The following is a 40,420-nucleotide window of genomic DNA, read 5'->3' as shown; positions in this document are numbered from 1 at the left end:
CCGTCAGGAGGGTTTCTTCCAGAACGGGCGGCGGGGTGGCTTCGGGGTGGCGGTGTGCTCGTCGAGGAAGGCGGTCAGTTCCCCGACGGCGAGGGTCCACAGCTCGTCCAGGCGGGACTGCTGGGCGGGGTCGTCGGCGGCCTGCAGGGCGTCGGCCAGGGCGGTCAGGCGGTCGGCGGGCAGGCCGTCGGAGCGGGCGTGCTGGGCGAGGCCGAGCAGCCTGGTGCGCAGGTCGGACAGGTGGCGGCGGCGCTCGGGGCGGGCGGCGGCGGCCAGCTCTTGCAGGCGGTTCAGCTCCTGCCGGACCAGGGCGGGGACGGGCGACGGGCGGGGCGCGGACGGGGCCGCAGCGGACGGGCTGGGGGCGGGTCCGCGGGGGCGCCGCAGCCGGGGCGGCAGGCCCCTCGGCGGTGTGGCGAGGGGAGCGGGACCGGCGGGAGGCGGGGGGAGCGGGCCGGCAGGGGCGGCCATGGGCATGGCGGGCATCGCGGGCGAGGAGGCCGCGGCCACGGGCGGGGCCGGGAGCGGCCAGCCGGCGGGTGACTCGACGGGCTGCACGACCCGGTGGGCGGGGCCGCCGGCGACGGCCCGGTCGTCGATGGCGACGAAGGCGGTGAAGCGGCACAGCACGCCGAAGCGCAGCGAGGTCTCCACGATCTGCTGCTCCAGGTCGCGCCCGCCGGTGACGGCGTAGCGGTCCTCCAGATCCCGCAGGTGGGCGCGGGCCCAGACGGAGGTGGCGGCGCCGGCCTCGGTGCGGGAGACGACGGCCCGGCACTGCCAGGGGGCGCCTTCGCCGGTCACGGCGCGGACGGTCAGGGAGCAGTCGTCGGCGGCGCGCAGGTAGCGGCCCGCCACCACCAGGGGGACGCCGGGGAAGACGGCGCCCGGCCGGGGCGGGGTGAGCGTGCCGGGCTCGACGCGCACCCCGGACCATTCCAGGGACAGGCCGGTCAGCAGCGGGGCGTTGATGCGGTGGTGGATGTGCTCCATCGCCTCATCCAGCCGGTCTTCGGACTCCACCAGTTCCAGCCGCCCCTGCCCGGCGGTGGCGAGCCGTCCCAGGAAACCGGCGTTGACCGCCTGGTCGATGCCGACCGCGTGGATCCGCAGGCCGTTCAGGAAGGGGTCGATGAGGGCCAGGAGCTGGTCCTCGTTCCCCACCTGCCCGTCGGTGATCAGCACCAGCACCCGGTCGCGGCCCGCGTCGTCCAGCAGGGCGGCGCCCTCCCGGAGCGGGGCCGCCAGTTCGGTGCCGCCGCGCGCCTGCAGCCCGGCCAGGTGCTCCACGGCGCGGAACCGGTTGCGGTCGGTGGCCGGGCTGAGCCCGCCGTCCAGCCCGGCGGGCCGCTCGACCATGTCGTCGAACGACAGCACCGCGAAGCGGTCCCGCCCGGTCAGGGTGTCCACGATGCGGGCCGCGGCGCGGCGGGCCGCCACCATCTTCCAGCCGTGCATGCTGCCCGAGCGGTCCAGCAGGATGACCACATCGCGCGGCCGGGGCGCGCACTGCTCGGACGGCGGCAGCACGGTGAGGGTGAACGTCCCGGATTCGCCTTCGGCGTCGGGGGTCAGCGTCACGGAGGCGGCGGCCTGCTCCGGGCGGCCGTAGGCCAGACGCAGCACGAAGTCGCGGTCGAGCCGTTCCCCGGGCTGTAGCCGCACCGTGGTGCGCCCGGAGCCGCGGGTGTCGGCGGCCACCACGTGCAGGCTGGAGCGGATCTCCCCGAGCGGGAACCCGGCGGGGTCGATGTCCGCTTCCAGGGACAGCCGCACCGGATCGGGAAAGCCGGGCAGCAGGACGGGCGGGCTGATGCGGGAGGCGTCCGGCACCGCGTCGGTGTCGGCGGCGATCCCGTCCCCGGCCCGCTCGTCCGGCAGTGCGGTGCCGGGGATGTAGCGGGGCGCCACGACGAGCGGGAAACGGAAGGTGGCGGCGCCGTCCTCATACGGCAGCGGCTGGTCGAGGGTCAGGCGGACGGTGACGCGCTCGCCGGGCGGGATGTTGCCGACCTGCATGGTGAACACATCCGGCCGGTCCTCTTCGGCGAGCGCGGCGCGGTGCCCGGCGGCGACGGCCTCCTGGTAGTCGGCCCTGGCCCGGCCGCGTTCCTTGAGCGCGGCCTCCACGGTGCCGTCGGCGGTCTCCATCCGCATGCGGGTGACGGCGGCGCGGTCCGGCAGCGGGAAGATGTAGACGGCCTCCAGCGGAACGTCGAAGGGGTTGCGGAAGCCCTGGCTCAGCTCGACGCGTCCGTTCAGCCCGGTGATGGCGGCGCGGACGTCGACGGTCTCCAAGGGGAGGTTGCCCCGCTCGGTGGCCAGCGCGCCCAGGCCCGCGCCGGACAGCGGTGCCGCCTGCTCGGGCAGCGGTGTGATGCGGACGGTCATGGGTGCCTCCCATCGGGGTCGGAGGGTGAGGCGGGGTCGTCGGGGCGGCACAGTCCCCGGCGGCGGAGCTCGCGCAGCAGCGGCTCGGCCGCCCGGCCGATGGCCGCCAGGTCCGCCGGGCCGAGCTCGGCGGTCTCCAGCAGCAGCGTCACTCCCGGGGCGAGCCGGACGGCGGGCATGGCGACCGGCTGTGCCGCCGGGGCGTTCGGCGCCTGCTGCGGCGCGGCGGCGGCCTGTGTCCAGAACCGTCGTCCGGGGGCGGGCTTGCGGGGTGTGGGGGCGTCCGGTGGGGAGGGCAGGCGGGCGATCTCGCGGAGGGCGGCGTTAGGGGCGCCGGCCAGCTCGGCCTGGATCTCGGCGATGCTGCGGCCCGCGGCCTGCAGGCGTTTGACGGCGACCAGCTGCAGCAGGTGCCGCTCGCCGTACAGGGCGGTGCGTCCGCGCCTGCCGGAGGGCGGGTCCACCAGGCCGATCGTGGTGTACCAGCGGATCAGGCGCTCGTTGGGCAGGTCGCGGACCCGGCGGTTGACCCGTGCCGGTTCCTCGCCGAGCGCGGCGGCGGCCGCGGCGGCCAGCTCGGTGATCGTCCAGCAGGGGTCCATGCCACAATGGTGACACTGTAATAATGACAGTGTCAATGTCGATTCACGGCGGCGCGTCCTCGCCACCCGCCGGAAGTCCTTGAACGATCACCGTCCCGGCATCACGCTGACCTGTAGGGACGGCAGGACAGAGGGAGGCGCGGCAGTGCCCGATGGCAGGACGGGAGACCACCTCTCCCGGGCCGGAGCCTCGGCCTGGGCACGCTACCGCCGCCTTGCGGACGAGTACCGGCAGCAGCGGATCCTCCTCCGGCTGGTGCTGGCGGGCTCGGCGGCGGTGGTCGCGCTGGGCCTGGCGGGCCGGCAGGCCGCGCTGGGCGCGGCCGTGCTGACCGCGCTGGCGCATGCGCTGCACTGCCGCTACCGGCCGGGGCCCGGGTCCGCCACCGACTGGCGGCGCGGCGCCCTGGCCGAACGCCGGACCGGGCGGCGGCTGGCCCGGCTGGGACGGGGGCACCGGGTGCTGCACGACCGGGCGCTGCCCGAGCTGCCCGGCACCAACCTGGACCACCTGGTCATCGGGCGCACCGGGGTGCACGCGGTCATCGACCGGCACTGGCGGCCGGGCACCCGGCTGTGGGCCGATCGGTACCGGATCTGGGCGGGCCGGCGCCCGATAACGGCGCTGTCGGCCACCGTGGCGCAGATCGCCGACACGGTCGCCGAACTGCTGAGCGCCGAACTCGGCGAGGAGATCCCGGTGTCGCCGATCGTGGCGGTGCACGGGGCGCGCCTGCCGCGCGGCGGGCTGGAGCACCGGGGCGTGGTCTTCCAGCGCTCCTCCCGGCTGCCGCGTTTCATCCGGGAATGCCCGCATATCTTCACCGGCGCCGAGGTCGCGGCCATCACGGCGGCGGCGGAAAGGATGTTCCCGTCGATGCTGGACGTGCTCTCGCACCGGGCGCGAAGTCTGTCCTGAAGACGTGGGATATTTTCCGTATATTGCTTTTGTTGGTCTTTTGTGGCGTTTTGTTTCTTTGGGTGGGGACTGTGCGGCCGGGCGGCCTCCTCGCCCGGGACGGCATGAAAGCCGGCGCCGTCAGGGCTTTCCGGCCCCATGGCCTCGGGGTGCATGCCGGAGAGCGCCGGCGGTCCGGGCGCCTGAGTGAGTGGGGATCGAGGAGAACTTTCGCCACGTGATCCCGGGGGTGGCGGCGCAGGGCTCCGGAGCCTGTCTCCCCAGGTCGTCGCGTCGTCCGTGGCCGGGGCCTGCTCGGCACGTGGTCTTGAGCGCCGGGGCTCGAAGGCGCCCGGTGCCGCGACGCCTCGGGGCACGCGTCGTCCCTGGCTGCACTTCATCTCGACCCGTGGAGCCGGTGCGCTGAAAAGGTGCGCTGCGAGGGCGTCGTCCCGATATGAGAGGCGGCGCACGGGGTGCGCACCGTCTGAGTCCGGACGAGGACCTTGGCCGCCGAGGAACACACGACGACGGTCATATTCGGCGAATCCGGTGAAAATGAAAGAGTCCGGCGAAATAGACTTTTGTGATGTCCTGAGGAAAGGGCAGGTCAAACCATTCGAACCTGCTGTGTCAATCTATTCGACTGACGCATGAAAAGAGGTCAGAACCCCTATCTTCGGGGTGCATGAATGACCGTTCCCTGGTCGAGGCCCTGCGCTCGGGCGCCCCGGAGGCGCCCGGTGCGCTTTACGACTCCTACGGCCGGCGCCTGTACGAATACTGCTGGTTCCGGCTCGGTGACCACGAGGCCGCCCAGGCGGCGCTGTGCGACGCCTTCATCGTGGCCGAGGCGCACATTCGCCGGCTCCAGTCGCCCGACCGGCTCGGAGCGTGGCTGTATGCGCTGGTCAGGCGGGAATGCACGCGCCTGGCGGCCGAGGGCGCGGCCGGGGACGGGCCCGCTCCCCCCTTCCCCGGCAAGGATCGCGGCGGGCGGGGCGAGACGGACCAGCGGATCATCGCCTGGCGGGCCGTGTGGGGCATGCCCCTGCTCAGCCGGGAGGTCCTCGAACTGCAGACGCTGCACCGGCTGCCGATGCCCGAGCTGGCCTCCGTGCTCGGCCTGCCCGACCAGGACGTCCGGGCATTGCTCGCCCGCGCCGCCGCCGACCTGGAAGAGTCGCTCGCCGCCGAGCTGCTGGCCGCCCACGGGCCGCAGGAATGCCCCGAGCCGGCCGCGATCGTGCGAGAACGGCGGGACGGGCGGGGCGCCTTGCCGCTGCCCGCGGCGGTCCGCCGGCGGCTGCTGCGGCACGCCGCGCAGTGCGCGGCCTGCGGGGAGCTGCGGCGGCACCGCCTGACACCGGTCAACGTCTACCGCCTGCTGCCGGAGATCACGCCTCCGGGCGCGCTGCGCGACCTGGTGCAAAACCGCATGCGGGCCCCCGGGAGGGCCGCCTACCGGGAGGCGGTCGCCGCGCGGGCCGCCGAGTTCACCGACGGGGCCTTCCCGGTCCAGCGCGAGGCCGAGACGCTGCCGCTGCCGCTGCCGGACCTGCCGGAGCCGGACTCGCCGGCGCCGGACCCCGCCGCCACGGCCGGCGGCCGGGTGAGCCGGGCGGTCGCCGCGGCCGTGGCGGTGGGCGTGTGCCTGGCGCTGGCGGCGGTCGCGGTGGGCTGGCTGCGTTCCGGTGATCGGCCCGCCCGCCCGCAGGCCGCCGGGCCCTCCCCGTGGTCCTCGCCGCGGGAGGAACCGCCCGCGGCGGACGTGGGCGGCGCCGGCGGCTCGGCGGGCGGGGTCGCCAAGGTGGTGCGGCTGTCCCCGACCTGGCCGCTGGGCGCCACCGACTCGGCCGCACCGCCCACCGCCCTGCCGTCCCCGCCCGCCGGGCCGGCGCGTCCGGACCGAAAGCCCGGCGGCCCGGCGGGCCGGGGCACGCTGACGATCGCGCCCCGCCACCTGGACCTGGGCGGCGGGTCGTCCGGCACGCTCGAGCTGACCGCGCACGGCGGCCCGGTGGACTGGTCCGCCCGCGCCGGCGGGCCGATCCGGCTGAGCAGCACGTCGGGACGGCTGGCGGCCGGCCGGTCGGTCACGCTCCGGCTGCGGGTGGCCCGCCGCCCCGACTCGACGGGCCGGCGGGTGGTCACCTTCCGGCCCGGCAGGCTGCGGGTCGTGGTGACCTGGCGGAAGAGCCCCGCCGGGCCCCGCCCCGGACCCAGGCCGACCAAGCCGTCCGAACCGCCCCGCACGCCCCCGACGGACGACCCCGGCACCCCGCCGCAGCGGCCCGGGCCGACCCGGCCCCCGACCCCGGCGCCCACGCCGCGGCCCTCCGATCCGCCGCCGTCCGACCCGCCCTCCTCCGAGCCGCCGCCCGCCGACCCGCCGGAGGAGTCCGAGCCGCCGGAGGAGTCCGAGCCGCCCCCCGTGCCGGAACCGCCGCAGTCCTCCGGTCCCAGTCCGGTGCCCGAGTAGGTCTTCCGGACCCGCGGGACCCGGCCGTCCACAGGCGGCGGGCCGGGCCTTTTCCACCTGTTCCACCTGCAACGCGTGGCCTTGAGGACCGGGACGGTGCCTGAGCCCATGACGTCGCAGGGTGCGGCATCGTCCGCGAAGGCGATGCCTTCGCATGCGACCTGACGGGACGGCGTGCCGCACCGCTTGTTGACCAGGGCTCGACCGCGCACTGCCCGCAGCAGACCGGCGGGCCGTGCTCCTCGGCATGTTTTGGCCGATCAGGGAGTTGGCCGTGGCCTGCGTGGGGGCAGTAACCGCTGTTGCTGGAGGGACTGAAGTTCCTGATGTGACAGCTGGTAACTACTGCCGCCGCGATCAGGGCGCGGGATGCTGAGGGGTGGAGCGTGGCACGGTCCAAGTGCGCTTCCCGCCGCACGACGGCTCCGGGAGCAGGGACGACAACGGGCAGACGCAGGTGCCGCGGGGCGCGGTCGGCCGGGGCGGTGCTGGTCGCGGCCGCGGTCGGCCTGCTCGGGGTGTCGTCGGGCGGTCTGGCCGCCGGCGCCCTCGCCGATCCGGTGCCCGACTCCCGCGAGGTGGAGCGCGGCAGGCAGCAGGTCCGCGACCGGGCCGCCGAGGTGGGACGGCTGAAGGCGCGCCTGGCCGAGGCCGACGGCAAGCTGGAGGAGCTGTCGATCCGCGCCGAGATGGCCGTGGAGCACTACCACGGCGAGCTGGTCCGGCTGGAGCGGGCGCGCCGTGACTGGGAGGCGGCCCAGCGCCAGGTCGCCGAGGCCGAGCGGCGCCTGGAGGCGGTGCGCGCCGAGGTGGCCGGGGTCGCCGCGGCCGCCTACCGCGCCGAAAGCGGCCCCAACCCCTGGGTGGGCGTGGTCGCGGGCCGGGGCGGGCCGCAGGGCGCCATGGACCGGGCCGGACTCATGGAGATGATGAGCCGGCACCGGGCCGGCACCATCCGGGAGTTCGAGGCCGCCCGCCAGGTCGCCGAGGTGTTCCGGGCCCGGGCCACCGCCGCGCTGCGCGAGCAGGAGGAGGCCACCGCCCGGGCGGAGGCCGCCAAACGCGCCGCCGAGGAGGCCGTGGAACGCCAGCGCGCGTCCATAGCGCGCCTGGATGAGCGGAAGCGGCACGCTGAACGGCTCTTGAAGGCCGCCGAAGGACGCGTCCGGGCATTGGAGGCCAAACGGCGCGCGGCGGCGGCTTCACGGCCCTCTCAGGGGCGGCCGCCGTCCCTCAAGGGCTCTTCCCGGGGCCAGGTGGCGGCGCGGGCGGCGCTGAAATGGCTCGGCACCCCCTACTCGTGGGGCGGGGGCAACGCCTCGGGCCCCACCTATGGGATCGGCCGGGGCGCGCGCATCAAGGGCTTCGACTGCTCCGGCCTGGCGCTGTACGCCTGGGCCCAGGCCGGCGTCAAGCTCGACCACTGGACGGGCACGCAGTGGACCTCCGGTCCCCGCATCCCCCTGTCCAAGCTGCGCCCGGGCGACCTGGTCTTCTTCGCACGCGACGTCAAGAACCCGCGCACCATCCACCACGTGGGCATCTACATCGGCGGAGGCCGGATGGTGGAAGCCCCCTACACCGGCGCCACCGTCCGCATCTCGTCGATATGGCGCCGCGGCCTCATCGGGGCCACCCGTCCCGCCGGCTGAGCCGGGGGAACGGCGGTCCCGAACGGACCATGGGCAAGCGACGTCGGGGCGCGACCCATCATGGGCGCGCCCCGACGTCGCATACGCCCGGGGAAGGACGGCTACTCGGCGGCCTTCTCGGCCTCGGCGTGCTCGGCGGCGCGCTTGAGGGAACGCTCGATCTCGGCCTCGGCCTCGGCACGGCCGACCCAGCTGGCGCCCTCCACCGACTTGCCGGGCTCCAGGTCCTTGTAGACCTCGAAGAAGTGCTGGATCTCCAGCCGGTCGAACTCCGGCACGTGGTGGATGTCGCGGATGTGCTCCATCCGCGGGTCGGTCAGCGGCACGCACAGCACCTTGTCGTCGCCGCCGGCCTCGTCGGTCATCCGGAACATGCCCACTGCGCGACAGCGGATGAGGCATCCGGGGAATGTCGGCTCCTGGAGGAGCACCAGAGCGTCCAGAGGATCCCCGTCCTCGCCGAGAGTGCCTTCGATGAACCCGTAGTCGGCCGGGTACTGCGTCGAGGTGAACAGCATCCGGTCCAGCCGAATCCGGCCGGTCTTGTGGTCCATCTCGTACTTGTTGCGGTGCCCCTTAGGGATCTCAATGGTGACGTCGAATTCCAAGATGTCCTCAGCTCCCCGCGCGATCGCAGTGATTAGGGTTCAGGGGGTGAGCGAGGCCCGCCGCGGTCCCGCTCGTTAGGTGTTCCCTTATACAAGGGTCCCGCACGTCTCCGCAGACCGGGGTGGGGAAAGGCGGGGTGGAGATGCCCAAGTACGAGCGGGTCCTTGCTTTGGTCACGCTTTTTCTTCTCCAGGCGTTCGCCGTGGGGTCGGGCGTTGCAGTGGCGAACCTCACACCTGTGGACCGTTCCCTCCCGCGGCCCCCGGCGGTGGCCGCCCGGACGCCCCTGCCGCCGGCGGCTCCGCCGCCGGCCGCCGCGGCGGACGCCCCCATGCCCGCCGCCGACGCCCTCACCGGCGAATTGGCGGCGCTGGCGAGCGGCTCCGGAGCGGAGATCAGCGCGGTGGTGATCGACGCCCGGACCCGCCGGACGCTGTTTGCGCATCGGGCCGACCGGCCCGCCGTCCCCGCCTCCACCACCAAGCTCGTCACCTCGGTGGCGGCGCTGTCGGCGCTCGGCCCCCACCACCGGATCACCACCAGGGTCGTGCGGGGCGGCCCGCGGGCCGTCGTGCTGGTCGGCGGCGGCGATCCCACGCTGACCGCCCGTACCCCCTCGGCCGGCGCCTACCCCCGCTACGCCTCACTGGCCGACCTGGCCGACCAGACCGCCGCCGCGCTCAAGCAGACGGGCACGGGCGAGATCCGCGTCGACTACGACGCCTCCCTGTATGAGGGCGCCGGCACCGCCGAGGGCTGGAAGCCCAACTACCTGCCCGACGGGGAAGTGGCGCCGATGAGCGCGCTCACCGTGGACGCCGGCCGCACCGGCGACGGCGGCAGGGTGAAGGACCCGGCCGCATCGGCCGCCAAGAAGTTCGTCCGCCTCCTCAAAGACCGCGGCGTGCGGGCCGAGCTCGGCGAACGCACCGTCGCCGACAAGGCCGCCGCCACCGTGGGCCAGGTCCACTCGCCGCCGCTGTCGGTGCTGGTGGAGCGCACCATGACGGTCAGCGACAACGACGTGGCCGAGGCGCTGCTGCGCCAGGTGGCGCTCAAACGCGGCGCCCCGGTCTCGTTCGAGGGCGGGGCGCGGGCGGTGATGGCGGAGCTGGCCCGCCTGGGCGTCGCCGAGGGCGTGCGCGTCCACGACGGCAGCGGGCTGTCCACCCGCAACCGCATCACCCCGCTGGCGCTGGCCCGCATCGTCTCCCTGGCCGCCTCCGCAGAGCACCCCGAGCTGCGCGCGGCGATCACCGGCATGCCGGTGGCCGGTTTCACCGGCACCCTGGCCGCCCCCCGCTACACCACCGCGCAGACGGCGGCCGGCGCCGGGGCGGTGCGCGCCAAGACCGGCACCCTGTCGGGGGTGAGCACGCTGGCGGGACTGGTCCACGACGCCGACGGGCGGCTGCTGGCGTTCGCGTTCATGATGGGGGACGGCCGCGGGCCGGTGGACCCCGCGCGGCTGGACCGGATGGCCGCGGCCGTCGCCGCCTGCGGCTGCCGGGGCGGAACGTAACGATCGGCTTCGCCCGCGACCATGGGTGTGGACGCGGACATACGGGAGATAACCAAAGCGTTCGTTCGTTGAACCTCATGTAAGGGCGCTGTGGCGCCGGGGCGGAAATTACGGTGGAGCACATGAGCGCCCAGATGATCGACTGGAACCTCGCCGTCCAGACCGGCACCCGGCTGGTGCGGCCGGGGCCCCAGGTCAGCCAGGCGGAGGCCCAGCAGGTCGTGGCGGAGCTGCGGGAGCTGGCCAAGCTCGCCGAAGGGCACGTCCGCGACTTCACCGGCATCCAGGCGGCCGATCCCGACCGCGGCCACGCCACGATCGTCGACCGGCCCGGGTGGATCCGGGCCAACGTCGACGGGTTCCGGGCCGTGCTGGAGCCGCTGATGGACCGGCTGGCCGAACGCCGCGGCGGGCTGGCCGGCGGGCCGGGCGGCGCGGTGATCCAGGCCGTCGGCTCCCGCGTCACCGGCGTGCAGATGGGCGCGATCCTGGCGTACATGGCCAGCCGCGTGCTCGGCCAGTACGAGCTGTTCCTGCCGCCGGACCCCGACGGGAAGGCGCCCACCGGGCGGCTCACCCTGGTGGCCCCCAACATCGTCCACGTCGAGCAGGAACTCGGCGTCAACACCCGCGACTTCCGGCTGTGGGTCTGCCTGCACGAGGAGACCCACCGCGCCCAGTTCACCGGGGTGCCCTGGCTGCGCTCCTACGTGCAGGAGCAGATGACGGAGTTCCTGCTGGCCTCCGATGTGGACCCGGTGGCGATGATGGAGCGGCTGCGGCAGACCGCCGAGGCCGTCATCGACGCCTTCCGGGGCGGCGACGACCCCGACAACCCTCCGGCCGGGCTGATCGACGCCATCCAAAGCCCGCAGCAGCGCCAGATCCTCGACCGGCTCACCGCCGTGATGACGCTGGTGGAGGGGCACGGCGACTATGTGATGGACGCCGTCGGCCCCGAGGTCGTGCCCTCGGTCAAGCAGATCCGCGCCCGCTTCCAGCGCCGCCGCGACGGCGGCTCCCGGCTGGACAAGGCGATCCGCCGGCTGCTGGGCATCGACCTGAAGATGCGCCAGTACGCCGAGGGCTCCCGCTTCGTGCGCCACACCGTCGCCGCGGTCGGCATGGAGGGCTTCAACAAGGTGTGGACCTCGCCGGAGTGCCTGCCCACGCACGAGGAGATCAAGAACCCCGGCGCCTGGATCGCCCGGGTCGTCGGCGACCGGTCGCTGGAGTCCGGCCCGCCGTCGGAGGCCGGCGAGGGCTGAGCCCGTCCGGCCGCACGGCCCGCCTCCCCTACGCTGGCGCCCGGAGGTGGGCGCATGGGTCCTGATCCTGCCGTCGCCGCCGTGCGCGTGGCCGTCCGGCGGGCGCTGGGCGAGCTGCCCGCCGGCATGCCGGTCCTGGTGGCCTGCAGCGGCGGCGCCGACTCCCTGGCGCTGGCCGCCGCGACGGCCTTCGAGGCGCCCCGCGCCGGGCGCCGGGCCGGCGGCGTCACCGTCGACCACCGGCTGCAGGAGGGGTCCGGCCATGTCGCTCAGACGGTGGTGCGCGCCATGCGCGAGCTGGGCCTGGACCCCGCCGAATCGGTCGCGGTGACCGTGACCGGGCCCGGCGGCCCCGAGAACGCCGCCCGGCGGGCCCGCTACGCCGCCCTGGACGAGGCGGCACGGCGGGCCGGCGCGGCGGTGCTGCTCGGCCACACCCTCGACGACCAGGCCGAAACCGTGCTGCTGGGCCTGGCCAGGGGCTCTGGGGCCCGCTCCCTGGCCGGGATGCCCCCGCGTTTTCAGCGGGGTGAGATCTGTTACATGCGGCCGCTCCTGGGGCTGGAGCGGGCGATCACCCGCAGGGCGTGCCGGGCCATGGGGCTGACCCCCTGGGACGACCCGCACAACGAGGACCCCGCCTACACGCGCGTCCGGCTGCGGCGCGAGGTGATGCCCGCCCTGGAAAAGGCGCTCGGCCCCGGCGTGGCCGCCGCGCTGGCGCGCACCGCCCGGCTGCTGCGCGACGACGCCGAGGCCCTGGACGCCCTGGCCGAACGCGCCCGAAGCGAGGTGACCGGCGACGACGGCGCGCTGGATGCGGCGGCGCTGGGCGAGCTGCCGCGGGCGGTGCGGACCCGGGTGCTGCGCGGGGCGGCGGTCGAGGCGGGCAGCCCGGCGGGTACGCTCGCCGCCGTCCACGTCGAGGAGCTGGATCGGCTGATCACGGACTGGCGCGGGCAACGGCATGTTGACCTGCCCGGGGGCGTACGCGCTTTGCGGCGGTATGGGAAGCTGCTGTTCCGCCGAGGAGAGATCGCCGCCGACGGGCGGGGACGATGACGACTCATTGAGATGCGGTGGGGGCAGTGGACGACAAGGACCTGGGTGCCGACCTGGCGAGCGTGCTGATCACGCAGGAGGAGCTGCAGGCCAAGATCCGGGAGCTGGCCGCCGAGATCGACGCCGACTACGCCGGCCGCGACCTGCTGCTGGTCGGGGTGCTCAAGGGCGCGGTCATGGTGATGGCCGACCTGGCGCGGGCGCTGCACTCGCCGGTCAGCATGGACTGGATGGCGGTCTCCTCCTACGGGTCGGGCACCCGCTCATCGGGCGTGGTGCGCATCCTCAAGGACCTGGACACCGACATCACCGGCCGCCACGTGCTGATCGTCGAGGACATCATCGACTCGGGGCTGACGCTGTCGTGGCTGGTCAGCAACCTGGCCTCGCGCAACCCGGCGTCGCTGGAGATCTGCGCCCTGCTGCGCAAGCCCGAGGCGGCCCAGGCCGAGATCGACGTCCGTTACGTGGGCTTCGACATCCCCAACGAATTCGTCGTCGGCTACGGGCTGGACTACGCCGAGAAGTACCGCAACCTGCCGTTCGTGGGCACCCTGGCGCCCCACGTCTACGGCGGGCAGGCCTAGCGGCGCGCCCCTCGGCGCGGCCGGCGGCGGCGGGACGAGGGAACAGATGGACCGGACGGTACGTTGCAAGACTGGACGGTAACCGTGCCGGTGGCGTTTCGGCGGCGGGCCGAGCGCGGTCCGCCGCGAACGCGTGGGCTGCGGCTCCCCGGGCCGCGGTGTACCGTCGATGCCACCGGGCATGTGCTCGGGGGTGCCGCATTGAGGGAGACCGCCTCGTCGGGCCGGCGGGCCCGGTGAGGTCTTGCAGACGCTGGTCAGGAGGGACGGGGCCCTCGCGAAGGGGTTGCCGGATAAATGGACGTGAAGCGCTACTTTCGCGGACCGCTGCTGTGGATCCTGCTGTTCGGTCTCTTGGCCGCGTTGGTCATGTGGGGCTTCGACCCGGGTGATCAGTACAAGCGGGCCGACACCTCCAAGGTGATCTCCGCCATCAACAGCGGCGAGGTCAAGTCCGCCAAGGTCATCGACAAGGACCAGCGGATCGAGGTGACCCTCAAGAACGGCGACCGGATGGAGGCCTCCTGGGTCAGCGGCCAGGGGCTGGAGCTGCAGAAGGCGCTGCAGGCCCAGGCCGACAAGGGGCAGCTGCCCGGCGGCTACAACGTCGAGGTCCCCCAGCAGAGCCTGTTCGTCAGCCTGCTGTTCAGCCTGCTGCCGATCCTGTTCGTGGTGCTGATCTTCCTGTTCATCATGAACCAGATGCAGGGCGGCGGCTCGCGGGTGATGAACTTCGGCAAGTCCAAGGCCAAGCTCATCACCAAGGACACCCCCAAGACCACCTTCGCCGACGTGGCCGGGGCCGATGAGGCGCTGGAGGAGCTGGAGGAGATCAAGGACTTCCTGCAGAACCCGGCCAAGTTCCAGGCCATCGGCGCCAAGATCCCCAAGGGCGTGCTGCTGTACGGCCCGCCCGGCACCGGCAAGACCCTGCTGGCCCGCGCGGTGGCCGGCGAGGCCGGGGTGCCGTTCTACTCCATCTCCGGCTCGGACTTCGTGGAGATGTTCGTCGGCGTCGGCGCCTCCCGGGTCCGCGACCTGTTCGAGCAGGCCAAGGCCAACGCCCCGTCCATCATCTTCATCGACGAGATCGACGCGGTCGGCCGGCACCGCGGCGCCGGGCTGGGCGGCGGCCACGACGAGCGCGAGCAGACCCTCAACCAGCTCCTGGTGGAGATGGACGGGTTCGACGTCAAGGGCGGCGTCATCCTGATCGCGGCCACCAACCGGCCCGACATCCTGGACCCGGCGCTGCTGCGTCCCGGCCGCTTCGACCGGCAGATCACCGTGGACCGCCCCGACCTGGAGGGCCGCAAGGGCATCCTCAAGGTGCACGGCCGCGGCAAGCCGTTCGCCCCGGATGTGGACCTGGACGTCATCGCCCGCCGCACCCCCGGTTTCACCGGCGCCGACCTGGCCAACGTGATCAACGAGGCGGCGCTGCTGACCGCCCGGCTCAACCGCAAGCAGATCCAGATGGACACCCTGGAGGAGGCCATCGACCGGGTGATGGCCGGCCCCGAGCGCAAGACCAGGGTGATGTCGGAGACCGAAAAGAAGATCATCGCCTACCACGAGGGCGGTCATGCGCTGGTGGCGCACGCGCTGCCCAACGCCGACCCGGTGCACAAGGTGACGATCCTGCCGCGCGGCCGGGCGCTGGGCTACACCATGACGCTGCCGGTGGAGGACAAGTTCCTCACCACCCGCTCGGAGATGCTCGACCAGCTGGCCATGCTGCTGGGCGGCCGCGCCGCCGAGGAGCTGGTCTTCCACGAGCCGACCACCGGGGCGGCCAACGACATCGAGAAGGCCACCGCCATCGCCCGCAACATGGTCACCGAGTACGGCATGAGCGAGCGGCTGGGGGCCCGCAAGTTCGGCTCCGGCCGGGGCGAGGTGTTCCTGGGCCGCGACGTCGCCCACGAGCGCGACTACTCCGAGGAGATCGCCTCCGCCATCGACGATGAGGTCCGCCGCCTCATCGAGTCCGCCCACGATGTCGCCTGGGAAATCCTGGTGGAGTATCGTGACGTGCTGGACGAGCTGGTGCTGCAGCTGATGGAGAAGGAGACCCTCTCCAAGGAGCAGGTGCTGGAGATCTTCGCTCCCATCCGCAAGCGTCCCAAGCAGAAGTCCTACACCGGCTACGGCAAGCGGCTGCCGTCGGAGCGGCCGCCCGTCCTGACCCCCAAGGAGCTCGCCCTGATGGCCGCCAAGGACGTTCAGGACCTGCCCGGCGGCTCCTCCCTGGCCAAGGGCAACGGCCAGAGCGGCGCCGAACAGCCGGCCGACCCGACCCCTGGTGAGAGCTGATTTTGACCCTCCCGCACGATGAGGCTCCCCGCGCCGGGGAGCCCGCCCACAGCGGCCTGCCCGCCTTCGACCATGAGCGGCTGGAGCGGGCGGTGCGCGAGATCCTGATCGCGATCGGGGAGGACCCCGACCGCGAGGGGCTCCGTGAGACGCCCGCCCGGGTCGCCCGCGCCTACGCCGAGCAGTTCGCCGGGTTGCGCCAGCGGCCCGAGGACGTCCTCAACAAGGTGTTCGAGGCCGACCACGACGAGATGGTCCTGGTCAAGGACATCGAGGTCTACTCCACCTGCGAACACCACCTGGTCCCCTTCCACGGGCTGGCGCACGTGGGGTACACCCCCAACGCCAAGGGGCAGATCACCGGGCTGTCCAAGCTGGCCCGGCTGGTGGACGTCTACGCCCGCCGCCCGCAGGTGCAGGAGCGGCTGACCAGCCAGATCGCCGACGCGCTGATGGAGATCCTGGAGCCGCGCGGCGTCATCGTGGTCATCGAGGCCGAGCACCTGTGCATGACGATGCGCGGGGTGCGCAAACCCGGGGCCAAGACGGTCACCTCGGCGGTGCGCGGCGACTTCCGCGACCACGCCGAGACCCGGGCCGAGGCCATGGCGCTGATCCTGGGACGGCCGTCCTGAGACGCGCGCGCCGGTCTCTTGCCCGCCTCGGGGCATGACGGGCCGGATGTTCGGGTATGGGGCCTTCCCCGGCGAAAGTCGCTTCCGGCGGGACGCGCCGGGTCCCGGCGCAGGACATAGGCTGACTTCCATGACCATTGGCGTTCCCGGGTTCCCCGCACCAGGGCGGTGCCTCGTCATGGGCGTGGTGAACGTGACCCCGGACTCCTTCTCCGACGGCGGGGCGTGGTTCGACGCCGACAAGGCGATCAGGCACGGCCACGACCTGATCGCCGAGGGCGCCGACCTGGTGGACGTGGGCGGAGAGTCCACCCGCCCGGGGGCGCAGCGGGTGCCGCTGGCAGAGGAGCTGCGCCGGGTGATCCCGGTGATCGAGGCGCTGGCCGCCGACGGCGTCCCGGTGAGCGTGGACACCATGCGCGCCGAGGTCGCCGAGGCCGCGGTCGCCGCCGGGGCCCGGCTGGTCAACGACGTCAGCGGCGGCCTGGCCGACCCGGACATGGCGCGGGTGGTCGCCGCCGCGCAGGTGCCCTATGTGGTGATGCACTGGCGCGGGCACAGCCACGACATGTACCGCAGGGCCGAGTACGCCGACGTGGTCGCCGAGGTCCGCGCCGAACTGCACCAGCGGGTGGAGGCGGTGGTCGCCCAGGGCGTGGACCCGTCCATGATCGTGCTGGATCCGGGGCTGGGCTTCGCCAAGCGGCCCCACCACAACTGGACCCTGCTGGCCCACCTGGGCGAGCTGTCGGACGAACTGCCGATCCTGGTGGGCGCCTCCCGCAAGCGCTTTTTGGGCAAGCTGCTGGCCGGGCCGGACGGGCACCCCCGTCCGTTCATCGACTGCGACGACGCCACGGTGGCCGTCAGCGCGCTGGCGGCGGCGGCCGGCGCCTGGTGCGTGCGGGTCCACCGGGTGCGTCCCAACGCCGACGCCGTGCGCGTCGCCGCCGCGGTGCACGCCGCACAGCGAGGTGAGACCGGGTGAACCGCGCCGATCTGGCCGAGGTCGAAGAGGCCAACGCCGAGTTCTACGCCGCTTTCGAAAACGGGGACCTGGACCGGATGTCGGCGGTGTGGGCCGACGGCCCCTACGCCGCCGCCGTGGGCTGCGTGCATCCGGGCTGGCCGCTGCTGCGGGGCCGCGAGGAGGTGCTGCGGTCCTGGGCGCTGATCATGGCCAACACCCCCTACATCCAGTTCGTGCTGACCGGCGTGCGCACCGAGATCTTCGGCGACCAGGCCCTGGTGACGTGCGAGGAGAACATCATCACCGCCGACGACGGCGCCGGCGGCAGCGTGCTGGCCGGCGGGAGCGTCGTGGCCACCAACCTGTTCCTGCGGGTGGACGGCCAGTGGCGGCTGCTGCATCACCACGGGTCCCCCGTGCTGAGCCAAGGGGAGGACGAGGAGCAGTGAGCCTTCTCCGACCTGCCGTTCCCGAAGGCGGCGTGCGAGAACGCCGCCGGGGCCCAAGCGGCCCGCGGGCCGGGACGGGCCCGGCCGGCATGCGGCGACGGCCCTGGAGGCGCGGGTGAAGGCGGCCGGGCTGGACTGGATCGAGCTGACCGGGCTGCGGGCCCGGGGCCGGCACGGATGCCTGCCCGCCGAGCGGGAGCTGGGGCAGGAGTTCGTGGTGGACGTGGCGCTGGGACTGGACACCCGCCCCGCCGCGGCGAGTGACGATCTGTCCCTGACGGTCGATTATGGATCTTTGGCCGACCGGCTGGTCGCCGTCGTGACCGGAGAACCGGTCAACTTGATCGAGACGCTGGCCGAACGGCTGGCCGAGGTCTGCCTGGAGGAGCCGACGGTGCAGCAGGTCCACGTCACGGTGCACAAGCCCGCCGCCCCGGTGGGACAGGTGTTCGGTGACGTGGCCGTGAAGATCTACAGGAGCCGTTCATGACCACGCCCGACCTGACCGCCACCGGCGGCCACCTGCTGGTCCCGCAGCGCGCGGTGCTGTCGCTGGGCAGCAACCTCGGCGACCGCCTGAGCAACCTCCAGGAGGCCATCGACGCGCTGTTCGACGCCCCCGGCCTGACGTTCGTGGCGCTGTCGCCGGTGTATGAGACCACCCCGTACGGCGGTCCGGAAGGCGAAATCCCCGAACAAGACGACTACCTGAACGTGGTGCTGGTGGCCGACACCAGCCTGGCCCCGCGGGTGCTGCTGGAGCGGGTGCTCAACATCGAAAACTCCATGCAGCGGGTCCGCGAGGTCCGCTGGGGGCCGCGCACCCTGGACATCGACATCGTGATGTTCGGCAACGTGACCTGCAATGAACCGGATCTGATCCTGCCGCATCCGCGGGCGCACGAGCGGGCGTTCGTGCTGGTGCCGTGGGCGGACATCGAACCGGACGTGCTGCTGCCCGGCCACGGCCGGGTGGCCGACCTGGCGGCGGCGGCGCTGCGCGCGACCGGCCCGGACGCGGTGCGGCGCCGCGACGACCTGACCCTGCAAGAGCCCGCGTGAGGCCGACACGTCCGGCGGTGCTGGTCGCCTTGGCGGCCGGGATCGCGCTGCTGGTGTGGGGGCTGCTGCAGGCGGTGTACGGGTCGCTGCCCAAGCTGCCCTGGACGATGGCGCCGACGATGCTGCTGCTGGCCCTGGGCGAGGGGTTCACCGCCTACAACCTGTGGCGGCGGATCCGCCGCCGCCCCGGCACCCGCCCGGTGGAACCGCTGATGGTGGCCCGGATGGCGGCGCTGGCCAAGGCCAGCGCGCACGCCGGGGCGGCGATCGCCGGGATCTTCACCGGGTTCGTCCTGTACCTGTCGTCCCGGCTGGACAAGGACGTGCCGCGGGAGGACTTCTTCGTCAGCATCGGCACGCTCGTGGCGGCGCTGACGCTGGTCGGCGCGGCGATCTGGCTGGAGTACGCCTGCCGCGTCCCCAAAGGCCCCGACGACGACCGCGACGAGGACGCCTCACCCCCCGACCCGGCCCACTGGTGACCGCGGTCCCATGACGGCGGGACGCGCCGCCCGGCAGGCTTGAGGCCCGTTGAGGCGAGGAGGGGGAGGAAGGTGGCCGGGCGGGTGCGAAAGTCGGCGGTTTCCGGCGGGCTCGACGCCACGGGGGCGTCCGCCGTTCCGGTGACGGCCGCAGGAGCGGAACGGTTCGCCGCGCTGCTGCGGGCACCCGCCGCGGGCCGGGACGAGCTGCTGGAGGAGGCGCTCGAAGCGGACCGGCGGGCGGTGGCCGGCTGGGCGCTGCGGCTCTGCCGCAGCGACGCCCCCAAGGCGCAGGTCCTGCTCGCGCTGCGCGCGCTGGACGAGGCCTGCCTGCACGAAGAGTGCCCCGACCTGCTGCCGGAGGCGGCGCGCACACTGGCCGGGCTGTGCCGTCCCGACTGGGACGCCGAGCTGCTCGCCGCGGCGCTGCCGCCGCTCGGCCACTACGCCGCGGGGCCGCAGACGGCGCAGACCCTGTCGGCGATGACCGAGCACCCCGACCCGGCGGTGCGGGCGGCGGCCGTCGAAGGCATCGACCACTTCGGCGACCGGGGCTCCTTCCCCCCGGCGGAGGCGGCGCTGGTGCGGCGGCTGACCGTCCTGGTCACCGAGGACCCCGACGCCCGGGTGCGGCTGGCGGCGGCCCGGACGCTCAGGTCGGCCGACCTGTGGGAGGGGTTCGGGCCGGAGACGGTCGCGCACCTGGCGGCGGCGCTGGGCCGGGCGATCGGCATCGACCGCGACCCGCGGGTGCGCCGGGCGGCCGCCGAAGGCCTGGGCCGGCTGTCGGTCCCGCCGCCGCAGCGCCCGCCGGTGGCCGAGGCGCTGCGTCCCCACCTGACCGACCGCGACCCGCAAGTGGCGGCGTGGGCGGTGGCCTACCTGGCCGCCGGGGACGACCCCCGGGCGCTGGAGTTGCTGTGGACGGCGGTGGCGGCCCGCGACGTGCACCGGGAGTACCTGTCGGCGGCCGTGCACATGTTCGTCCCCTACCGGGACGGCGCACCCCGGCACCGCCGCCGGCTGCGCCGCGCGCTCAAACGGCTGCGCAGCCGGGGCTGGGCGGACGTCCCCTCAGACGAGCCGGGCTGGGGACCGCAGGCCCGCGCGAACTACCTCAAAACCCTGATCGGCAGCCTGTCCCCGTGGTGGGCGCCCTGGTGGCTGCCGCTGGTGTGACCGCCCGCCGGTCACTTGTCGATGTCGCCGACCACGAAGAACATCGAGCCCAAGATGGCGATCATGTCGGCGACCAGGGTGCCGGGCAGCATCTCGCCGAGCACCTGGATGTTGTTGAAGGACGCCGAGCGCAGCTTCAGCCGCCAGGGGGTCTTCTCGCCCCGGGACACCAGGTAGTAGCCGTTGATGCCCAGCGGGTTCTCCGTCCAGACATAGGTGTGGCCCTCGGGGACCTTGAGCACCTTGGGCAGCCGCTGGTTGATCGGGCCCGGCGGCAGCTCGGCCAGCCGGTCCAGGCAGGCCTCCGCCAGGTCCAGCGAGACGTAGACCTGCTCCAGCAGGCACTCGAAACGGGCCAGGCAGTCGCCCTCGGTGCGGGTGACCACCTTGACGTCCAGCTCGGGGTAGGCCAGGTAGGGCTCGTCGCGGCGCAGGTCGAAGTCCACCCCGCTGGCGCGGGCGATGGGGCCGGACACCCCGTACTGGGCGATCTGCTCGGCGGTGAGCACCCCCACGCCGCGGGTGCGGGCACGGAAGATCTCATTGCCCATGATCAGGTCGGCGATGTCGCTCATCCGGCTGCGGACCTGGGCGATCGCCTGCCTGGCCCGGCCCGTCCACCCGGCCGGCAGCTCCTCCTTCAGCCCGCCGACCCGGTTGAACATGTAGTGGATCCGGCCGCCGGAGACCTCCTCCATCACCCGCTGCAGCCGCTCGCGCTCCCGGAAGGAGTAGAAGATCGGCGTCATCGCGCCGACCTCCAGCGGATAGGACCCCAGGAACATCAGGTGGTTGAGCACCCGGTTCAGCTCGGCCAGCAGGGTGCGCACCCACACCGCCCGCTCGGGCGCCTGCATGCCCAGCATCCGCTCCACCGCCAGCACCACGCCCAGCTCGTTGGCGAACGCCGACAGCCAGTCGTGCCGGTTGGCCAGCACGATGATCTGCCGGTAGTCGCGCGCCTCGAACAGCTTCTCGGCGCCGCGGTGCATGTACCCGATGATCGGTTCGGCCTTGGTGATGCGCTCGCCGTCCAGCGTCAGCCGCAGCCGCAGCACACCGTGCGTGGAAGGGTGCTGGGGGCCGATGTTGAGGACCATGTCCTCGGTGGCCAGCTCCTTGGCCCCGGCGCCGATCCCGACGGTGCGGACGGTCTCCTGGGTGCTCATCTTGCCTATCGTGCCACGGGTCGTTTCCAGGCCGAGGGGTCGCGGGCCTTGGGGTGCTTCGGGTTGACTTGGGAGGCGATGAACACGCCCTACGGTCGGCCACAGCCCGGTCCTTCGCCGATGGGCCAGGGCCACGGCCCTCTCCCAGGACAACCGAACATGCCGTACGGCCCGGCGGCCCCGCCGGGCGGGGCGTTCGACCCGCCCGCCGGGGGCGACTGGCACCGGGTCTCGCCCCGGCTGCGGTGGCACCGGCGGATCACCGCCGTGCTGACCGCGCTGCCGGTCGCGCTCATCGGCGCCTGGTGGGTGCACCAGGGCGGCGGCGCCCTCGGCGTTGTGCTGTGGCTGGCGCTGGTGGCGGTGAGCTGCGCGATGGCCTGGATCGTCGCCGAGCTGGCCTACCGCTCCCTGGGGTATGCGGAGCGGGCCGAGGACCTGCTGGTCACCAGCGGGGTGTTCGTCCGCCGGCTGGTGGTCGTCCCCTATGGGCGGATGCAGCTGGTGGACGTGACCGCCGGGCTGCTGGAGCGGTGGATGGGCATCGCCACGGTCCGGCTGCACACCGCCGCGGCCGCCACCGACGCCCGCATCCCCGGGCTGCCGGCGGCCGAGGCCGCCCAGCTCCGCGACCGGCTCGCGCAAAAGGGCGAGGCGAGGAGCATGGGACTGTGAACGGCCCCTACCCGCCGCCCGGCGGACCCGTCCCCGGAGGGCCGCCGCCGCACGGCTACCAGCCGCCGGGGTACGGCCCCGCGATGCCCCCCGGCCCGCCGGCCGCGCCGCCCGGCTACGGGCAGATGCCGCCCGCCCGCTTCTCGGCGGGCGTGCACCGGCTGCACCCGGCCACCGCGCTGCTGCGGGCGTTCGTGTTCTGGCTCATCTACTTCGTGCTGCTGGGTTTTCCGCTGCTGCTGACCCGGCGCGGCGAGGAACTGGTGCTGTTTGCGCCCGAGGCGGTGCGGCGCTTTGCGCTGGTGTCCATCCCGGTGACGGTCGCCGCCGTGGTCGTCGGCATCTGGGGCTGGCTGGCCCTGCGCTTTTGGGTCGCCGGGGACGAGCTGGTCGTCGAGACCGGGCTGCTGCGCAAGCGCCGGCGGCTGATCCCGCTGTCGCGGGTGCAGGCCATCGACGTGGTCCGGCCGCTGATGACCCGGCTGACCGGGCTGGCGGAGGTCCGGGTGGAGGCGGCCGGCGGGGACCGGGCCGAGGTCTGCCTGCGCTACCTGGGACGCGGCGCGGCCCAGCGGCTGCGGGCCGAGCTGCTGGCGCTGGCCGCCGGGCTGCCCGGGCACACCCCCGAGGCACCCGAGCAGCCGTTTTGGCGGGTCCCCTTCGGCACCCTGTTCCTGTCGCTGATCAGCAGGCTGCCCGTCGCCGCCGCCGGCGTGCTGTTCCTGACGGCGCTGATGGCGTCTTTGAGCCTGCTGGAGCCGGGCTTTTTCAGCGTGGCGGTCACCACCCTGCTGGGCCTGATCGGCTCGGTGATCGCCCCGCTGGTGACATACGGCGGTTTCACCGTGGCGATCTCCCCGGACGGCCTGCGGCTGCGCCACGGCCTGCTGGAGACCCGGATGCAGACCGTCCCGCCCGGCCGGGTGCAGGCGGTCGCCATCGTCGAGCCGGTGCTGTGGCGGCAGCGCGGCTGGGCCCGGGTGGAGGCCACCGTCGCCGGGTACGCCGGCGAACGCCAGGCCCTGTCGTCGGTGCTGCTGCCGGTGGCCCCGCGCCAGGTGGCGGTGGCGCTGGTGGCCCAGGTCTTCCCGGGCGCCAACGTGGACGCCGTCCCGCTGCTGCCGGCCTCCGCCAAGGGGCTGTCCCTGGACCGCTTCGCCGCCGCCGGCACCGACGATGTCGTCTTCGTGACCCGCCGCGGCCTGCTGTGCCGCCGCACCGAGGTGATCGCCCACGCCCGCGCCCAGAGCGTCCGGCTGACCTCCGGCCCGCTGCAGCGCCTGTTCGGCCTGGGCACCGTGCACGTGGACGCCCCCTCCGGCCCGGTCCGCGTCGCCGCCATCGACCGCGACCTGCCCGAGGCCCGCCTCATCGTCGAGTCCACCGCCGAACGCGCCCGCCGCGCCCGCGCCCACACCCGCTCCGACCCCACCCGCTGGGCCCGCTGACCCCGGTTTTTCGGACGAGCCGGGATCACTCGGTGTAGTGTTCCGATTGCTCACTTTGGGTGCTCCAGGATGCGTGAGCACGGTCCGTATGCTGGGAGCCGACGCGGAGACGAGGTGCGGGGATGACCGCCATGGTGCGTGAACCGCACAAGGGTCTGAAGCTGGAACGCAGCGGACTGTGCCCCAAGAACTACCTCATCCCCGACGGGGTGCTCGCGCCGCTCGCCCTGGACGTCTTCGCAGAGGCCGACTCGTGGATGGAACCGGACGGGATCGTCCTGGTCATCGAGGTGACGAGCACCCATGCCGACCGGGACCGGCGGGATGAGCGGCACTGCTACGCCAAAGGCGGGATCCCGTTCTGCCTGCTGGTCGATCGCGAGCAGCGGACGGTGAGCCTGTTCAGCGAGCCGCGCAGCGACGAGGGCAGGGAGGACTACCTGCAGGAGACCCGGGTGATCTTCGGTAAGCCGCTGGAGCCGCCCGAGCCGTTCTCCTTCACTTTGGACACCTCTGAGCTCAGTTGGCCAAGGGTGCGGGCAGGGGGATGTGCTTGGTCTGGGCGAGCCAGCCGAAGCCGCCCAGGCCGGTGGGGTCGATGAGCTCGGCCTCCTCGCCGGCTCTGCGCAGGGCGGCGACATAGGCGCGCGGGTCGCGGTGGGCCAGGGTGATCGGGGGGCGGGCGCCGGTCAGGCCCAGGGCGCGCAGGGCGCGGCGCTGGGTGGTCAGGGCGGTGGCGGTGGCGCCCGCGGCGCTTCCGCCGGCGGCGCAGGCGTCCAGGGCGACGTGGGCGGTGATGTCGCAGGAGCCGTCCGGGACGGGGGGAACGGCGTGGCCGTCCCGGTAGCCGGTCAGGGAGCCGCAGGGGGGACGGGTGTCGCGGGTGTGGCAGTAGTCGACGGCGACGGCCAGGCCGCCGGCCAGGCGGCGCACCACCGAGGCCCAGGCGGCGCAGCGGGGGCGGCCGACCTCGGCGCGGTCGCCGGGGTCCCGCAGCGGCCACCAGCGCCGCAGCCACTCCAGGTCCTCGGCGCAGGGCGCCGGGCCCAGCCGCTCGGCCCCGGTGGCGGGATCGACCAGCACGGTGCGGGGGCCGTCACCGGTCATCTCCACCACGTCCAGGGGGATGTTGTCCAGCCACTCGTTGGCGATGACCAGGCCGGTGATGGTCTCCGGCGGCTCGGTGCGCCAGGCGATCCGGTCGGCAAGGGCCGGCGGGCGGGGGGCCAGTTCCACGGCCACCGGGTTGAGCCGGGCGGCCAGGGCGGGGTCGGCCGCCTCGGTGATCTGGGCGATCAGGCCGCCGCAGCCGGCGCCGATGTCGACCAGGTCGAGGCGGGAGGGACGCCCCAGTGCCTCGTCCACCTGGACCAGCAGGCGCAGCAGCGCCTCGGCGTAGCGGGGGGAGGCGTGCACGGAGGTGCGAAAGTGCGCGGCGGGCCGTTCGCCCCGGCTGTAGAAGCCGCCCTCCCCGTAGAGCGCCTGCTGCATCGCCGTTCGCCAGGTCACCCACCGCTCCACAGCAGGGACGCTACCGGAAGGCCGCACCGGGCAACGGCGAAGCGAGCGCTCTCCCCGTGGTCGCATGGACGTCCGACCTGAGTCGGATGGCTCCCTTCGAGGCCGGCCGTACTCTGAAACCCGTGATCAGGAGAGCGTGGGCGTGGTGGCGCGGCCATCGGACGCTGGTGGACCTGGCCTTCGTCTCGCCCCTGCTGTTCCTGTCGATCACATCGGCCCGCTACTACACCGAGCCGGGGCCGGCGGCGACCTCCCGGCCGATCCCCGAGCAGCTGTGCATCCCGCTGGTGCTGGCCCTGCTGCTGCCGCTGGCCCTGCGGCGGCGCTGGCCGGTGGGGGTGTTCAGCTGGATCGCCGGGCTGTCGTTCCTGCAGTGGCTGCTGGACCTGACCATCATCCCCGCCAACATGGGCGTGCTGGTCGCCCTGTACACGGTGGCGGCCAACTGCTCGTTCCGCTGGGCGCTGGCCGCCGGGCTGGTCGGCGAGCTGGGGGCGGTGATGGCGGCCTGGCGGTACACGGTGCATCCCGCCGACCGCAAGTACACGGTCGTCATGCTGTCGGCGGTGGTCGCCGGGATCTGGATCCTCGGCGTCTACATCAGCACCCGGCGGGCCTACATGCGCTCGCTGGAGGAGCGGGCGGTGCGGGCCGAACGCGAACGCGACACCCAGGTGCAGATCGCCAGGGCGGCCGAGCGGGCGCGGATCGCCCGGGAGCTGCACGATGTGGTGGCGCACAACGTCAGCGTCATCGTGGTGCAGGCCGACGGCGCCTCCTACGCCATCGACACTGACCGGGAGCGGGCCAAGAAGGCGCTGGAGGCGATCTCGGCCACCGGGCGGCTGGCGCTGGCGGAGATGCGGCGGCTGCTGGGCGTGCTGCGCGAAGAGGACGACGCCGGCTCCTATGCCCCGCAGCCGGGCGTGGCGCAGCTGAGCGACCTGGTCGAGCAGGTCCGCTCCTCGGGGCTGCCGCTGGATTTCCAGGTGGAGGGCGTCCCGGTGGAACTGCCGCCGGGCATGCAGCTGGCGGTGTTCCGGATCGTCCAGGAGGCGCTGACCAACACCCTCAAGCACGGCGGTCCGGGGGTGAGCGCACAGGTGCGCCTGCACTACGGTGACGAGGCGATCGAGGTGACGGTCACCGACGACGGGCGGGGCGCGGCGGCCGAGGGCGACGGGCTCGGCCACGGGTTGGCCGGGATGCGGGAGCGGGCCGCGATGTACGGGGGCGAGGTGCACGCCGGGCCCCGGGCCGGTGGCGGCTACCGGGTCGTGGCCCGCCTGCCGCTGCGAGAGGAGGCCAAGAGCGCGTGATCCGCGTGATGCTGGTCGACGACCAGGAACTGGTGCGCACCGGGTTCCGCATGGTGCTGGACGCCCAGCCCGACATCGAGGTGGTCGCCGAGGCCGGCGACGGCGCCCAGGTGGTGGACCTGCTGCGGGCGCACACCACCGACGTGGTGCTGATGGACGTGCGGATGCCCCGCGTGGACGGCATCGAGGCCACCCGGCGGATCGGCGCGCTGCCCGCCGAGCGGCGCCCCAGAGTGATCATCTTGACCACCTTCGACCTGGACGAGTACGCCTTCGCGGCGATCAAGGCGGGCGCCTCGGGGTTCCTGCTCAAGGACGCCGGGCCCGCCCAGCTGATCGAGGCGATCCGGGCGGTGCACTCCGGCGACGCGGTGGTGGCGCCCAGCACCACCCGGCGGCTGCTGGACCGTTTCGCGGTGCACCTGCCCGACGCCGAACAGCAGAGCGCCGCCGGGGCGCTGGCCGCGCTGACCGCCCGCGAGCGGGAGGTGCTGCACCTGGTGGCGCGGGGCCTGTCCAACGCCGAGATCGCCGGGCGGCTGCACGTCTCGGAGGCGACGGTCAAGACCCACATGGGCCGCATCCTGACCAAGCTGGGGCTGCGCGACCGGGTGCAGGCCGTGGTCTTCGCCTACGAGACGGGCCTGGTCAAAAGGGGGCAGTCCGGCGCTTGACCGCTCAAGGGCGGACCGGAGGCGTACGACTTCGGTCGTACGGCGGCGATCAGGTACCCCGCAATGGGCACGCCAAGCATGGACGCGGGGCCGATGGCAGGGAGAGCGGCCGTCCCTAGCGTGGCCTGTGCATGTCCGCACATTCCGAGGAGGCTACGTGACCAGCATGCTCTCCCGCGCGCCCGGCGATGCCGGGCCGCCCGCCGGCCATCCGGCCGTCGCCGCCGCCGACGTGGTCAAGGTCTACGGCAGCGGGGACGCGGCGGTGCACGCCCTGCGCGGGGTCAGCGTGACGTTCGCCAAGGGCGCGTTCACCGCGATCATGGGGCCGTCCGGGTCCGGCAAGTCCACCCTGATGCACTGCCTGGCCGGGCTGGACGCCGTCACCTCCGGCCGGATCACGCTGGGCGGCACCGAGATCACCGGCCTGGGCGACCGGCGGCTGACGCTGCTGCGCCGCGAGCGGGTGGGTTTCGTCTTCCAGTCCTTCAACCTGCTGCCCATGCTGACCGCCGAGGAGAACATCCTGCTGCCGCTGCGGCTGGCCGGCCGCCGGCCCGACCGGGCCTGGTTCGACCGGGTGGTGGACGTGGTGGGGCTGCGCGACCGGCTGACGCACCGGCCCGGCGAGCTGTCCGGCGGCCAGCAGCAGCGGGTGGCCTGCGCCCGGGCGCTGGTGACCCGCCCCGAGGTGATCTTCGCCGACGAGCCCACCGGCAATCTGGACTCCCGCGCCGGCGCCGAGGTGCTGGACTTCCTGCGGCTGTCGGTGCGGGAGATGGGCCAGACGATCGTGATGGTGACCCACGACCCGGTGGCGGCCTCTTATGCCGACCGGGTGGTGTTCCTGCACGACGGGCGGATCGTCTCCGAGCTGGCCGCGCCCACCCCGCAGACCGTGCTCGACCGGCTCAAGGCGCTGGGAGGCTGAGGGATGCTGCGGGTCTGCCTGGCCGGGTTGCGCGTCCACCGGCTGCGGCTGGTGCTCACCACCGTGGCCGTCATGCTCGGCGTCGCCTTCATCTCCGGCACGTTCGTCCTCACCGACACCATGCAGGCGGGCATCGACAAGAAGTTCACCGCCTCGGCGAGCAAGGTGGACGTGGCCGTGCTGCCCAAGAGGGGCGGCGAGGAGATGACGCAGCGGACGGTGGCGGCGGTCCGGGCGGTGCCGGGAGTGCGACAGGTTCACCCGATGCTGCGGGGCGAGGCCGTGCTGATCGGCAAGGACGGCAAGGCCTACGGCGACATGCCCCCCATCGCCCTGTCGGTCACCACCGGTCCGCTGCAGCGTTACGACATCCTCCAAGGGAGGGCTCCGGCCGCGCCGCACGAGGTGGTGCTGGATGAGCGGACCGCCAAACGCAACGAGTTCGCCGTGGGCGCCGCCCTCACGGTGCTGGACGCCGCGGGCCGGGAGCGGCGCTTCACCCTGACCGGGCTGGCCGACTTCGGCATCGACGCGGAGGTCGGATGGCGCGGCGGCCTCGGCTTCACCCCCGAGGCCATCGCCGCGGTCACCGCCCGGCCCGGCCTGATCGAGATCGACGTGCTCGGCGACGGCGACCCGGCGGCGCTGCGCCGGGCGGTCGCCGCGGCCGTCGGCCCCGGCTACGACGTGGTGACCGCCCGCGAGCTGGGCGAGCGGCTGGTGCAGCGGGCGGGCGCCGACACCGGGGTCATCCGCATCGGGCTGCTGCTCTTCGGCGTGGTGTCCATGCTGGTGGCCGCGCTGGTCATCTACAACACCTTCGCGATCCTCATCGCCCAGCGGATGCGCCAGACGGCGCTGCTGCGCTGCGTCGGCGCCACCCGCCGCCAGGTCTTCGGCGGGGTGCTGCTGGAGTCGGCGCTGGTCGGCCTGGCCGGTTCGCTGGCCGGGCTGGTGCTGGGCGTGGCGCTGGCGGGCGGGCTGTCGGCGCTGCTGGGCGGAACGGACGCCGGTGTCTCCGCCGACTTCTTCACCGTGACCCCGGTCGCCGTCGCCGCCGGGCTGACGGTCGGCGTCGTGGCGACCGTGCTGGCGGCCCTGCTGCCCGCCCGCGCCGCCACCCGGGTCGCCCCGGTCGCCGCGCTGCGCACGGAACCGGAGCCGGGCGGGGGCCGTTTCCGGCTGGGCCTGCCCCGCACGATCGCGGCGGCCCTGCTGGGCGGCCTCGGCGTGGCGGTGGCCCTGGCCGGTTCGCTGGCCATGGACAAGGGCGAGAGCGCGATGCTCACGGTCGCCGCCGGAGGCGCCCTGCTGTTCCTGGGGGTGGTCGCGGTGATGCCCGCGCTGGTGCGCCCGCTGGGACGGATGGTCGGCGCGCTGCCGGCCCGCCTCACCGGCGTCCCCGGGCGGCTGGCGGTGGCCAACGCCCACCGCACCCCGCGCCGCACCGCCACCACCACCATCGCGCTGACCATCGGGGTGGGGCTGATGAGCCTGTTCGCGGTGGTGGCGGCCAGCGGCCGGGCCACCGCGCTGGCGATGCTGGAACGGCAGTTCCCGGTCGACTTCCAGGTGCACACCCAGTTCGGCACCGGTGAGCCGGACGAGCGGATGAGGCTGCCGGCCGATCTGGCCGCCCGCCTGCGCGAGCGGCCCGACCTGGCCCACGTCACCGAGCTGTGGCGGCGGCAGGCGCGCCTGGGCGGCGACCCCGTCGCCGTGGGGGCGGTCACCCGCGCCTCCCTCGGCGACCTGGTCAATCCCCCGGTGGTGAGCGGATCGCTGGACGACCTGCGTCCCGGGACGATCGCCGTGCACCGCAGCGCGGCCGAACGCCGCGGCCTGGCCGTCGGCCGGACGGTCCGCCTCACGGTGAAGGGAGGGACGGTGCCGTTCACGGTGGTGGCGGTGTTCGACGGGGAGACGCCGCTGCCGCCCTACCTGCTGCCTGAGGCCGACTTCGCCGCGCACTTCGGCGCCCAGGGCCCTTGGATGATCTACGCCAAGGTCCGCGACGGCGCCGATCCCGACCGTGCGCGGCAGGCGCTGGAGCAGGCCACCCGGCACCTTCCCACCGTCAAGGTGACCTCGGTCGCCGAGGCGAAGGACCAGTTCAACCGGGCCATCGACACCTTGCTGCTGGTGTTCGGCGGGCTGCTGGGCCTGGCGGTGATCATCGCGTTGTTCGGCATCGCCAACACCCTCGGCCTGTCGGTGGTGGAACGCACCCGCGAGTCGGCGCTGCTGCGCGCCCTGGGCCTGACGAGAGGCCAGCTCCGCCTGATGCTGTCGGTGGAGGCGGTGATCATGGCGGTGATCGGCGCGCTGACCGGGGTGGTGCTCGGCGCGGCGTTCGGCTGGGCGGCCACCGGGGCGATGGGCGAGTCGGTGGTGTTCGCCCTGCCCTACGCCCAGCTCGCCGGCCTGATGGCGCTGGCGGCCGCGGCCGGGCTGGCCGCCGCGGTGCTGCCGGCCCGCCGCGCCGCCAAGGCGTCGGTCGTGGCGGCGCTCGCCCACGACTGAGCGTTCCGCTGCCAGACTCGGCGGGTACCCGCCGTGACGGGGACGCGGCGTACCCGGAGCGATCCGGCTCCGGGTACGCTGTGCGGGCACCGTCCGGTACCCGACTGAGGACTGGAACGACGATGGATTCACATGCCGTGCCGTCTTCGGCCACGCCCGAGGACCGGCCCGCCCGGCTGTCGGTCGGCGTGGTCGGCGCCGGACGGGTCGGCACCGCGCTGGGGGCGGCGCTGCGGCTGGCCGGGCACAAGGTGAGGGCCGCCGCCGCGATCTCCGAGACCTCCCGCCGCCGCGCCGCCGAACGGCTGCCCGGCGCCCGCCTGGTCACCCCCCAGGAGGCGGTGGCCTCCTGTGAGCTGGTGCTGCTGACCGTCCCCGACGACGCCCTGCCGGAGCTGGTGGCCGGGCTGGTGGCCACCGGCGTGCCGGTGGAGGGCAGGCTGCTGGTGCACACCAGCGGCCGGTACGGCATCGGGGTGCTGGACCCGGCGACGAGGGCGGGCGCGCTGCCGCTGGCGCTGCACCCGGTGATGACCTTCACCGGACGCCCCGACGATCTGAACCGGCTGGCCGGCATCCGGTTCGGGGTGACCTCCCCGCCGTCGCTGCGCCCGGTCGCCGAGGCGCTGGTGGTGGAGATGGGCGGGGACCCGGTGTGGATCCCCGAAGAGCGGCGCACCCTCTACCACGCGGCCCTGGCCAGCGGCGCCAACCACCTGGTCACGCTGGTCGTGGAGGCGATGGACCTGCTGCGCGCCGCCGGGGTGGACGACCCGGCGGGCATGCTGGGGCCGCTGCTGGGCGCCGCGCTGGACAACGCGCTGCGGCTGGGCATGAACGGGCTGACCGGCCCGGTGGCCCGCGGCGACGCCGGCACCGTGGCCGGCCACATCGCCGAGCTGGCCAAGGTCTCCCCTGAAAGCGCCCGCGCCTATGTGGCGATGGCCCGCCTGACCGCCGACCGGGCGCTGGCCGCCGGGCTGCTCAAACCCGAAGACGCCGAGCGGCTGCTGGAAGCGCTGGCCGACTCCTGAACAGACCTCCCGGGGCCTCGTCCCCTCCCGTCCTACCGCCCTGACCAGGTGTGAAAGGGGAAAAGCAGCCATGACACCGGTCATCGCCCGCACCCGCGAGGAGCTGGCCAGTGCCCGCGCCGAGATCACCGGCACGCTGGCGCTCGTCCCGACGATGGGCGCGCTGCACGAGGGGCACCTGTCGCTGATCCGCCGGGCCGGGGAGCTGGCCGACGCGGTGGCGGTGAGCATCTTCGTCAACCCGCTGCAGTTCGGCCCGCACGAGGACCTCGACCGCTACCCCCGGACGTTCGAGGCCGACGTCGCCGCCTGCGCGGCCGAGGGCGTGGACCTGATCTGGGCGCCCACGGTGGAGGAGATGTACCCCGCCCAGCCGCAGGTCCGCCTCAGCGCCGGGCGGATGGGCACCGTGGTGGAGGGCGCCTCCCGGCCCGGCCACTTCGACGGGGTGCTCACCGTCGTGATGAAGCTGTTCAACCAGGTCCGCCCGGATGTGGCGGTCTTCGGCGCCAAGGACGCCCAGCAGCTGGCGCTGATCCGCCGCATGGTCGCCGACCTGGACGTGCCGGTGCGCATCGAGGCCGGCCCCACCGTGCGCGAGGCGGACGGCCTGGCGCTCTCCAGCCGCAACCGCTACCTGTCGCCGGAGGAGCGCCGCACCGCGCTGGCGCTGTCGCGGGCGCTGCGGGCCGGCGAGCAGGCCGCGGGCGAGGGCCCGGCGGCGATCCTGCAGGCCGCCCGCGCCGTGCTGGCCGAGGCCGAGCAGGCCGACCCGCCGCTGGTTCCCGACTACCTCGAACTGGTCGACCCGGCCACCTTTGAGCCGGTCGGCGAGTCCCACGCCGGTGAGGCCGTGCTGGTCGTCGCCGCCAAGGTCGGCACCACCCGGCTGATCGACAACGTCCCCCTCACCCTCGAGCCCCGGGAGAAGTGATGTTCCGCACGATGTTCAAGTCGAAGATCCACCGCGCCACGGTCACCCAGGCCGACCTGCACTATGTGGGCTCGCTGACCGTTGACGCGGACCTGATGGACGCCGCCGACCTGCTGCCCGGCGAGCAGGTGCAGGTGGTCGACATCGACAACGGCGCCCGGCTGGAGACCTACCTGATCGCCGGTCCCCGCGGCTCGGGCGTGATCGGCGTCAACGGCGCCGCCGCCCGCCTGGTCAGCCCCGGCGACCTGGTGATCATCATCAGCTACGCCGTGATGACCGACGCGCAGGCCCGTTCCTTCACGCCCCGGGTGGTGCACGTGGATCGGTCCAACCGGATCATCTCGCTGGGCGAGGACCCGGCCGAGCCCGTTCCCGGCAGCGATCAGCTGCGCGGCGACGCCCTGCTGCAGGGCGCCCAGGCCGCGCCCGGCGACGGCCGGATCCGGTGAAGACCGCCCCCGGCGTCGGCGCACTGTTTCCTCCCGGTTAATGTCATAGTGACGAAAAATCCCGAGGAGGGCAGATGATCCCTCGACGCCTGCGCGCGCCCGAACCCGGCTGGAGCGTCGACACCGAGGTGGTGGTGGTCGGCTCCGGCATCGCCGGACTGGTCACCGCCCTGGCCGTCGCCGAGCGCCTGCCGGGGGCGGGCCGGGTGCTGCTGGTCACCAAGGCGCTGCTGGAGGCCGGCTCCACCCGCTGGGCGCAGGGCGGGATCGCCGCCGCCCTCGCCCCCGGCGACAGCCCCGAACAGCACCTGGCCGACACCCTCACCGCCGGGGTGGGACTGTGCGATGAGACCGCCGTCCGCGCCCTGGTCACCGAGGGGCCGGACGCGGTGCGCCGGCTGATCGACCGGGGCGCCTGCTTCGACCGGGAGGACGACGGCACGCTGGCGCTGACCCGCGAGGGCGGCCACCGCCGCCGCCGCATCGCGCACGCCGGCGGAGACGCCACCGGCGCCGAGATCAGCCGCGCCCTGCTGGCCGCCCGCAAACAGGCCGGCATCGAGGCCATCGAGCACGCCCTGGTGCTGGACCTGCTGCGCGATGAGACCGGCCGGGCCGCCGGGGTGACCCTGCACGTCATGGGCGAGGGACGGCGCGACGGCGTCGGCGCCGTCCGCGCCCGGGCGGTGGTGCTGGCCACCGGCGGGCTCGGCCAGGTGTTCTCGGCCACCACCAACCCCGAGGTGTCCACCGGCGACGGGGTGGCGCTGGCGCTGCGCGCCGGCGCCGCCGTCACCGATTTGGAGTTCGTCCAGTTCCACCCGACCGTGCTGTGGCTGGGACCGGACGCCGGCGGGCAGCAGCCGCTGATCTCCGAGGCGGTGCGCGGCGAGGGCGCCCACCTGGTCGACGCCCGCGGCGAGCGGTTCATGCTCGGCCGGCACGAGCTGGCCGAGCTGGCCCCCCGCGACGTGGTCGCCAAGGGCATCATGAGCCGGATGCGCGAGCTTGGAACGTCCCATGTCTTCCTGGACGGCCGGCACCTGGGCGCGGCCACCTGGGAGCGGCGCTTCCCCACCATCCTGGCCACCTGCCGCGACCACGGCATCGACCCGGTCACCGAGCCGATCCCCGTGGTGCCCGCCGCGCACTACGCCAGCGGCGGCGTCCGCACCGACGCCTGGGGCCGCACCTCGGTGCCCGGCCTGTACGCCTGCGGCGAGGTCGCCTGCACCGGCGTGCACGGCGCCAACCGGCTGGCCTCCAACTCCCTGCTGGAGGGCCTGGTGTTCGGCGAGCGCATCGCCGCCGCCATCGCCGGCGACCTGGATGCGGCCCCGCCCGCCGGCCGCATCGGCGGGGCGGACGAGCCCGGCGGGCTGCTGGACCCGCAGGTGCGGGGCCGGGTGCAGCGCGTCATGACCGCCCACGTGGGGGTGCTGCGCAACGCCGAGGGGCTGCGGGCCGCCGAGCGGGAACTGGCCGCCTTGGGGGAGCGGACGAGCCGGGAGCCCTGCCTGGAGGCGTGGGAGGCCACCAACGTGCACACCGTGGCCACCGCGATCACCGCCGCCGCCCGGCGGCGCACCGAGACCCGCGGCAGCCACTGGCGGGAGGACCACCCCGACCGCGACGACGCCGCCTGGCTGGGGCACCTGGTGACCCGGTCGGTCGGCGGGCGGCTGACCACCGAGTACGAGCCGCTGCGCTGAGTTCGGGCCCGCCGAAGACCGCTGTGAGAACGTCCGCTGTGAACGAGGGAGTTGTGCGATGCTGCCGGACCGGCCGGAGCACGAACGGTGGCTGATCCACGCCGGGCTCGACCCGCGGGAGGTGCAGGACCTGGCCCGCAGGGCGCTGGCCGAGGACGGCGAGGTGGACGTCACCAGCGAGCCGATCTTCAGCCCCGAGCAGACCGCCCGGGGCGTCTTCACCGCCCGCCAGGACGGGGTGGTGGCCGGGATCCCCGTCGCCGCCGTCGTCTGCGACCTGCTGGGGCTGACCACCGTCCCGCACGTCCAAGACGGTGAGCGCGTCGGCGCCGGGCAGGCGCTGATGACCGTCTCCGGCTCCACCCGCGGCCTGCTGCGGGCCGAGCGGGTGGCGCTGAACCTGCTCACCCACCTGTCGGGCATCGCCACGCTGACCCGGCGGTGGGTGGACGCGGTGGCCGGCACCGGCGTCAAGATCCGCGACACCCGCAAGACGCTGCCCGGCCTGCGCGCCCTGCAAAAGTACGCGGTGCGCTGCGGCGGCGGCGTCAACCACCGGATGGGCCTGCACGACGCCGCGCTGATCAAGGACAACCACGTGGCCGCCGCCGGCTCGGTGACCAAGGCGTTCCAGGCGGTGCGCGCCATGTACCCGTCCCTGCACATCCAGGTGGAGTGCGACACCCTGGAGCAGGTCGCCGAGGCGCTGGAGGCCGGGGCCCGCTCCATCCTGCTGGACAACATGAGCACCGAGCAGATGCGCGAGGCGGTGCGCCTGGTGGCGGGCCGGGCCGAGCTGGAGGCCAGCGGCGGCCTCACTTTGGACCGGGCCCGAGATGCCGCCGCAACCGGTGTGGACTACCTTGCCGTGGGGGCGCTGACGCATTCGGCGCCCTCCTTCGACATCGGCCTTGACTTTTCCGAACCAGCGGGGACCTGATGCTGCTCACCATCGACGTCGGCAACACCAACACCGTCCTCGGCCTCTTCGAGGGCGACGAGGTGATCGAGCACTGGCGGATCAACACCGACGCGCGGCGCACCGCCGATGAGATCGCGGTGGTCTTCCAGGGCCTGATCAGCCAGAGTCCACTGCTCACCGACACCGACATCAGCGGCATCGCCCTGTGCTCCACGGTGCCGGCGGTCCTGCACGAGATGCGGGAGATGTGCCGCCGCTATTACGGCGACGTGCCCGCGGTGATCGTGGAGCCCGGCGTCAAGACCGGGGTCCCGGTCCGCATGGACAACCCCAAGGAGGTCGGCTCCGACCGGATCGTCAACGCGCTGGCCACCATCCACCTGTACGGCGGGCCGGCCATCGTGGTCGACTTCGGTACCGCCACCACCTTCGATGCGGTCTCGGCCAAGAACGAGTACATCGGCGGCGCCATCGCCCCCGGCATCGAGATCTCCATCGACGCGCTGTCGGAGCGCGGCGCCCAGCTGCACAACGTGGAGCTGGTCCGTCCCCGCCACGTGATCGCCAAGAACACCGTGGAGGCCCTGCAGTCGGGCATCATCTTCGGCTTCGCCGGCCAGGTGGACGGCCTGGTGGACCGGATGGCCGAGGAGCTGGCCGACAACCCCGACGACCTCACCGTGGTCGCCACCGGCGGGCTGGCCCCGCTGGTGCTGGACGAGGCCCGCTGCATCGACGTCTATGAGCCCTGGCTCACCCTGATCGGGCTGCGCCTGATCTACGAGCGCAACATCGGCGGCAGCTGAGCGGGCTACCGGTCCCGCACGGGCGCCGCCGGTGTGCACGGCGCCCGCGCGGGATCGGTAGCCTGACGTTCGTGAGTGACAGCCAGCAGCAGGACTACGAGGACCTCCCGGAGCAGATGCGGGTGCGCCGGGAGAAGCTCGCCCGGCTCAGGGAGAGCGGCATCGACCCCTACCCGGTGAACTTCCCCCGGACGGCCACCCTGGCCGAGGTTCGCGAGCGCTACCCCGATTTGGAACCCGGTACCGAGACCGGCGACAAAGTCGGCGTCGCCGGACGCGTCATGCTGCTGCGCAACACCGGCAAACTGTGCTTTGCCACCATCCGGGACGGCACCGGGCAGATCCAGGTGATGCTGTCGCAGGCCCGGGTGGGCGAGGAGGCGCTGGCCTCCTGGAAGCGGGATGTGGACCTCGGCGACCACATCGGCGTCGAGGGCGAGGTCGTCACCTCCCGGCGCGGCGAGCTGTCGGTCATGGCCGACCGCTACGCGATCACCTCCAAGTGCCTGCGCCCGCTGCCGGAAAAGCACGCCGGGCTGACCGACCCGGAGGCCCGGGTGCGGCTGCGGTACGTGGACCTGATCGTCAATGACGAGGCCCGCCGCATGGCCTACCTGCGCAGCGACACCGTGCGCGCGGTGCGGGACTTCTGGCACGAGGAGGGGTACCTCGAGGTCGAGACCCCGATGCTGCAGCCGATCCACGGCGGCGCGGCGGCGCGTCCGTTCGTCACCCACATCAACGCCTACGACATGGACCTGTACCTGCGGATCGCCATCGAGCTGTACCTGAAGCGGCTGGTGGTCGGCGGGATCGACAAGGTCTTCGAGATCAACCGCAACTTCCGCAACGAGGGTGCCGACTCCACCCACAACCCCGAGTTCACCATGCTCGAGGCCTACGGCACCTACCTGGACTACAACGACATGGCGGTGCTGACCCAGCGGATGTACCAGCGGGCGGTGCAGGCCGCGCTGGGCACCACCGTGGTCGTCCACAAGGGCCAGGAGGTCGATCTGGGGCTGGAGGAGTGGCCGCGGATCACGCTGTACGGCTCGGTGTCGGAGGCGCTCGGCGAGGAGATCACCCCGCACACCCCGCTGGAGCAGGTGCGCAAGCTGGCCGACGCCCGCCAGATCGCCTGGGATCCCAAGTGGGGGCAGGGCCGGCTGGTTCAGGAGCTGTTCGAGGAGCTCGTCGAGCACACCTTGATCCAGCCCACCTTCGTGATGGACTACCCGCTGGAGACCTCGCCGCTGACCCGCCAGCACCGCTCCGAGCCGCTGCTGACCGAAAAGTGGGATCTGATCGGGTTCGGCACCGAGCTGGGCACCGCCTACAGCGAGCTGATCGACCCGATCGAGCAGCGCCGCCGGCTGACCGAGCAGTCGCTGTTGGCAGCCGGGGGCGATCCGGAGGCCATGCAGCTGGATGAGGACTTCCTGCGGGCGCTGGAGTACGGCATGCCGCCCACCGGCGGGGTGGGCGTCGGGATCGACCGGATGATCATGGCGTTCACCGGCAAGGGCATCCGGGAGACGATCTTGTTCCCGCTCGTCAAGCCCAACTGAGGGCCGCCGGTGCCGTCGTCGGCGCGGCCCGCTGAGCGCTTCCCGGGCAGATCTTGACAGCGCCCCGGGAACGTGAAATGTGTCCGAAAACCCCTCGGCGGGCTTGCCGAGATGGGGCTCAAGGGCCGTACAGCGGGCCGTGCCGGCGGCGGCCTGCCGCGCCGGATGAACTCAGAGTCACTATTCGGTCGCGAAAGATGAGCTGTTTGGGACGTCCGAAAAGGTCCCAACTCGAGTGTGTCGAAGTACGCCCTCGATGCGGCCGGGCAAGCCGGATCGAGGGAGGGCGGCTGATGAGAGTTTCGTTGCCGCAGGTCACCGCGTCGGCACCCGGAGCGGTGCGACAGGGGATCACTGACGGCAAGGGAGAGTACTACGTATCGTCACCTTTGCGCGCTTGACGGTCCACTATCGGCCGCCTAGCGTTCCGTGCCGTAGTGCACCATAACGTTTCACGATCATCACTGCCGGATGGTCGGGGACATGAGAAGGGATGGGCGGAAGAGGCTCGATCATGACCCATTCCGGACACGCATGCCCCCCTTCCGGCATCTGCGGCAGTGACGGCAGGGGGATCCGGCGGGTGCCCAACCCGCTGCAAGCCGCCTGCGGCGTCCCCTGGGCCGAACCGCTCCGGATCGAGCCGATCTGGCGCGGACCCTCCACTGAATGGTTACCCAACCACGCCCAGCAGCGCCAGATATCGGGGGCATCGGCCGCATTCGGCCATCAGGACGAGCGCCGCCTGCCCCGGCGCATCGAAGCGGCAAGGAGACCGGACAGGGGGACCGCGAGGAAATCAGCTGCGAGGAAACCAGCAAGGTCTCCGGTGAATCCAATCCATACGCGCGACCCGTCGGCTGTTGTGGGCCGGTCGACAACCCCTCACCCCGCCATCATGCGCGTACTGATCCAGGCCTACCCGTACCTATGCGGCACGCAGCCGCATCCCCGCGGTCATTACCACGGACGAGGGAGGACGGAGTGGAACAGGCCACACTCGCACGTCGTGGCACCGATGAGCCGTGCCTGAGCGAGGAGGAGATCCGGCTGCTGGCACAGATCGCCAGCGGGGTCACCGCCGATGTCGCGGCGCGCAGGCTGGAGCTGAGCGCCCGGACGCTGCGCCGCCGCCTGCGGACGATCTGCGATCGGCTGGATGTGAACACCCCCATCGAGGCCGTCGTCTGGGCGGCCAAGAGGCAGCTGATCTAGCGTCGTCCGCGGCGCCGATCCGGCCGGCACAGTGCCGGAACCCATGCCGGCGGCGGAACCCCTCGCCGAACCGCCGAGGCATCCCCCCGGCATCAGCACACGGCGACATGCCACACCACGGGGGACGTGTCGCCTGTAGCGGCGTGTCACGGACATAGGAGCCTTCCTCGATCCGCGCACCGTCGGCCGCGGCACCGGGCCGCGACGGGGGAGGTTCGACCGACGGGGCCGGGCCTTGCATGGCCTGGCCCCGTTCGCCGTCTTCGGGGAAGCGGTCATGGCGGCAGGCGGGGCGCCCGTCAGGCCACCCGGACCGCACCGGCGTAGGGACGGCCGTCGATGGAGTCGATCTTGACCACGTCACCGGTGCGCGGCGCGTGGATCATCTTGCCGTTGCCGATGTACAGCCCCACGTGGTGCAGGTCGGAGTAGAAGAACACCAGGTCGCCCGGTGCCAGCTGACTGCGGGAGATGCGCGTGCCGGCGTTCCACTGGCTGCCGGTGTAGTGCGGCAGGTTGATGCCGACCTGCTTGTAGGCCCACATCACCAGCCCGGAGCAGTCGAAGGCGTTGGGACCGGCGGCGCCCCACACATACGGCTTGCCCAGCTTGGTCATCGCATGGCGCAGCGCCTGGGCCGCCTTGCCGTCGCCGACCACCGGCAGCTCCACCAGCGCCTCGGGGTCGCGCTTGATGACCTGGCCGCGGATCTTCTCGTAGAGCTCGACGACCTCCTTGCGCTGCCGCTCCAGCTGCGCGCGCAGCGTCTCGACCTGCCGGGCGCGGTCCTCGGCGGACTTGCGGGCGCGCTGGGCGGCCTGCATGGCCTCCATCAGGCCCTGCACCTTGGTGCCGTCCTGGGTGGCGAAGTAGCGCAGCGTGGCGGCCTGGTCCAGCAGCTGCTGGGGGTCCTCGCCGGTGATCATCGCCACCGCGGGGTCCACCCCGCTTTGCATGTAGGTGGTGGCGGCCAGCGTGCTGACCTTCTCCCGGATGGCCTCCAGCGCCTCCTCCTGCCGGGCGGCGTTGGCGGCGGCGACCTTGGCGGCCCGCTTGGCCTGCGCCAGCTGCACCCGCAGGCCGTTGTACTTTTCGGTCAGCTGCTCCAGCCGGTCGGCGAGCCGGTGGGCCTGCTCGGTCAGCTCCTTGGTGGAAGGATCGGGGTCGGCGTGCGCCGGCGCGACGGGCAGCAGCCCCGAGGCGATCAGCATGGCCCCGGCCACCACGGCGGTCCGCACGCGGGCACCCAGGGAACGGCCCCGGGCCGCCGGGCGCATGGCCGCGGCCGGCACCGGATCGAGTTCGGAGCGGGTGAGCTCCACGAGCACAATCTCCTTCCTGGACCGCC

Annotated in this window: 36 protein-coding genes and 1 riboswitch (1 of these 37 running past the window's edge); of the genes, 30 read left to right on the top strand and 6 right to left on the bottom strand. The window is 73.3% G+C overall.

Annotated features, from left to right (window positions below):
• Nucleotides 1-3 precede the first annotated feature (3 nt).
• Nucleotides 4-2,391 carry a VIT domain-containing protein gene (locus BUE48_RS22515; protein WP_286990959.1) on the bottom strand — a complete coding sequence of 796 codons (2,388 nt, stop codon included), beginning with the start codon at nt 2,389-2,391 and terminating at the stop codon, nt 4-6.
• Entirely contained in the window at nt 2,388-2,993 is a 606-nt protein-coding gene (locus BUE48_RS22510; protein ID WP_041440251.1) for a helix-turn-helix domain-containing protein, read from the bottom strand. The genes BUE48_RS22515 and BUE48_RS22510 overlap by 4 nt, the downstream gene beginning before the upstream one ends.
• Nucleotides 2,994-3,138: 145 nt before the next feature.
• On the opposite strand from BUE48_RS22510, the gene BUE48_RS22505 reads away from it, so the two are divergent.
• The 3 genes from BUE48_RS22505 (at nt 3,139) to BUE48_RS22495 (ending at nt 8,025) form a co-directional block, all read left to right on the top strand.
• Nucleotides 3,139-3,912: a nuclease-related domain-containing protein gene (locus tag BUE48_RS22505; RefSeq protein ID WP_012854823.1), complete on the top strand. Its 774-nt coding sequence runs from the start codon at nt 3,139-3,141 to the stop codon at nt 3,910-3,912.
• 667 nt (nt 3,913-4,579) lie between these two features.
• The gene (locus BUE48_RS22500; protein WP_286990958.1) at nt 4,580-6,373 is read left to right on the top strand and encodes a hypothetical protein; all 1,794 of its coding nucleotides are present in this window, start codon (nt 4,580-4,582) and stop codon (nt 6,371-6,373) included.
• Between the two features lie 485 nt (nt 6,374-6,858).
• Entirely contained in the window at nt 6,859-8,025 is a 1,167-nt protein-coding gene (locus BUE48_RS22495; protein WP_012854821.1) for a C40 family peptidase, read from the top strand.
• Between the two features lie 101 nt (nt 8,026-8,126).
• On the opposite strand, the gene BUE48_RS22490 is transcribed toward BUE48_RS22495, so the two are convergent.
• Nucleotides 8,127-8,633: an inorganic diphosphatase gene (locus BUE48_RS22490; RefSeq protein WP_012854820.1), complete on the bottom strand. Its 507-nt coding sequence runs from the start codon at nt 8,631-8,633 to the stop codon at nt 8,127-8,129.
• Nucleotides 8,634-8,872: 239 nt separating this feature from the next.
• Between BUE48_RS22490 and dacB the strand changes: the two genes are divergently transcribed.
• The 12 genes from dacB (at nt 8,873) to BUE48_RS22430 (ending at nt 20,166) form a co-directional block, all read left to right on the top strand.
• Nucleotides 8,873-10,156 (top strand): D-alanyl-D-alanine carboxypeptidase/D-alanyl-D-alanine endopeptidase, encoded by a 1,284-nt coding sequence (gene dacB, locus BUE48_RS22485; protein ID WP_286990957.1) that lies wholly within the window; start codon nt 8,873-8,875, stop codon nt 10,154-10,156.
• 134 nt (nt 10,157-10,290) lie between these two features.
• Entirely contained in the window at nt 10,291-11,424 is a 1,134-nt protein-coding gene (locus tag BUE48_RS22480) for an Rv3626c family coenzyme F420 biosynthesis-associated protein (RefSeq protein WP_041442721.1), read from the top strand.
• A 54-nt stretch (nt 11,425-11,478) separates the two neighbouring features.
• Entirely contained in the window at nt 11,479-12,486 is a 1,008-nt protein-coding gene (tilS, locus tag BUE48_RS22475) for a tRNA lysidine(34) synthetase TilS (protein ID WP_286990956.1), read from the top strand.
• A gap of 26 nt (nt 12,487-12,512) precedes the next feature.
• Nucleotides 12,513-13,073, top strand: a complete 561-nt coding sequence (hpt, locus tag BUE48_RS22470) for a hypoxanthine phosphoribosyltransferase (protein ID WP_041440249.1) — start codon at nt 12,513-12,515, stop codon at nt 13,071-13,073.
• A 297-nt stretch (nt 13,074-13,370) separates the two neighbouring features.
• Nucleotides 13,371-15,389, top strand: coding sequence for an ATP-dependent zinc metalloprotease FtsH (gene ftsH, locus BUE48_RS22465; protein ID WP_012854815.1), 2,019 nt, complete (start codon nt 13,371-13,373; stop codon nt 15,387-15,389).
• Between the two features lie 56 nt (nt 15,390-15,445).
• Nucleotides 15,446-16,024: a GTP cyclohydrolase I FolE gene (gene folE, locus BUE48_RS22460; protein WP_086014649.1), complete on the top strand. Its 579-nt coding sequence runs from the start codon at nt 15,446-15,448 to the stop codon at nt 16,022-16,024.
• Nucleotides 16,025-16,202: 178 nt separating this feature from the next.
• Nucleotides 16,203-17,012: a dihydropteroate synthase gene (gene folP / locus BUE48_RS22455; protein WP_012854813.1), complete on the top strand. Its 810-nt coding sequence runs from the start codon at nt 16,203-16,205 to the stop codon at nt 17,010-17,012.
• Nucleotides 17,009-17,443, top strand: coding sequence for a nuclear transport factor 2 family protein (locus BUE48_RS22450; protein WP_012854812.1), 435 nt, complete (start codon nt 17,009-17,011; stop codon nt 17,441-17,443). The genes folP and BUE48_RS22450 overlap by 4 nt, the downstream gene beginning before the upstream one ends.
• Before the next feature lie 115 nt (nt 17,444-17,558).
• Nucleotides 17,559-17,933: a dihydroneopterin aldolase gene (gene folB, locus BUE48_RS22445; protein ID WP_012854811.1), complete on the top strand. Its 375-nt coding sequence runs from the start codon at nt 17,559-17,561 to the stop codon at nt 17,931-17,933.
• Nucleotides 17,930-18,505: a 2-amino-4-hydroxy-6-hydroxymethyldihydropteridine diphosphokinase gene (folK, locus tag BUE48_RS22440; RefSeq protein ID WP_012854810.1), complete on the top strand. Its 576-nt coding sequence runs from the start codon at nt 17,930-17,932 to the stop codon at nt 18,503-18,505. The genes folB and folK overlap by 4 nt, the downstream gene beginning before the upstream one ends.
• Nucleotides 18,502-18,987 carry a DUF3180 domain-containing protein gene (locus tag BUE48_RS22435; protein WP_012854809.1) on the top strand — a complete coding sequence of 162 codons (486 nt, stop codon included), beginning with the start codon at nt 18,502-18,504 and terminating at the stop codon, nt 18,985-18,987. Before folK ends, BUE48_RS22435 begins: the two co-directional genes overlap by 4 nt.
• Nucleotides 18,988-19,071: 84 nt before the next feature.
• Nucleotides 19,072-20,166 carry a HEAT repeat domain-containing protein gene (locus BUE48_RS22430; protein ID WP_169313048.1) on the top strand — a complete coding sequence of 365 codons (1,095 nt, stop codon included), beginning with the start codon at nt 19,072-19,074 and terminating at the stop codon, nt 20,164-20,166.
• 11 nt (nt 20,167-20,177) lie between these two features.
• Here BUE48_RS22430 and BUE48_RS22425 read toward each other — a convergent pair whose 3' ends face one another.
• Nucleotides 20,178-21,335: an NADH-quinone oxidoreductase subunit D gene (locus BUE48_RS22425; RefSeq protein WP_012854807.1), complete on the bottom strand. Its 1,158-nt coding sequence runs from the start codon at nt 21,333-21,335 to the stop codon at nt 20,178-20,180.
• 159 nt (nt 21,336-21,494) lie between these two features.
• On the opposite strand from BUE48_RS22425, the gene BUE48_RS22420 reads away from it, so the two are divergent.
• From BUE48_RS22420 to BUE48_RS22410, 3 genes are all read left to right on the top strand, one after another.
• Entirely contained in the window at nt 21,495-22,010 is a 516-nt protein-coding gene (locus tag BUE48_RS22420) for a PH domain-containing protein (RefSeq protein WP_286990955.1), read from the top strand.
• On the top strand, nt 22,007-23,458 hold the full coding sequence (locus BUE48_RS22415; protein WP_286990953.1) for a PH domain-containing protein: 1,452 nt from the start codon (nt 22,007-22,009) through the stop codon (nt 23,456-23,458). Before BUE48_RS22420 ends, BUE48_RS22415 begins: the two co-directional genes overlap by 4 nt.
• Nucleotides 23,459-23,580: 122 nt before the next feature.
• Nucleotides 23,581-24,060, top strand: coding sequence for a Uma2 family endonuclease (locus BUE48_RS22410; RefSeq protein ID WP_012854804.1), 480 nt, complete (start codon nt 23,581-23,583; stop codon nt 24,058-24,060).
• Here BUE48_RS22410 and BUE48_RS22405 read toward each other — a convergent pair.
• On the bottom strand, nt 23,978-24,967 hold the full coding sequence (locus BUE48_RS22405; RefSeq protein ID WP_012854803.1) for an SAM-dependent methyltransferase: 990 nt from the start codon (nt 24,965-24,967) through the stop codon (nt 23,978-23,980). The two genes, BUE48_RS22410 and BUE48_RS22405, sit on opposite strands and share 83 nt — an antisense overlap.
• Before the next feature lie 134 nt (nt 24,968-25,101).
• On the opposite strand from BUE48_RS22405, the gene BUE48_RS22400 reads away from it, so the two are divergent.
• The 12 genes from BUE48_RS22400 (at nt 25,102) to BUE48_RS22345 (ending at nt 39,072) form a co-directional block, all read left to right on the top strand.
• Nucleotides 25,102-26,298 carry a sensor histidine kinase gene (locus BUE48_RS22400; protein WP_245536918.1) on the top strand — a complete coding sequence of 399 codons (1,197 nt, stop codon included), beginning with the start codon at nt 25,102-25,104 and terminating at the stop codon, nt 26,296-26,298.
• A complete protein-coding gene (locus tag BUE48_RS22395) occupies nt 26,295-26,972 on the top strand; it encodes a response regulator transcription factor (RefSeq protein ID WP_012854801.1) in 678 nt (225 codons plus the stop codon). Before BUE48_RS22400 ends, BUE48_RS22395 begins: the two co-directional genes overlap by 4 nt.
• 166 nt (nt 26,973-27,138) lie before the next feature.
• Complete coding sequence (locus tag BUE48_RS22390; protein ID WP_052305721.1) at nt 27,139-27,903, top strand: ABC transporter ATP-binding protein; 765 nt, start codon at nt 27,139-27,141, stop codon at nt 27,901-27,903.
• A gap of 3 nt (nt 27,904-27,906) precedes the next feature.
• Complete coding sequence (locus BUE48_RS22385; RefSeq protein WP_012854799.1) at nt 27,907-30,426, top strand: ABC transporter permease; 2,520 nt, start codon at nt 27,907-27,909, stop codon at nt 30,424-30,426.
• 122 nt (nt 30,427-30,548) lie between these two features.
• Nucleotides 30,549-31,460 (top strand): Rossmann-like and DUF2520 domain-containing protein, encoded by a 912-nt coding sequence (locus tag BUE48_RS22380; RefSeq protein ID WP_012854798.1) that lies wholly within the window; start codon nt 30,549-30,551, stop codon nt 31,458-31,460.
• 70 nt (nt 31,461-31,530) lie between these two features.
• Entirely contained in the window at nt 31,531-32,394 is an 864-nt protein-coding gene (gene panC / locus BUE48_RS22375) for a pantoate--beta-alanine ligase (protein ID WP_286990949.1), read from the top strand.
• Entirely contained in the window at nt 32,394-32,846 is a 453-nt protein-coding gene (gene panD / locus BUE48_RS22370; protein ID WP_286990947.1) for an aspartate 1-decarboxylase, read from the top strand. Before panC ends, panD begins: the two co-directional genes overlap by 1 nt.
• 74 nt (nt 32,847-32,920) lie before the next feature.
• Nucleotides 32,921-34,558: an L-aspartate oxidase gene (locus BUE48_RS22365; protein ID WP_286990945.1), complete on the top strand. Its 1,638-nt coding sequence runs from the start codon at nt 32,921-32,923 to the stop codon at nt 34,556-34,558.
• A 58-nt stretch (nt 34,559-34,616) separates the two neighbouring features.
• A complete protein-coding gene (gene nadC, locus BUE48_RS22360) occupies nt 34,617-35,498 on the top strand; it encodes a carboxylating nicotinate-nucleotide diphosphorylase (RefSeq protein ID WP_012854794.1) in 882 nt (293 codons plus the stop codon).
• Nucleotides 35,498-36,286, top strand: coding sequence for a type III pantothenate kinase (locus BUE48_RS22355; protein ID WP_286990943.1), 789 nt, complete (start codon nt 35,498-35,500; stop codon nt 36,284-36,286). Before nadC ends, BUE48_RS22355 begins: the two co-directional genes overlap by 1 nt.
• A gap of 71 nt (nt 36,287-36,357) precedes the next feature.
• Nucleotides 36,358-37,857, top strand: coding sequence for a bifunctional lysylphosphatidylglycerol synthetase/lysine--tRNA ligase LysX (gene lysX, locus BUE48_RS22350; protein WP_012854792.1), 1,500 nt, complete (start codon nt 36,358-36,360; stop codon nt 37,855-37,857).
• A gap of 930 nt (nt 37,858-38,787) precedes the next feature.
• Nucleotides 38,788-39,072: a LuxR C-terminal-related transcriptional regulator gene (locus tag BUE48_RS22345; RefSeq protein WP_342610157.1), complete on the top strand. Its 285-nt coding sequence runs from the start codon at nt 38,788-38,790 to the stop codon at nt 39,070-39,072.
• A 299-nt stretch (nt 39,073-39,371) separates the two neighbouring features.
• Here the strand turns inward: BUE48_RS22345 and BUE48_RS22340 are convergent, their stop codons facing one another.
• On the bottom strand, nt 39,372-40,394 hold the full coding sequence (locus BUE48_RS22340; protein ID WP_012854790.1) for an NlpC/P60 family protein: 1,023 nt from the start codon (nt 40,392-40,394) through the stop codon (nt 39,372-39,374).
• Nucleotides 40,395-40,401: 7 nt separating this feature from the next.
• A riboswitch (cyclic di-AMP (ydaO/yuaA leader) is annotated at nt 40,402-40,420 on the bottom strand; it runs 206 nt beyond the window's last position.

It is taken from the genome of Thermomonospora sp. CIF 1 (assembly GCF_001896795.1).
GTDB lineage: Bacteria > Actinomycetota > Actinomycetes > Streptosporangiales > Streptosporangiaceae > Thermomonospora > Thermomonospora curvata.
Note: the sequence above shows the minus strand (reverse complement) of the source record. Positions and strands in the feature narration are given on the sequence as shown.

Excerpts from the sequence above, each read along its gene's own strand:
- BUE48_RS22515 (WP_286990959.1), bottom strand. The coding sequence starts at position 2,391 with ATGACCGTCCGCATCACACCGCTGCCCGAGCAGGCGGCACCGCTGTCC.
- BUE48_RS22510 (WP_041440251.1), bottom strand. The coding sequence starts at position 2,993 with ATGGACCCCTGCTGGACGATCACCGAGCTGGCCGCCGCGGCCGCCGCC.
- BUE48_RS22500 (WP_286990958.1), top strand. The coding sequence starts at position 4,580 with ATGAATGACCGTTCCCTGGTCGAGGCCCTGCGCTCGGGCGCCCCGGAG.
- BUE48_RS22480 (WP_041442721.1), top strand. The coding sequence starts at position 10,291 with ATGATCGACTGGAACCTCGCCGTCCAGACCGGCACCCGGCTGGTGCGG.
- tilS (WP_286990956.1), top strand. The coding sequence starts at position 11,479 with ATGGGTCCTGATCCTGCCGTCGCCGCCGTGCGCGTGGCCGTCCGGCGG.
- ftsH (WP_012854815.1), top strand. The coding sequence starts at position 13,371 with ATGGACGTGAAGCGCTACTTTCGCGGACCGCTGCTGTGGATCCTGCTG.
- folP (WP_012854813.1), top strand. The coding sequence starts at position 16,203 with ATGGGCGTGGTGAACGTGACCCCGGACTCCTTCTCCGACGGCGGGGCG.
- folK (WP_012854810.1), top strand. The coding sequence starts at position 17,930 with ATGACCACGCCCGACCTGACCGCCACCGGCGGCCACCTGCTGGTCCCG.
- BUE48_RS22425 (WP_012854807.1), bottom strand. The coding sequence starts at position 21,335 with ATGAGCACCCAGGAGACCGTCCGCACCGTCGGGATCGGCGCCGGGGCC.
- BUE48_RS22420 (WP_286990955.1), top strand. The coding sequence starts at position 21,495 with ATGCCGTACGGCCCGGCGGCCCCGCCGGGCGGGGCGTTCGACCCGCCC.
- BUE48_RS22410 (WP_012854804.1), top strand. The coding sequence starts at position 23,581 with ATGACCGCCATGGTGCGTGAACCGCACAAGGGTCTGAAGCTGGAACGC.
- BUE48_RS22390 (WP_052305721.1), top strand. The coding sequence starts at position 27,139 with ATGCTCTCCCGCGCGCCCGGCGATGCCGGGCCGCCCGCCGGCCATCCG.
- BUE48_RS22385 (WP_012854799.1), top strand. The coding sequence starts at position 27,907 with ATGCTGCGGGTCTGCCTGGCCGGGTTGCGCGTCCACCGGCTGCGGCTG.
- BUE48_RS22380 (WP_012854798.1), top strand. The coding sequence starts at position 30,549 with ATGGATTCACATGCCGTGCCGTCTTCGGCCACGCCCGAGGACCGGCCC.
- panC (WP_286990949.1), top strand. The coding sequence starts at position 31,531 with ATGACACCGGTCATCGCCCGCACCCGCGAGGAGCTGGCCAGTGCCCGC.
- panD (WP_286990947.1), top strand. The coding sequence starts at position 32,394 with ATGTTCCGCACGATGTTCAAGTCGAAGATCCACCGCGCCACGGTCACC.
- BUE48_RS22365 (WP_286990945.1), top strand. The coding sequence starts at position 32,921 with ATGATCCCTCGACGCCTGCGCGCGCCCGAACCCGGCTGGAGCGTCGAC.
- nadC (WP_012854794.1), top strand. The coding sequence starts at position 34,617 with ATGCTGCCGGACCGGCCGGAGCACGAACGGTGGCTGATCCACGCCGGG.
- BUE48_RS22355 (WP_286990943.1), top strand. The coding sequence starts at position 35,498 with ATGCTGCTCACCATCGACGTCGGCAACACCAACACCGTCCTCGGCCTC.
- BUE48_RS22345 (WP_342610157.1), top strand. The coding sequence starts at position 38,788 with ATGCGGCACGCAGCCGCATCCCCGCGGTCATTACCACGGACGAGGGAG.